This is a genomic window from Shewanella sp. VB17 (genome assembly GCF_013248905.1).
Taxonomy (GTDB): domain Bacteria; phylum Pseudomonadota; class Gammaproteobacteria; order Enterobacterales; family Shewanellaceae; genus Shewanella.
Map to the genome: position 1 here is coordinate 57,672 of NZ_JABRVS010000001.1, position 57,038 is coordinate 114,709.

Sequence of the window (57,038 nt, forward strand, 5' to 3'; positions counted from 1 at the left end):
TGAATGCAAAGCCGCAGGCTTAACCGCAGGCACAACACCAACGACTGGAACTCTCAGTACTTCTCTTAGGGATGGTAAGATTAGAGTACTTGCTGTATTACAGGCAATCACAACTAACGATGCATTAATTCTCTCAACCACTAAGCTAATAAGTATTTTGCAACCTTCAATGAGTTCTTGATCTGCTAACTCACCGTAAGGCAGACGAGCATTATCAAAAAGATAACAGTAATTCTCATGAGGTAGCACCTTCCTGACTTCATCGAGGATAGATAGGCCACCAACGCCTGAATCAAAAATAAGTATGGGTCCCGACAATGCTTCTCTCCACGAGTAAGTGCTAACCACGATGTGCGAATTTTCACACAAGAATCAAAAAATCGAAAGCCAGAAACTGGACTTCCTAGCTTTCTAGTATAATAATTCGGCCCAAAATCAAACCAAGGGTGATCAATAATGAATTTAGCAGCAATGGATCCTAATACCTATGATGCGCAACTTGAAGAAAAACGTATCAAACTGGAAAAGATATTCGCTGACTTTGATACACCAAATCTAGAAGTATTTAGTTCTGAACCAACAAATTACCGTATGCGTGCAGAATTTCGTATTTGGCATGATGGTGAAGACATGTACTATTACATGTTTGATAAGACGCTGAATAGTAAAATTCGTTGTGATCAATTTATGCCCGCCAGCAAGTTGATTAATAATATGATGCCTACACTTATCGCCGAATTAAAACGAAACACAACGCTTCGACATAGATTATTCCAAATTGACTTTCTTTCCACTCTTAGTGGTGAAATATTAGTCTCTTTACTCTATCACAAACAGCTAGATCAGCAATGGGAAGCAGAAGCTGCAACTTTGAAAGAAAAGTTGGCCGCGACATTTAATGTCAATATTATTGGCCGAGCACGTAAACAGAAAATCGTCTTCGATAAAGATTTTGTTATCGAGTCACTTCTGGTTAATGGAGAGCAACTGCAATATCACCAAATAGAAAATAGCTTTACTCAACCAAACGGTAACGTTTCCATTAAAATGCTCGAATGGGCCATCGACATAACCAAAGAAAGTAAGGGAGACTTACTGGAGCTTTATTGTGGTAACGGTAATTTTTCAATCGCTTTAGCACAAAACTTTGATCGTGTATTGGCAACAGAACTTGCTAAACCTTCTGTTGAATCCGCGCAATATAACATTAAAATAAACGCCATTGATAACCTGCAAATTATCCGTATGTCCGCTGAAGATTTTACCGATGCCATGGCAAAAAAACGTAGTTTTAGACGCTTAGAAGGGATCGATTTAGATAGTTATCATTGTAATACCATCTTCGTTGACCCACCACGTGCAGGGATGGATCCGGATACCGTTAAACTGGTTCAAGGCTACAAGCGTATCGTTTATATCTCATGTAACCCTAACACCCTAATAGATAATTTAAATGAATTAAGTCAAACTCATAACATCACCCGTTTTGCTTTATTCGATCAATTCCCTTATACCGATCATATGGAAGCAGGTGTATTTTTAGAAAAAAAGTAATCCACAATACCTAGATACAACGAAGGATAGCCAACCATCCATGGCGATCCTTCGTAAATGTTATCGCTTTTCCAGTTTTTGTTGCAACACCTCAGAACCCTTCGCCACCATACGCAGTTGTGTCACTAACCTATCAGCCAAAATCTTACGATCCACCCGCTTCATATCTAATGCAGCTGCGCCAGCATTAAAAACTAACGTCACTAATGCTTCTGCCTGTGCACGAGCCAGCTCAGGAGCGCGCTTTGCCGTCGCCTCAGTGTAATGAGCTAATTCAGAGATAAAATGTTCTATTTCACGGGCTACAGCCGCACGAAACGGCGCAGATGTACCTGAACGTTCATGCAATAATATTCTGAAAACATTAGGGTTAGACTCTAACACTTCCATAAAGGTATCAACCGAAATCCGTATTACACTTCCGCCGGCCTCTGCACGTTGACGTCCTTTGCGCATCATCTGACGTAAAGTTAACCCTCCTTCATCGACCATAGTCAGTCCAAGTTCATTCATGTCTTTAAAGTGGCGATAAAAAGAGGTCGGAGCAATTTTGGCTTCTCGGGCCACCTCACGCAGACTCAGACTAGAGAAACTCCTTGCAGCATTTAACTGATTAAATGCTGCATCGACCAATGCTCGACGCGTTTTCTCTTTTTGCTGTGCTCTAATGCCCATCATGGCGGATCCGCAAACTAAGTGTGATAACAAGATCATACATTTTTTGATAGCAAAACACAGCCATTAGATCATCTTTCTAACTTGACCTATTGGCTTTCAACAGCTAAATTAGCGTACAGATGTGCGCTCAAATTTCAACTGGATAGTAATAATGACCAAACCTCCCTTGATCTGGACAAATGTAGCTCTTTTCACCTTCACCTTTCTCGGTGCAGCCATACTCGTTCCATGGTATGGAATAACCTATGGTTATGGGATCTTAGAATGGGTAGCCTTTATTGTATTTGCCTTTGCCTGCGGCCTATCAATCACTGCCGGTTACCATAGACTCTGGTCTCACAAGACCTATAAAGCAAAGGCACCAATTCGTTTTCTATTTGCACTTGGCGGTGCATTAGCTTTACAAAACAGTGCTCTACATTGGTCTTCAGATCACCGAATACATCATAAGCATGTGGATAATAATGACAAGGATCCCTATTCTGCAAAAATGGGATTTTGGTATAGTCACATAGGTTGGATGCTTAGAGAGTACCAATCACAATATTACCACGATTATAAAAATGTACGTGATCTGCAAAACGACAAAATAGTGATGTGGCAGCACAAACACTACCTAGTATTAGCCATCCTAATGAATATTGGCCTTCCTGCATTGATTGGTTGGCTCAATGGGGATATTTGGGCAATGCTACTAATGGCAGGACTATTAAGACTTGTCGTAGTACACCACTGTACTTTCTTCATCAATTCACTGGCCCACATTTGGGGAAGCCAACCCTACACAGACAAAAATACCGCTCGGGACAATGGCGTCATCGCCCTGCTGACCTATGGCGAGGGCTACCATAACTTTCACCACATTTTCGAAAATGATTATCGTAATGGTATACATTGGTGGCAATATGATCCAACAAAGTGGTTGATAAATAGCTTAAACTGGTTTGGCTTAGCAACAGATCTCCGCATTACTCCTCAAGAGCGAATTGAAAGTGCCAGATTACAAATGCAGCTAAAGCATACTCAGAACCGTGTTGCTTTACTGCCTAACTGTGATGAAGTACTTGAAAAAATTCAAACTGAATATGAGCTGCTAAAAGTCCATCTCACCGACTACTACACCGCAAAAAAAACCTTGCTGGAAGCTAAACGTAAACAATTAGTGAATAAGCAATTAATGCTTCAAGTCGATGAAATGAAGCAACGATTCCTTATACAACAAAAAAACTGGTTACTATTGACCTCTTCATACACCTAGCAATTTTCAACCTTTCCTATACGGGCTACTTTATACTCAGTAGCCCTAAGCTTTAGCCTAGAACTACTGATTAATTGAAGTAGTCTAGCTATCGGTCTATCATGAGCCCCTACCCAATTACTATGGACTTTGCGCTCATGCCACTATCAAAAATAAAACTTACCGAATACAGTCATGGCGCTGGCTGCGGCTGTAAAATATCGCCAAAAGTCCTTAACACCATTCTTGCGTCTCAACTGCCCATTTTTGAAGACCCAAACATCTTAGTTGGCAACCAAACTCGAGATGATGCCGCGGTATATAAGCTCAATGATGAAACAGGCATTATCAGTACGACTGACTTTTTTATGCCAATTGTTGATGATCCTTTTACCTTCGGCCGTATAGCTGCAACTAACGCCATTAGCGATATATACGCCATGGGCGGAACCCCGATAATGGCGATTGCAATTCTAGGTTGGCCAATCAACGTATTATCTGCAGAAGTTGCCCAACAAGTTGTCGATGGTGGGCGTCAAGCCTGTGCTGATGCTGGCATCATGTTAGCCGGTGGACACAGTATCGACTCTCCAGAGCCTATATTTGGCTTAGCGGTATCAGGTCAGATCCCTCTGTCTGAACTCAAGCAAAACGACACGGCTAAATCCGGTGATAAACTTTACCTAACTAAACCATTAGGCATAGGCATTTTAACGACCGCACAGAAACAAAAAAAAATCACCGAAGAAGACAGCAATATAGCCATTGATGCCATGTGTCAACTGAACAAAATTGGCACTGTCTTGGCCAAAATCCGTGGTGTCAATGCCATGACAGATGTTACTGGGTTTGGTTTAGCAGGCCACCTTATCGAAATGTGTCAGGGAGCAAAACTCAATGCCAGAATAGCGATCCCTTCACTGCCATTACTTCCTCAGACTGAAAAATATCTGCAACTTGGGTGTATCCCCGGTGGAACCCATAGAAATTTCGAAAGCTATTGCGAACATCTGCCTCTACTTACTGATACTGAAAAAGCCATCATCTGCGATCCTCAAACCAGTGGCGGCTTACTGATTGCAGTGTCTAACGAAGCTGAAAATGAGGTTATTGCGCTACTTAAGCAACATGGCATCCAAGCTAATGGTATCGGATCACTGACTCATGCAGAACAATCAAGCCTAGTGGAACTGACTTAATGCAATTGGTATATTAATGAACAGCAATATCATCCCTAAAGAAGCCTATCAAGCAATCATGCTCAACGGACACCCAATGCTGGACGTTCGAGCACCAATCGAATTCAATAAAGGCGCATTTCCCTCAAGTAGTAACTCCCCGCTGATGCAAGATAGTGAGCGTCAACGTGTAGGTACTTGCTATAAAAAACAAGGACAAGAGGCCGCAATTGCACTAGGACACTCGCTCGTTCAAGGAAAAATAAAACAACAAAGGGTCGATGCGTGGCTAGCTTTCATAAACCAATACCCTAATGCGTACCTCTACTGCTTTCGTGGTGGGCTCAGATCGCAACTCTCTCAACAATGGCTTAAAGAAGCCGGTATCGATATACCTTATGTTGAAGGTGGCTATAAAGCCATGCGCCAATACCTTATTGATACTATAGATAATGCCCACCCTAAGCAGCCAGTCTTTATTCTTAGCGGCATCACTGGAAGTGGTAAGACAGACTTCCTACTTAACCGTTCAGAAGCGATAGATCTCGAAGGTTATGCCCATCATAGAGGCTCAAGTTTTGGCTGCTATCATGAAGCTCAACCTTCACAAATTAACTTTGAAAATCAATTAGCCATTGCTCTACTTAAACATCACAATAGGAACGAAAAATGCTTACTGATAGAAGATGAAAGTTTTTTAATTGGCCGCTCTGCGATCCCAAAGTCTTTCTATGAGGGAATGCAAACTGCAAATATTCTCGTGTTAGACGAATCTGAAGAAGCACGATTAACCCGCCTACTTAATGAATACGTCCATAAAATGCATTCTGGTTATGTCGAACGCTTAGGTGAGGAGGCGGGCTTTTCTGCTTTTTCTCTTTACTTGACTCAAAGCATCACCAGTATAAGAAAACGACTTGGTAATCAACTGCATAATGAATTTCAATCAATCATAGCTTATGCATTAAACGCGCAATTACAGCAAAATAATACCCTTGCTCATTTGGAATGGATCTCGCTACTGCTCACTCGATATTACGACCCTATGTATCGATACCAACTCGAACAAAAAAAAACAAGAGTGATATTTAAAGGTTCCCACCAAGCCATCCACCAATGGTTAAATGACTATCAAAAATAACATCAAAATAGCCCTTATCTGAGGGCTATTCTCGTTGAAATTTTTTCAACCAAAAATGGATAACTGCACGACGAAAAAAGGACTTTCTGACACAAATAAAAATAAACACTAGCAGATTACTAAAAGCTAATAGCATAAATAACTCAGTGATCTGCCACATCAATACCTGTAAAAGTAACATAGCTAAAAGTGCTGAGGAGATCATAAAAAGTGCATTAAGAATATTATTTGCAGCAATCACACGAGCACGCTCATTGACCTGAGCATTTGACTGAATAAAGCTATATAAAGGGACAATATAGATCCCCGCGCTCACACCTACCATAAAGAGATCAAACATAAGTCGATAATGACCTGAATCAGCAATAAAGTGGCTAGCGCTAAACACCATATCACTCGAGCTTGGTACGGCCAACGCAAAATCAATACCAAATAGGGTGAGTCCCAACAAACCTAGTGGCACAACCCCTAATTCAACTTTCCCTTTCGATAAACGCACTGAAGTCAATGAGCCCAGTGCAATACCGAGCGAAAAAAGCGCTAATAATACAGACACCACACTTGGTTCTGAAAATAAAAATATACGAGTAAAATTAGGAAATTGTGTTAAATACGTCGCCCCAAGAAACCAAAACCAGCTAATGCCTATTATTGCAGCCCAAATTTGTTGATTTTGATAAGCACAGTTAAGGACCTGCCAGTTCCCCTTATGCATTGAAATATCCTTACTCAGAGCTGGAGGTAAAGAAGGCACCCCCCACGCTGCAACCACGCCAAAGATCGCCAACACGACAACCAAAATGGCACTCACTGTTGTCGCATAATCACTCGACACAATAATCCCAGCCCCTAGCGTGCCACACAAAATGGCAAGAAACGTACTCACCTCTACCCACGCATTACCGCGAACCAATTCTGCAGGTGTTAACACTTGCGGCAGTAATGCATATTTGACTGGACCGAAATAGGCAGATTGAGTTCCCATGAGAAAAAGCAACAGCAGCATAGATAAGTAACTTTGATTCATAATCGCCAATGCAGCACCAGACATCAGCACAAGCTCCACCAACTTAATCCGCCTGATTAACCAAGCTTTATCTTTAGAGTCAGCAAGATAACCTGCATAGGCTGAAAACAATAAAAAAGGGAGAATAAACACAGCAGCGGCGATATTAACAAACAAGTCTATCGACATCGGCAACTGTTCAGCACTGGTATAAGCCACCATCAAGATCAGAACATTCTTATACACATTGTCATTTAAAGCGCCTAAACATTGGGCGATAAAATAAGGAAGAAAACGTCGACTAAATACCATACGACCTCAAATTAGTTCTGAAATGGAGAACGATAAGTGTGAAAAATCGTATGCGAGGCTATCAACGCCTTTGAAGAGTTCACTTATCAGCCAAAGTTGACAAATATGACATCACTCATTAATCAAAATTTGATCCCATTCTAATTGAGGAGAACCTACCACAATAAAATTAGGGTTTTCTAAACTTTCTCTTTCATTATAAGTTAAAGGCCGTAAGTTAATATCCATAATTTGACCCCCAGCCTCCTCAACAATAACCTGAGCAGCACCAGTATCCCACTCTCCAGTTGGGCCAATACGCACATAACAATCCGCTTTTCCTTCAGCAATTAAGCAACTTTTCAAAGCTGCACCACCTAATACGACTAAATCACAATGATTGTCATGATTAAACAATTTAAGTACTGATTTAGGATCCTGACGACGACTTACAGCCAGTTTTAAAGTGGGAGTTCTACTCTGAGGTAACTGATGACTCATAATGCGAGATTCTGATTTTTCATCACGTTTATAAGCACCTAAACCAGCAATAGCATAATAACAAACTTCAGTCATGGGCACATAAACGATCCCCATAACAGGTCGGTTATGTTCCATTAAGGCAATAATAACCGAAAAATCTCCACTGCCTGCAATAAACTCACCCGTGCCATCTAAAGGATCAACCAACCAATAACGATCCCAATGCTGACGAGTCGTAAAGGGAATATCAGCATCCTCTTCTGATAACACGGGGATGTCTGGCGTTAATTCCTGAAGTGCGGCGTTGATTATATTGTGCGCTGCGATATCAGCAGAAGTCACAGGTGTGTTATCCGACTTAATTTCTTTTTCAAATATTCCTTTCACATAAATATCACGAATTTTCTTACCCGCAACAATGGCAATTTCAATAGCCTGCTCTACATAATCTTCTGGCTTCATAACTGCTCCAACAGCCTAGTACTACTTAACAGATTTAAAAAGAGTATTAATATTTTGCTTTAAACAATTATAATTTTAGGTATTTTTGAGCTAAAAACAAGGCACTCACACTTCTTGATTCAGAGAAGTCTTCCTGCTGAAGTAAAGTTTGCCACTGACTTATGGGCCAAGAAACCAACTCTATCGGCTCAGGCTCATCACCTTCAAGTTGACTTTCATAGAGATCTTCAGCAATAAATATTTGCATTTTACTGGCAAAATAACCAGGAGCAAGACTGACCTCCATAAGGTGGGTTAACTTTCTTGTACCATAACCTATTTCCTCCTGTAACTCTCGATTCGCCGCCTCATGAGCTTCTTCACCTAAGTCAATCAGTCCTTTAGTAAAGCCCAGTTCGTATGTGTGAGTTCCTGCTGCATACTCTCTGCCTAATAACAAGGTGTCATGGTTTAATACTGGTACTACCATCACGGCACCACGATTATTGCCCTTCATTCTTTCATAATGTCGCTCAACATTATTAGAAAATTTCAGATGCACTTGTTCGATTTTAAACAAACGACTCTGGGCAACAATTTCTGCGCCTAGAATTTCTGGTTTTTTGCCATTCATGAAAATCCCTGACTAGAATTGATATTTAAGTATAATCTTACTACATATACTCAAATTTCTTCAAAGAACGCAAACTATGTTTCCTTGGAATAAAATAGATACCGTTTTACTTGATATGGATGGCACCTTACTTGACCTCCATTTTGATAACCACTTTTGGCTCAACTTAGTCCCACAAGAGTTAAGTCGTCAAAAAGCAATGACAACTCAAGATGCTGTCAAATTAGTCGAAGTCGCCTATAAAAAGGTATTCGGAACTTTAGAATGGTACAGTCTTGATTATTGGCAAAAAGAACTCAAATTAGACATTTTAGCGCTGCATAAAACATTAGTAGACAGAATTCAACTAAGGCAAGACAGCATGCCGTTTTTAACCGCATTAGGTGCTCAAAAAAAATCCCGTATTTTAGTCACTAACGCGCACCCCCACAGCCTAGCTTTAAAGTTGGAACATACCGACCTCGCATTAGGTCTAGATCACATGCTCTCAAGCCACGAAACAGGTTACCCTAAAGAGCACCCCAACTTTTGGCGACATCTATTTCAACAGTTTTCTTTAGATCCCTGCCAATGTCTATTTATCGATGATAGCCAAGTCATTTTACAAGCCGCTAAAGATGCAGGGGTTGGCTATCAACTAGGTATCACCAATCCCGATAGCCAAAAACCAGATAACGTTTTTAGCGATTTTCCATCGATTAGGGACTACCACCTTTTACTAGAAGATCTACTAGCAAAATAGTCGGTCTTCGAATGAAGGCTGATATTTTCAAGAGAGTACATTTTTGATATTTAAATTTGAGCGTCAGGCTAAGTTAGTAATGCCTACCACACTTTTAGCTTATTAAAAACAACCTTTTTACAACAAGCACTTAGGAGTGATAGGTTAACCAAAAAATAAACAGGAACGTTATCCTGCTACCAATCAATAATCTGTTAGGTTTGGGGTGCTGTGAATATAATTCAAATATTGAAAAATAAATTTTTAAAAAACATAAATGTCAAAAAACTATCTATACCTGGTGACTGTGACGCTATAAAAATTATGCTATTACCAAGTGATGCACCTAGGTTTATTGATAAAGTACGTGAACTTGAGATTGATTTAAGATCACTTTTAGATTTAGCTCCTTTAGACGTCGAAGTCATCTCAGTCTTTTGTAATAAGTTAGTCTTTAAGGTGCTGCAGCCCTTTAAATATAACGGTTTATAGATTATTAGCAGCGCTGGCATGTTCAGTTAACTGCACAAACAGTGTCTCGTTATCTCTTTTAGGCTGTGATCTACAAGCATATTCACTTAAGTATCGACACCACTTCCTTAGTTGATTTTTTATTCTATATTCTCGTTCCGATCTCAGTGCTTTTAGAATATCTGGGAGCCAATCGTTTGCACATCGAGCAACCTTTTGTGTTGAAATCATCACCTTGTGTATTTCGCCACTCACTTTGGCGATAAAACGCTTGAGTAATAAAGTCAGCATACTCGCCCAGACTAAGCTCTCAGCGATGGATTTATTTCTTGTGTTGAAGCTTTTTAAGCCGCTATATGATTTTAATTCTTTGAAAAATAGCTCTATTTGCCAACGTAGTCCATATAACTCACACACTTTGACTGCAGGGAATTGCTCTCGTTTTAGGTTAGTGATGAGATAACCGATGGCAGATTTTTTTCTATCCCAGAATGCAATTAATCGGTGTAAACCCGGCTTGTCACTCCATTTCACATCAAGGTCAACAAGTTGATCTTTCTTCAATTTAACTCGCTTCATCTTCTTACCTACTAGCGCTTTAATGGCTGTTCCTTGGCTATCAAAAGCAGCGATTATATTCGGGTTAATTTGACCGTTAGTCCGCGTGATCACATAACCACCATGTTTGTCAGCCTGATAGCAGTATTCGATATTAAAGTAACCCGCATCCATAAGTAGCAAGATATCCTTTATTTCAAAAGCAAACGGATTATAGTGCCTCTCACTCTCCGAATCTGGTGCAATGCCAAGGTAATTGTAGCCACCCGACATCAAGTCCATGGTCATGTGTAGCTCCATTGCTGCGGGATGAGTCTTGGTAAATCGACCTGGAAATTGTTCCGTTAAACCAATATGTAATTTGAGAGAACTTCCATCATGTGCTTCTATCGCCTTAAAAGGGATATTCGCTCGGCAAGGCTTGTTGTAAGGGCTCAAATAGCCATTTTTTGGCAGCTTGTTCGGTAATAGCTCGAAGCAGTTGAGTTTTTTAAGCTTGTTGTGAAATGGCTTATAATTAATGCTTTTACCATGTTCAATACATAAATTCTTATGTATATCAGAAAGGTTGATATTTGACCTTGTTCCCAAAGTGTTAAGTAGAGCAAATACCAGCTCCGTCGGTGATATGTTGCGCATGCGCTGCATAAAACCACACTTTCTAGCTAATTGTGTAATGCTTGTGGCGTTAAGAATACTTGTCAGGCGCTTAGGTATGCAGTTAAACTTCATTTCGTGCTCTCTCGTGGTTGGATGGATCTTTCACACGAGATATTTGATCATGAGATGAGTACAACCTCCAGTTTTATTCAAAATAACACTGTTTAATCAAAATGATACTGGGTGATCCCTTAAGATGCTACCTATGAGTAGCTGCCAGTATTCATGGTGCATTGGGATTTGGTTTTCCCATGCTATCTACCCCTATTTTAACCTTGGTCTATGATTTAAAAACAGCCATTTTATTAACTTTATTACCTTCATTGGTCATTATCATTGTGAGTCTTTTAAATTGCTCTGATGTAAAAAAATGGCTATTAGAATTTAGGTTAATTATTGGTACAACAACAGCGGGGAGTTTTTTAGGCTCTTGTGTACTTGTTTGGGCTGATCCTGATATTTTAAAAATCGTACTTGCATGTACTATTTTAATAGTACTATTCTCAAGTAAAATCAAGTTATTTTCGACTTTTCTAAACAAGTATCCAATATTTTTTGCCCTCATAATGGGTGGTCTTGCAGGTGTTGTGGGGGGAGCGACTAATGCAATAGCACCAATTTTGATGATTTATTTATTAGAAGTCACCAAATCAGCTAAACAAGTAATAGTAGTTTCTAATATTTGTTTCTTATTGGGTAAGTTGATGCAGGCAACTGTTTTATCATCACAATATTCAATGGGTGAAGTTTTGAACCCTGAAGTATTACTGGTTTTTACTATTGCAATTATAGGCTTATTTGTAGGCATAAAGTTGCAGTCGAAAATAGATGAAAAAAGTTATCATGTTTTGATTAAAAATATATTAGTGCTATTTATGATAGCTCTTGTATATCAAGGTAGCGGAGACTTTTTTATCTAAATCTAGAGATAAATCACTTGCTGTAATGGTCAAGTTTTTCTGTAGAGATTTTAAAAAGCTTTTTGCCAAAATAAAGCTTTACCCACTTTAGGATCTAACTCAAAGCCGTCAAACCCGAATTTTATATAGGATTTGCATGCTACTTCATTCCCTTCTAAGACTTCTAGCGTGATTTTACAGCACTCCTTCTCTTTCGCTCTCTCTTCAACCTTAGCCAAGATTAACTGACTAATGCCTAGCCCTCTAAATTCATTAACGACAACAACATCGTGAACATTAATAAGAGGTTTACATTTAAACGTTGAAAAGGCTTCAAAGCAATTGGCTAAGCCAGCAGGCTTATCATTCACATAACAAATTACACTAAATGCATTAGGTACTTTTGATAATTCCAACGCTAGATTTTGTTGAATAAAATCTGATAAAGGTGTGCCACCTCCCATTGGATCTGCGGCATAATTATTTAATAGGTAGCCTATATCTTGCGAATGTTGCTCATTTAAATAGTCTGCTATTAATACTTCAATTTTCATTCGTGTTCCTAATGTACGCCCCTTGGAAAGCGTGAGGTTAAATTGACAACAAATAATCATATACGAGCTTGTTTAATCTAACTAATATCGCTAAAAAAAACAGCTAGTGCAACACATAAACCACACTTCATTTACCATGCAATGCTTAACATGGGAGATATCATGGAGTTTTCGGTCAAGCTCTATTCTAGTAATAATCACAATATAAAAGGTTTACCGCAGGAGTCTCTTGAAATAAATAACATGGCATGATTATTTCACTTTCCTTTAAAAAATTGATGCCAATACGCTAGCAAACTAAAAGTCACATATTATGGGTTATTATTAGCCTATGGTGAAGTCTTGAGTGGATACCAGTGAAATATTTGGGTGCTTTGACAAAGTAAAGTTATAGTGTTCAATGATTGATAATGCATCCAAATGAGGTTTGTTGTGGGTTGTATGTGCATCATTTATCAAGGTAACTTGATAGCCTCGACACGCTGCGCTAAACGTTGTTCGATCAATGCAGAATTCCGTTGAGTAACCACAGATAATGACATGTTCAATGCCTTCTTCATCTAAATAGGCACTCAGGTCTGTATCATGAAATGAGTCTGGGGACTTTTTCCGAATGTTGACACCAGACCCTATGAGATTAAAACCAGTAAAAATTTGCCAAGCATGGCTCTCAGGCTCGAGTACTGCCGGAATTTCATGTTGTATAAATACCGTTTTATACTTGCGTGAGTTAGCACAACTAATAAGTCGACTAATATTTTCAACAACTTTTTCGGATATATACGGCGGATTACTTGAGCCGAAAACTCCATTTTGCGCATCTACGACTAAAAGTACTGATTTCATACAATCTCCTTTTGAAAGCTAACAGCTTATTGCTCTGAAATTAACTTGTTGACTTTAAGCTTTTGTTATAATTACATAAAGCTTAGATAAAATACAGTGCAATTGTAGATGGCACAGTTAATTATGAGAAGTTTAACTTCGATGAGATGGTTGAGGCATATCGTGACCATCTTGTTTCTTACGGTCTTTTTCAAAAAGTGAAAGATAGTTGCCACCTATGATTATTCTTGCTTGAAATAACAGGGGTAGATACAACTGTGGCCGTTGACAGCATGGCCATTATATAACATCCATGTTACCAGGGCATTTTGAGGGAAAAAAGCAGCTTGTAAAAATTTTCAAGTATATAATAATGCGCTATTTCACAATAATTTTTGATGAGGCCATGGGGCAAGATGGCTCTTTCAAAGTAACAAGCAAAGGCTATTTACCGACAAAACTCGTCAAACAGGCTAATGACTACTGCCTGAGTTTGCCGTTGCTAAGTTTAGCACTCATATTAGCATTAATGATTATGCTGGCACCAAGAAAGACAGATATTCAACCGCTGCTGAAGCACACCTTTCAGTTCTCAATTAAGTAAGTAAAACCAATCATTTTGAAAAATTGAATGTTCAAAATGCTTGGTTCATTGTATCTAAAAAGCCGGTTAACATAAGTACTTGTTCTGGTGAAATATCACCTGTGATATCGTGCATTAAATCCAAATGGAGTTGATTATGCTGGCGATGGATCTGCTCACCTGCATCAGTTAATTTAACGACGATAACTCGGCGATCTTCTGGGTGCGGACACCGAATGATTAAACCAAGATTGACTAATTTATCCACTTGGACCGTTAAGGTTCCTGTAGTGATACCCAGTTTTTTCGCTAACTGTTTCATTCGCAATGCACCATGAACACCGAGCACTTCAATAGTATGGGTTTGCGCCAAAGAATAGCCTGTTTCTTTGACCACAGATTGCTCCCAAGAGGACATTTTATCGTAAAATTCAGTAATGGATTGATTCAGCTTTTCTAAATCGCGCATAGGTTAACTCAGTGGGTTTAGTTCAAGAGTAAGATGATGGATTTTATCAAACTTTGCCAATAATATTTTATATTCTGCCACTGTTTTATCATTATCTGAGGCCAATGCAATTGCAGCGCAATAATGATCGCCACTGATTTTCCAAATATGAATATCTTGTACTTGCGCATAAGGTGATAAGGCCTCCTTAATTGAATGTCGATAACTTTGATCTATATTTTCATCCAATAACACAGGACTGGTTTGTTTCATTAGCCCCCAAGTCCACTTGATTATCACGACAGCACCTACCATTCCCATCACGGCATCTAACCAGTGCCAGCCATAAAACTTACCAAATACCAGAGCAACAATGGCAAGGACGGACGTCAGCGCATCTGCAAGCACATGCATATAAGCCGCACGTAAATTGTGGTCATGAGGTGTATGAGACTCACTATGTGAATGATTTTTTGAGTGAGAGTGGTCATCTGTATGGTCGTGTGAATGAGCATGTCCATGATGATGGTCTCCTAATAAAAATATGCTCACCACATTCACTGCGAGCCCAAGAAAAGCCACCATTATCGCCTCATTAAACTGAATTGTCAGCGGACTAAACAACCTATTGATTGACTCTACCATCATCAATAAAGCCACCACGCCCAACACGATGGCACTGGTATAGCCTCCTAATACACTGACCTTACCTGTGCCAAAGGAAAACTTGTCACTGTGAGCATGTTTCCTAGCATAACGATACGCAAACAAGGTAATACAAAAAGCCGCAGCATGAGTCCCCATGTGCCAACCATCTGCTAATAATGCCATCGAACCAAATATTGTACCTGAGACTATTTCCACTACCATGGCGGTTAACGTCAATATCAACACATAGAGAGTCCGTTTTTCTCCCGAACTTTGTTTGGCGCAAAAATCGTGATTATGTTCAGGAGATAAATGCAAAATAGTACCTTAGTTTGACAATCAAAGTATTTATGAAGATTACCTTGGTTATCAAACTAAATCAACCTGACTGATATTATTTTGGAGAATAAATATCTCCATGAACCAAAAAATGAAAGGAAAAGCGATAGGTTAACGGCAGACATTATTGGCAATGCTAGAGCTCATAAGGACATAAAACACACAATAGCCACTTGTTTGTTATACTTAAAGCATTATCATTAATCATTTTAATATTCGAATAGTCAAATTGAACCAAGTATTGCTAGTAACAATGATCATTTATCAGATTTATTAATGCTATTTCTTTAGTCTATTATATTGAGGTTAGACGCTCATGCCGTTTACACAGACAACAGAAAACATGCCAGCCTCTGCCCCGCCGGAGCAAACACAAGTTGTTAAATGGCTATGGATGATTGATCAATGTAGTAGTCCGATAGTCAAAATTTATGGCGAAAAAATGATAGCGACTCATTTTGAGTCTAGAGAAGCTGCTGAGCAGTTTACGGCTAAATCTCAGCAATAGACCTATCTAACCTGAGCTCGGGTTAAGCAGCGCCGCTTAATATCGCTATTTTGGCCCCTATCTTTGTTGTGCTTTCTAGTAATAGTCAGCTATTACGTACGAAATCCCGCCTTGATATCGACAAAAATGTCGGCATTAAGCAAGTGGGTGGGCAAATAACAACCAGGCGGCATTCAACTTGTTGATTTTAAGTAAAAAATTAAACGTATCTGACACTCGTTATCTCGAGTTCAGGTTATCTACAGTTCAATAATGACTATTTTTGTTGAGATTGACATTGAACGTCATGTTGAATGACAATTAAATAAAAAAATCAATAACATAACGAAAAAATTGCTTATCGCCATACTCTACGGAAACTTTGAAATGAGCATATTGAAGTGGTTTGGGTATATAAGAGAGCAGAAAACCTGCCCCCTTATCGCACTATTTTCCTAAAGCCTAGCCTAATTGACCAGCGACCAGTAACTCTCGGGTTTCTGGAATTTCATTGTATGAAAGCACATGCAAGCCACGTGCAAACGCTAAAGCGTAACGAGCCAATATGGGTCTCAGCTGCGGTGAAACAAGCAACATAGGACTATGGCCTTGAGCCTTGGCATCTGCTAATAGTTGTGGCATTTTCTGTTGCAGTTGTGCCAGCAACATGGGTTCAACAGGAAAGCTGTCAAGTGCGACCTTACCTTGCTGTTGAGATTGATTCAGCGCTGTCATCAACGTCTGTTCAAGCTCTGGGGCTAAAGTCAATACATTCAGTTTCTGCTCAGAACCCACAATTGAATGAAGAATACTATGACGCAAGGCACAACGTACATCAGCGGCCAGTAAAACAGGATCTTTACTATGTTCACTGCAATCGAGTAAAGTAGTCGCGATAGTCCTGATGTCCTTCAAAGAAACCTGCTCTTTAAGCAATAATCTGTATACCTTAAGTTGCTGAATTGGAGTTAAAGCCGTGCTTAACGATTCTGACAACTTAGGTGACTGCTTGCCCAAACGATCATTTAAGGCAATAACATCATCATGTTGTAACATATCAGGTAGAGACTCTCGAATAAGTTTACTCAAATGAGTCGCGATAACCGTTGCATTATCTACCACAGAAAAACCTAAATTCAGCGCTTTAGCTTTAAGTTTAGGTTCTACCCATACTGCATCCATCTGATAAGCTGGATCTTTGGTGATAATACCATCTATCTCACCATAAATAGGCCCACTTTTTATCGCTAACAATTTATCCGGCTCAAGCTCTGCAATAACAACTGGGTTTCCCATCAAATTAATCTGATAAGCATTAGGCGCAAGCGATAAATTATCTCTAATCCTAATCTCGCTCAAGAGAAAGCCTGCTTGCTCAGACAAGGTTCGCCTAATCCCGATCAGGCGTTTTTGTAATTCCGCCCCCTTACTACGCTCAACAAGATACACTAAACGATAACCTAAACTCACTTCAATCAAATCTGTAAACGGTAACGCATCCCAACTGGGTGCTGAAGGTTCAGATAGACTCTTCTCCAGTTCTTGCTCTACTTTTTCCTCAGGTCTACTATCAATTTGTTGGCTTTGTTTCCAGGCTACAAACCCCAATACCGCCGCAAAAGAAAGAAAAACAACCGTCGGCATACCCGGTACTAAGCCAAGGACTGTCATCACGAACCCAGCTGTTGCCAAGGTTTTAGGGTTTGCCAACAATTGTCTGCCAAGCTGCACCGGCATCTCTTCTGCATCAGAAACTCGAGTCACGATGATCGCAGCAGCAGTTGCCAAAAGTAGCGATGGGATTTGTGCAACTAAACCATCACCTATGGTCAGTAACGCATAGGTTTTAAATGCTTCAGCACTGCTCAAGTCGTGCATAAACACACCGATGGCAAGACCCCCTAGCATATTAATCGCTAAGATCATCAAGCCAGCAATGGCATCTCCACGGACAAACTTAGACGCACCATCCATCGAACCATAAAAGTCAGCTTCACGGGCAACATCTTGACGTCTCTCACTGGCTTGCTCTTGGGTTAATACTCCTGCATTAAGATCAGCATCAATGGCCATTTGCTTACCCGGCAATGCATCTAAGGTAAAGCGAGCCGACACTTCTGAGATCCGCTCTCCGCCTTTAGTGATCACCACAAAGTTAATGATCATCAAGATTAAGAAAATCACACACCCAACAACATAATTACCCGCAATCACGACTTCACCAAAGGCTTGGATCACACGACCCGCAGCATCACCGCCGAGATGGCCTTCAATAAGTACGACCCTTGTTGACGCGACGTTCAGGGTTAATCTCATCAAAGTGGCAAGTAACAATACTGTGGGGAACACAGAAAAATCGATGGGCCGTTTGATTGTAACGCTCACCAACAAGACCATCACAGCTAACACTATGTTAAACGTGAACAGAATGTCTAATAACCAAGGAGGCAAAGGAAGAATAATCATACCCAGAATCGCCAGCAGCATAATAGGGATCCCTATATAGCTACGATTGCCTACAAACGTGCGTGAAAACCAATTCATGGTGCAATATCCTCAAATCATGTCGCCACCTTAGGTGGGCAACAATGTTAAAACAAAAAACAATTTAAAATACGTAAAAGCCAAACGTCACTTGGGTATATCCACGTTAATCACGTCGTAAGTGGGGTGGAATAAAGAAGTTTGGCAATGGATCCGGCCTAGTTTGTATTCCCTGTCTTGCCGCTTTTATCTGTAATACGTAACTCAATACATGGGCTATCGCAATAAACAGCGCCGCTGGGATTTGTTGTTCCACTTGGGTCGAGTAGTAAACAGCACGTGCCAATGGTGGCAGTTCGATCACTTCAACGTCATGACGTTGAGCAAGTTGGCGCATGTATAAGGCCAACTCATCAGTGCCCTTGGTTAATACATAAGGCGCATCTGCCTTCTCAAGGTCATATTTCAATGCCACCGCATAATGATTAGGGTTAACCAGTAAAACATCAGCTTGGGGAATAGCAACATCGGCCCTAGAACGACCTACCCTCTGTTGCAACTGACGTATTTTTGCTTTTATTTCTGGCTTCCCTTCCTGCTGCTTATGTTCATCTTTTACATCCTGACTGGTCATTTTTAATTCGTTATGATGATGCCAATACTGATATGGCACATCAATAAAAGTGATCATCAGCATGCCCAGACCTAGATACAGCATACCGCCCGAGAGCATATCTATCCCTTTACGAACCGCTTCATCAATCGGTAACTGGCTATAACCCAATAGTGTTTGGAGGTTCTTTTCAAGAAAGATAAACATGATGCCGATTAATAAGACAATTTTAAGCATTGACTTGATGAGTTCAACCAAAGATTTTATTGATGCCATGCGCCCCAATCCAGCAATGGGATCAATACGGCTATATTTGAATGAGGCATTTTTAAAATTAAAAACAGGGCCTCCAGGTAATGCTCCAGCAACCATGGCAAGCACAGCAACCAATATAAAAATAGGCCCAAGTATACTAAGGACTTCAACCAGAGATGAGCCAAGATGATTCATCATCATGCCGGGTTCATCCAACTCTTCTTTAGTCAATAACATATTGTACCGAGTGACATGTGACACCTTAGCTGCAAACCATTCAGCACTAATAGTCAGCATAAGCGAACAACCGATAATCAATGCTGTTGCTGCTAAATCTTTTGATCTAGGTACTTGTCCCTCGTTGCGCGCTTTTTTAAGCTTCTGCGGGGTCGCTTTCTCCGTTTTACTTTGACCTGTATCTTTACTCATACCACACCACCAATAAATTGATACATGGCTGCAAGTGCATCTAAACAAAGATCACTATAACGGCTTGGCAAGCCACTAAATGACAGCATGACGCAGAGTAGTCCCATCAACATCGACATGGGAAAACCTAAAGCAAATACGTTTAATGAAGGGGCCGCTTTACTCAAGACACCAAAGGTAATATTAACCATTAGCATGGCAAGGATGGAGGGTAACGCCAACATAAATGCAGCAGCAAAAATCCAGGCAAAACGACTGATTAATGCCATCAAAGGCAGATCGAACACACCAGTTCCTATCGGCCATAGCCGGAAACTGTCCACCAAAACCCCAATCGCGACCAAATGACCGTCTAAAGCAAGAAACAACAACACTCCATAAAGAAGCAACCATTGGCCTAATATTGGATTCGAACTGCCACTGGAAGGATCATTCATGATCGCCATAGCCAGTCCCATTTGCATTGACATCATGGCACCGAGCAAGGTCATAACATGGATCATGATGCTTAAAAATAACGCCAACATAAATCCGATAAGCAATTGCTCTAGTGCCAACAGTAGGGCTCCGATTGAAATAGCATCGACAGCAGGGACACTGGGTAGCATAGGCGCAATCAAAGCTGATATCGACAAGGCTAATAAAACCCTCACTGACGCAGGTATAAAGCTGCTACTTAAAAAGGGCATCGCTAAAAATGCCCCCATAATGCGGCAAAATGGCCACCAGAAAGTGCCAATAAATGCGCTGAGTTCCATCGAGGTTAGAGACAGCATACTTAACCAATTATATGAGGAATGTTTAGAAACAAACGCTCAAAAAAATCTGAGAGTTGTTGCAGTAACCATTGCCCAGAATACAAAACCATTAACAGAGTCAACACCAACCTTGGTAAGAAACTCAGCGTCTGCTCATTAACTTGAGTCGCAGCTTGAAATACAGCAATAAGCAAGCCGACTAGCAGACTAGGAATAACCAACACACACACCATGATCACCACTAAGTAGATAGCATCAGAAAAAACCGAGGTCAGTTCATTAATCTCCATAGTTCACCCTATTCACTCTATTCACCATTAAATCTCGCTAACCAAAACTGGCCACTAAGGTACTCACCGTCATCGACCAGCCATCGACCAGCACAAACACCATCAGCTTAAAGGGCAAAGAGATAATTAAGGGCGACAGCATCATCATCCCCATAGACATCAACACACTTGCGACCACCAGATCGATAACCAGAAAAGGTAAAAAGAGCAAAAATCCAATTTGAAAAGCTGTTTTAAGCTCACTTAATACAAAAGCAGGCATTAGAACGAAGAAGGGGATTTCGTCCACCATTAGCGTGACTGGTTCATCCGCGATTTTAAGCATCTGCTCTAAATCGGTTTCGCGAGTTTGAGCAAGCATAAATTTTCGCAGAGGGATCACCCCGACTTTAACGGCCTCAGTTAGCTCTATCTGCCCTTGTTCATAGGGAAGGTAGGCATTGTCATAAATATCTTTACCCACAGGTCTCATCACAAAAATGGTCAACACTAACGCGATGCCAAGTAACACTTTGTTTGGCGGGCTCTGCTGTAATCCTAACGCTTGGCGCAAAATAGCCAACACCACTATGATGCGGGTAAAACTCGTGAGCATCATCAGCATGGCTGGCAAAAAACTGAGCACCGTCATCAGTGCAAGTATCTCTAACTTAATATTGACCGATTGAGCCTGCTCACCATCCCCAAGTGTAAGCAGAGTAAAACCATCATTAGCAAACGCAGTCGGTACAACTAAACACAGTAATAGCAAGAGTCCGCGAAGCATAATCAGTCATTTGCTCCGGTGAGACTCACAGCTTCAACTTCCAATAAACGAACACCATAACGGCCGTTCACCTCTACCACTTCACCGCGTCCTAATAACGCGCCATTAACCCGAATATCTAACGGCTCACCCACCATGCGATCTAACGCGATAACATCGCCTTCGCCCATTCGAGTCAATTCACCTAAAGACATCTCTGCACTGGCCAACTCTAACGTAACCTGTACCGGCAATTGATGAAAAAAAGAGATATCTTTAACTGGTTTAACTGTGTTCACGTCTGAACTAATATTATCTTCACCGAACAAGTTATCATCCAGTAAAAAATCATCATCTTGCAGTATCGTTTGTTCAGCCATTAAGTGGTTCCTCTATAATTGGTAAATCGCATGGTTATCTTAAATTTGGTTAACGCTTAGGCCACTAGCTCTCATGCAAATACGCATCCTGAGTGAGTTTTGCCACCATTTTCCCCTCATGAGTGTGAATAGCAGCATAGAATATAGGCCGCTTCCCCACAGCTACAGGACAGCGTGAATGTATGTTCATCGGTATAATGTCTCCAACCTTCAAATCTTGAAGCGAGGTGACAGGGATATGCTGACGGCCCAATTCAAATAATATTTTCATGGGGATCTGTCTTAATCTATATGACAAGTTTTCAGCTAAATTGGGACTGGCTATATAAGGACTCGATTGCTCTGACATTAGACCTAGTAAATTCTCCGTCATACAAAACAACATAGGTGGCACCTTATGCTCCTTGGGAAAATGAAGCTGCCAGCTAATAGTCGCATCAACTGGGGTGCTATTTGTCACCAACTCTAAATCTAAAGCGGTTTCATCCAGAACAGCCATAGGCAAAACATTCAACGCCGCTAGCATCAACTTTTTGGCCAACCTAAATTCAGATTGACTTGGCGACCTTAACGGCGACTTCAAAAGACTCGCTAAACTGCCATAATACCCACTTGCTAGCTGATCTAAGGTGCACTTATCAATACGCCACCAAGCTAAAGGTAATCGATGATAACGCAACAAAAACCATGCATTATTCGTCTCTGGTTCGATAGGCTGTGCAGGTTCTAAAAATGAAATATTTGACAATGCATGATGCCCCTGTCGAATAATAGGGTTAAGCACATGATTAGCGGCTTCCAATAACGGACGTTGACACGCTTCCACTTGTATAATTAATCTGCTCCGTGCAAGTTTTTCTTGAATTAATGCAACAGGTCTAACTCGTTCACATCTATTCGCCTTAAGCAAATTTGCTTTAGCTGTAGTTTTCATTTCAAATCCATGTCAAATTCAAAGACAAACACTCATGTCAAATTAACAACTAATTATTTATAGTTGACATTTAAATGACTGATGACAATTTAATGTCTGATAACAATAATTAATCAAATCGATATAATGCAAAAATACTATTAACCTAAAGATATTAAAAACACATTCACTCGAAAAAAAATAATAAATTAATTAAATAAAAAGCTAAAAAAGTTACAGCGACAATTTAATGAAAAACTATAATTTTTTAACAAAAAAATAAAAAAAAACCAATTAAACCGTATGCTGGAACATAAAAACAACACTAAAAACAATAAGATAAAAACAAAACCTAGTAATTAAAGAAGTGCAAACATACGCATTAAACAACGCAATGTACCCACAAAATGTTAAAAAATAAACAGAATCATTACATGGCATATAAAAGATATCAGTAGAAGCTAATACTTTCAATCCATCCTTTAAAATTAAAATATAAATAAAAATTAAAAAACATTTTACTTGCTGATTCATTAATGTTTTATTGTACCCAACAAGAAGCTCTCATATAAATCACATCAAAAAAACAGACTGATTTAACGCTTAACATATAAACATATAAGCAAAGATAGATTAACAATTAAATAACACCTGTTACTAATTGAAACTTAAAAGGCAGATTAATACATTGAAAAGATCAGTTCGCATAACAATTTGTTCTTTGTTTATTATTCTTATTAACTCAGAATTGGCCTTAGCCAAGGTTTTTCATTATCAAACAGAATTCGAGCAAGCAAAATGGGATTATTCAGGAGACCGCTACCAATGCAAGATCGAGCATAAAGTGAGTGGGTTTGGTCAATTTAAATTAATTGCAGAACCTGGCAGCCCAGTAAAATTACAGCTCATTGCAGATTGGGTAACATTCAATAATAAGCAAAGTACCCTTAGCGTACAAGCTCCTTCATGGAAGCGAGATAACCACTCAAATTCAACCCAAACCTTGCTGGTTTGGCATGACAACATGGCCAGTAGCCAAAAAGCGATAAATCCATTTATTGAGGGATTAGAACAAGGCGCTTCTTGGCAAGCATCCATTGTGGCGACTGAAGGTGATACATATCTGGTTGAAACCACGCCCATTGCAACCCAAGCAATCGCTCAGAAATTTAAATTATGCCGTCATAATTTACTCCCTAAACCTTTCTCGTATGTGCGCAGAGTCGATTTGCCCTTTAATTCAGGCTCAAGCAAATTACAACTCGCACACGAAGCTGATTTAGAGGCTATAGCACAGTATGTAGCGGTGGATAATTCAATCGTAAAAATATTGGTCGATGCTCATGCAGATGGAAGCGGTAAGCGTTTAGCGAATCTGGTGATGAGCCAAGAAAGAGCCGATGAAGTCGCTTCACGGTTAATTGAATTAGGCATAACAAAAAATATGGTCGAAGTTAGGCACCATGGCGATCGTTCACCTAAGGTGAGCAATAATACTCATGCAGGTCGGCAATTGAATCGAAGAGTCACCATACGTTTAATTAAGTCACCCATTACAACGCCTGTAAGCCAACAAACTGGAGCACCCCATGAGTCTCTTTGACATTAGGCTTGTTGAAGCTGAACTGACACCTGAGAACCGTAAACAGTTACAGGCACAAGATTTTGGATTCTGGCATTCACTAGATAAGCCTTGGCTTACCATAATCAATTTGTCTAATTCTAGCTGCGCTGAAGCCGCGCTTAAGATGGCTCAATATCCAGGGAAAAACCAAATAGCATTACTTAATCCAGAACAAACTGAACTTGCCAGCTGTGCTATGCAACATGGCGCGCAAGATTATCTGCTACTACCGTTGGATATCGAACAACTCGCCTCTTTGTTGCACAGATTACGCCGCTTAGAACAACCAGATACCGAATTTATCGTCTCGTCAACCGTCAGTCGACAACTATTAATGTTGGCGCATCGTGCCGCCACGACTGAAGCCAGTATTCTGCTCACTGGCGAAAGCGGCACAGGTAAAGAGCCTTTAGCACGCTACATTCATCGTAATTCTAACCGCGCAGAACAACCTTTTATTGCGGTCAATTGTGCAGCCATTCCTGAGAGTATTTTAGAATCCATTCTATTTGGGCATGTCAAAGGTGCCTTCACTGGTGCATCTTGCGATCAAGCAGGAAAATTTGAGCAAGCCAACGGTGGCACTCTCTTGCTGGATGAAATAGGCGAAATGCCGTTTTTATTGCAATCTAAACTACTGCGAGTTTTACAAGAGAGAGAGGTTGAACGTTTAGGTGGTCATAAAACAATCAAACTTAATATTCGTATTATTGCTTCAACAAATAAAGATTTGCGCAAAGCAGTCGCAAATGGTGACTTTAGAGAAGACCTCTTTTACCGCCTCGATGTATTACCTCTTAAAATCACACCACTGAGAGAACGCAAAGAGGACATCCTCCCTTTAGCCGAGCATTTTTTACAAAAATACAGACATTTATGTGATAACCAATATTGCTACTTCAGTGGACAAGCTCAACAACATTTACTCTCCCATAGCTGGCCAGGCAATGTCAGAGAATTAGAAAATACTATTCAGCGAGCACTAGTCATGCGTCGAGGTCAGACAATTCAAGCAGCTGACCTCGGTATAGAAAACAACAGCAACCATTACATCATTAAAGCAGACACGCCAGAAATGGGACTCAAAGCCTCAAAACGACAAGCGGAATTTCAATACATTTTAGACACCCTAAAACGATTCGGAGGTCACCGTAGCCAAAGCGCAGAATCTCTTGGGATGACGACTCGAGCTCTCAGATACAAACTAGTACAAATGCGTGAAGAGGGAATAGACATAGAACATGCATTAAATCATGCAGCCTAAAACAAGCACCACAACACATATATTATAGATAGGAAAACCACATGTCAGCTTCAACCTTAGTCAGCCCTCAATCCATGATGGACACGTTAAGCATCCATACAGAGATGGCAAAAGGGACGATAAAAATCACAGCCAACCCTAAAGATCAGGGCATTCAAGCCCCCTCTTTCACCGAACTGATGGAAAGTAAAGTCGCAGCGGTAAACACAGATCAAAACATCTCTTCAGCCAAAATAAGATCCGTAGATATGGGGGAAAGTGATGATTTGGTGGGGGCCATGGTTGCCTCACAAAAAGCAAGCCTCTCTTTCTCAGCAATGATTCAAATCCGTAACCGCTTAGTTCAGGCATTTGACGAAGTAATGAAAATGCCTCTTTAAATAAGGCATCCCGTTAAACCAACTCAGCACTAGCAGAAAATCAACGTCTTCTGTAAGGAAAAATATTCAATGTCTACAACTCTTGCTCAACCGAGTCAAACCATTACTGACGCTAGTAATAAAGGTGAAATGCTCTCCTCTATGAAAGCTAAATGGCATGACTTCAACCGTGGAGATCGTCAAGTATTACTGCTAGCAATCCTCGCCAGTGTGGTTGCCTGCGTTATCGTCCTACTACTCTGGACTGCCAGCCAAGGATATCGTCCACTCTACGGACATCAAGAGCAGGTTGAAACAGCGCTGATCATTGAAGTACTCGAAGCTGAAGGCATCGCTTACCGTCTCGACGCGACAAGTGGCTTGGTATTGGTCGCTGAAGATAAATTAGGTAAGGCAAGAATGTTACTGGCCGCTAAAGGTGTTAAGGCCAAGGTACCTTCAGGCATGGAGTCACTGGATAACAGTGGCATTGGTACCAGTCAATTTATGGAGCAGGCAAAATATCGCCATGGGCTAGAGGGTGAGTTAGCCCGAACCATCATGGCATTAAAAGCTGTGCGCACTGCCAGAGTTCATCTGGCTATACCTAAGAGAACCTTGTTTATCAGGCAACAACCTGAACTCCCTTCAGCATCTGTGATGTTAGATCTCTATGCTGGGGCAAATTTGCAGCTCAGTCAGGTTGAGGCTGTTGTGAACTTAGTCTCTGGCAGCATAAGCGGCATGACACCTGAACGGGTTCAAGTGGTCGATCAAGAAGGTAATCACCTCAGCTCTGGGATGGCCAGTAATCAAGATATAACCCAAGCAAGAGATAAGCAGCTGAAATATACTCAAGACCTAGAGCAAGGCTTAATAGATCGAGCATCTAGTATGCTAGCCCCCGTGCTAGGGCAAGAAAATTATCAAGTTCAGATCGCCGCTCAAGTAAACTTTAACCAAGTAGAAGAAACACGAGAGTCATTAGATCCACAATCTGTCGTCATCCAAGAACAACAGAGTATCAATGATACCGACAACACCCTTGCAATGGGGATCCCCGGCGCTCTCACCAACAAAGCCCCCAAGGCTAATAAAAATAAAAAAGAGAACTCTAGCCGTAACCTCAATAAACAAGAAAGTCGTCAATTTGATGTAGGACGTTCGGTCACCCATACTCGCTACCAACAGATGCAACTTGAAAATCTCTCAGTTTCTGTCCTACTAAACAGCCAGGCGGGAGGAGAAAATGGCTGGAATGAAACCCAACTGACACAACTGGGCACCATGGTTCAAGATGCAATTGGCTTTTCCGCAGAACGTGGCGATCAATTCAGTATCAATAGTTTCGAATTCGCACAAGTTCAGATAGCCCAATTTGAACCTATGCCATGGTGGCAAGCTGAAGGTTATCAGGCTTATCTCAGATACTTCATCGGTGCTATTTTAGGTTTCGGTCTTATCTTTTTCGTACTTAGGCCTTTAGTTTCTCACTTGACACGTACCGCCGAACACAGCTTAAAAGAAGAGAACAACGAAATACCTGTGATACTCGATCCTCCACCAGCAGCAAGTATTACCAGTAATGATCAATTTGGTGACGCTCAAGCACTGGCAGATCAACTTATGGGACTGGATCAAAACAAAATGAGTAGCGACTGGGTGGCTAATCAAAGCTTACCGGCGTCTAGCTCACCACTCACAGTGAAGATGGAACATCTGAGTTTGCTGGCAAATCAGGAACCCGCTCGCGTCGCTGAAGTGATTGCTCACTGGATAGGTGATAACGACAATGGGCAATTAAGTAGGTAGTCAATCTAATGAACAAGAGTAAACTCGGAATAAAAATGGATAATTTAGAGCAAGCGGCCATGCTGCTACTGAGCATGGGTGAAAAGGGCGCGGCACAAGTTATGTCGCATCTGGACAGAAATGATGTTCAACATTTAAGCCACAAAATGGCACGCTTATCCAGCATCACACAACATGAAGCTGAAGCCGTACTCGGCCGCTTTTTTATGGGGTATCAGGAACAGTCTGGTATCGCGCGCGCCTCTCGTTCATATCTGCAAAAGACATTAGATATGGCCCTTGGTGATCGCGTAGCAAAGAGCCTGATTGATAGTATCTACGGTGATGAAATTAAGACCTTGGTGAAACGACTAGAGTGGGTCGACCCTCAGTTACTGGCGAGAGAAATCACCCATGAACATAGCCAACTGCAAGCTGTACTCTTGGGGCTATTATCGGCTGAAAGTGCGGCCCAAGTACTACAAAGCTTACCTCCCGAAGGACAAGATGAAGTACTGGTTCGCATAGCCCAACTCGGTGAACTAGACCGAGATGTCGTCGATGAACTAAAACAACTCGTTGAACGTTGTATGTTAATTGCAATGGAGAAAAGTCACACTCAAGTATCTGGTATTCGCCAAGTAGCCGACATACTTAATCGATTCGAAGGCGATCGGGAGCAGTTGATGGACATGATCAAACTCCATGACCGTAAACTCGCCAGCGATGTAGCAGACAACATGTTCGATTTCATCATCCTAGGTAGACAAAAACCAGAAATTCTGCAGGAAGTGTTAGAACTTGTACCACCAGAAATGTTAGCCCTCGCACTAAAAGGAATAGACTCTGAGTTAAAGTCAACTTTATTAGGCGCCCTACCTAAACGTATGTCATCGGCGATTGAAACTCAAGTTGAAGCCATAGGTTCTGTCCCTCTCAGTCAGGCTATTACCGCCCGTAGAGAAGTCATGGCGCTCGCCAAAAAGATGATGATCGATGGTGACATTGAATTGCAACTTTTTGAAGAGCAAGTCGTCGAGTAATGCCTGATGAAACCGCAAACATAAAAAATAACAATACGGACCAAACAAAAAATAATGTCCGGTGCCCATATAAAACAAAAACAATCTGCAAACAGGTGGCAGGGTAATGATAATGAATAACGACAATACTGACTCAAAATGGCGCCTACAAGGAGGGCTACCTCACCGCCACAGATACTCCCCGTTGATCCCAGTCGATTCAACTGAAGGTGAGCAAAAATCCCAATGGCAAGACTATCAGCAAGCCTTCGACACTGGCTATAAAGAGGGGATATCTAAAGGCCATGAAGATGGCTTTAATTCAGGATCTGAAGAAGGGCAGCGATCTGGTCATGCCAGCGGCTTTAACCAAGGTCGTATAGAAGGGCAACTCAAAGGAAAAGAAGCAATCGATGAGCAACTCAACCAGCTTCTCGTCCCTATTGATGCGTTAAAATCGCTTCTTGAAGAGGGGCATAATCAACAAATATTACAGCAGCAGGCTACAATACTTGAACTAATACGTCGCGTTTCTCAGCAGGTCATCCGCTGTGAACTAACCCTACAGCCTCAGCAGATCCTCTCTTTAATAGAGGAAACGATGGAGGCACTGCCAGATACCACTTCAGAGATGAAAATTCATCTTGAACCTAATGCCGTACATAAACTAAAAGAACTGGCTTCAGAAAAAGTTAAGCATTGGACCTTAGTGGCAGACCCTTCTATATCCCCAGGCGGTTGCCGTATTCTCAGTGACAAATCCGATGCCGATGCGTCTGTAGAAACTAGGCTCGATGCCTGCATGGATCAAGTGGCAATAAGACTAGAGCAAAACGGAGAAGAACCGTTACAGCAAACAACTGAGTCAAGTGCCGATGTTAAATAGCACTACGTCCACCAAAAACTCAGCGAATGATCGATTAAATTGGCCACAAGTACCAGTGGCACAGCTTTATGGCCGCTTAACACGAGTTAATGGTCTATTACTCGAAGCAATAGGCTGTCAGCTTGGTATGGGAGATCGTTGCCACATCCAATGCAGGGATGGCCGAAAAATCGAAGCCGAAGTGGTGGGTTTTAATAAAGAAACACTCTGCTTAATGCCCATGGAAAACACTTCAGGTTTAATGCCTGGCTCCCGTGTGATCCCCCTCAATGGCCAAGTTCAAATTCCTGTGGGCGATGGGTTATTAGGTCGAGTACTTGATGGGTTAGGCCAACCTTTAGATAATTTAGGTTGCCTGACTAATATTAGCCGCCAACCGATTGCTAACCACAGTATAAATCCCTTATTACGTAAACCCATAGAAAAACCTTTAGATGTCGGTATTCGCGCAATTAATGCCCTACTGCCTATCGGTCGTGGTCAACGGCTAGGACTCTTTGCCGGATCTGGGGTGGGCAAAAGCGTACTATTAGGCATGATGACTCGCTTTACCGAAGCTGATGTGGTTATTGTTGGCTTAATTGGTGAGCGTGGTCGTGAAGTGCGGGAATTTATCGATCACTCTTTAGGTAAAGAAGGCCAAAAACGTGCTGTCGTCATCGCAGCACCAGCAGATACCACTCCCTTAATGAGAATGCGTGCCATGCGACTTTGCCATCACATGGCTGCCGCCTTTCGAGATCAAGGCAAACACGTGCTGCTGCTGGTAGATTCACTCACCCGTTATGCTCAAGCACAGCGTGAAATAGCCCTCAGCTTAGGCGAGCCACCAGCCACAAAAGGCTACCCACCTTCCGCCTTCGCTCAGCTGCCCAGTCTAGTAGAACTTGCTGGTAATGGACAACATCCAGAAGGGACATTAACCGCCTTCTATACCGTCTTAACTGAGGGAGATGATCAACAAGATCCGATTGCTGATGCAGCCAGAGCGATCTTAGATGGTCACTTGGTGTTAAGTCGTCAACTAGCCGAACAGGGTCATTTTCCGGCCATTGACATCTCAGCTTCAGTCAGTCGACTGGCAACCCAAGTCGCCAAGAAAGATCAATTACAGCAAGGCCAACGGTTCAGACACCTTAATAGTCGTTACAACGAAGTACGTGAATTGCTGCCTTTAGGTGGTTATCAGGCTGGACACGACCCACAAATGGATCTGGCAGTAGCAAGTTACCCTATGATGGCGAGCTTTCTTAAGCAGGACACTTCGCAAAAATTCGATTTAGCCGAGAGCCTGCAAACATTAGCTGAACTCACTGACTATTTCGATGATCCCCATTCCCAAGGATAAATGAGATGAAGCAACTATTACAGCTTTGCCAACAAGAAGAAAAAAAACTCTCTCAACTCGGCAAGCAGCGCAGTGACACTCAGCAACGTATCGACCAAATCACGCAGCAAAAACGGGCGTTAGCAGAGATGTCAAAAGAGTATCAAGCTTACTCACCACAGCAAGCTAATTCATTGCTGCTGCAAAATAATATCAATATGCAACTGGCCTTAACGCCAATGCAAACCCAGTTAACCAGACAACAAATACTGCTGCAACAAGAACACCAAAGAATGGATGGTCTATGGCGTAAACAGCTAGGAAGACAGCAAGGCATAAAACATTTCTGTCAGAAACGTCATCAAGCACAACTGGACGCCAAAGCTGTTCAAGAACAAAAGCAACTTGATGATCTTGCTGGACGTTATCAAGTATCTTACAGCTAACATGACTGAGACTTGTTAGATAACAAGCCTTAGATATTGACACAACTTGGTTCACTGGGTAGCGACTAAAAACTACCCTGCCTTAGCGATATCTTCAGCTTTAACTTCGGAGGATGTTAAACCAGCTTGATGTAGTAAAAAATCAGCAATATTACGATCATTGGTAACCCTTGGGATCTTTTGCTGACTGTCTACTTTTCCCTTAAGCTTAACAAGGTAATGATAAAATGAACGCTCTGGAAGGCGTGTCACTACGGGCATATCCAATTCACCTTTCGTGCGGAAATCTTGATAGAATGCACACGATAACATAAGTTTTTTATCTAATTCTGCAGCCAAAAAAGGCAAGTTTATAATTTCATTGTCCGGTAGTTCGATCAGCCATTGATGATAAAATCGGCCACTGTCTTCATCAATTACGCTAGGCGCGACAGTAAACTCATGAATCGTAATATTCAAATCAGTCACCACCTCGCTCATCACTATTTCAACGTGTTCACTTCGAATATGCTCACCCATAATATTTAACTCATGCTGCATACGGCCACGAACGAGAATACGATAGGGGTTAATTGAAGTAAACCTAACCATATCTCCGACACAATATCGATATAATCCTGAAAAAGTTGAGATTAACATAATGTAATCTTGCCCGATCACAACATCTTTTAAAGGAAGACATAATGGCTCATCTGTATTAAATTCATCAACTGGTATAAATTCAAAAAAAACGTTATTGTGGCTGTCAATCAACATGCCTTCCTCTGCTAAATCTTGCAATGCAAAAAATGCCTCAGAAGAACCATAAAACTCTCGAACATTAACCTTATGGCCAAGCATTCTTTCTATCGCAGGTAAATAGGGTTTGCAGCTAGTACCAGAAGAATAAAATGTATTCAGATTAGGAAAAATATGATGTAAATTATCAGAACCAGACACTTTCTGGCAAGTTTGAAGAAGTACTACAACCCAAGAGGGGAACCCCACTATCACGCGTATATCATTAGCATTAATCGCCTCCTCGGCAATACGCAACATCATCTCCTCATAATTAGGTATATCCAAAGTTTCCTTCGCTGGAACCACCCCTCTAAACAACCATTCAGGTAACAGTTTACGGCTCAATCCTGACAACCTACCAATTGGGAATCCATTCATTAACTCTGTCGTACAAGATCCCGTCAAGACGATACTATTTGCACTAGATAAGAATTTTTGATGACTTAATAATGGATATAAATGTGCTATTTGAACTGAACCTAAGAGCTGATTACTTTTACTCTCTCTCGTGACAGGTACATATTTTATGTCACCCGTCGTTCCTGATGTGCAAGCAAAATAATGTGGTTTTTGGGGCCAAAGTACATCTGGCTCACCTTCAACAACCCTTTTCATATAAGGAGCAATTGTTTCATTGGTTTGCATAGGCACCAATGATTGGAAATCTTTTATACTAGTGATATTTGAAAATCGATGCTTTTTGCCAAACTGAGTTTTTTTGCCTAATTCAATCAACTTGTGAAAAATATTCTCTTGGCTGGTAATAGGATCATTGATCAACTTTTTATATTTTCGTTTAATTTGCCAATACCTAATTACATGGATGAAATTCATTACCAAACCCTCATCATTATGAGCATAAAATGAATGAAAACATCATTAGTAACAGCAAGAGCGACTAGGTCTAATTCTTTACATTATCCATTCTGCGTTTATCAAAATTTATGTTTGTTAGATAATATCTAACAAACATAAAAGGTAGCATAACAATAAGATTTGTCTATTTTACAAATGAAAATGCACGTAACTCATTATATTTAAATATTTTTAAGTATCTTGTTGGATAACAAGTTTTCATCACTTCATCCCCTATTTGACACTTATTTTTGACTAATTCTAACTGACACTAACAGAATATAGGATATCTATAAATAGACACACATCTGAGTTTACAACCAAAAAATCAACAAGGTGATGGACTCACGTTATACACATCTGGTTGCCACACTTGCATCAACACCTCAGGATTAGGCACAGCTTTAAAACCGAATTGAGCATATAAACCATGAGCATCTCGTGTCGCCAACACCATCCGCCTTAAGCCTTGTAGATCTGGATGTGAGATGATATCGGTCATCAGCATTTTACTTAAGCCTAAGCCACGATATTCATCAAGAATAAACACATCAGCTAAATAAGCGTAGGTCGCCCTATCTGTGATCATACGCGCAAAACCCACTTGTTCATTAGCATCGGTAAACACACCAAAGCAAAGTGAATGAGCCAGCGCTTTTTGTAACACAGATTTAGGCATATTTTTGGCCCAATAACTTTGACAAATAAACCCGTGAATAACATCAATATCCATCTCACCCAAATCTTTACTTATCCTATACTTACGCATAAAAAACGCCTTATCCCTTAATCATCATCGCCTAAGTTAACGAGCAGCGTAACACGGGCCAGTAACCAACCCCACCAGCAAGTTATTAGATGAAATCTGAGCCATTACTGCTAAAAATAAACGAAATAATCTATTAAATTCGATATTTCGCCCATAGTTTATGTTGTTTAGGGGTTAAAAAACTCCAGACCAATACGCGAGTGAGTTTATTTCCTTGCGCCATATCGATAGTCTTGATGGTAACCGCACCCACTTTTTCCAGCGCGGTATAACAAGGTTTTATATTTTCTTTCTTAGAGACTAAACTTGTAAACCACAGGCATTGGGTGGCAAACTCTTTACTCTCATAAATCATATTATTCAGAAACTGCTTCTCCCCGCCATCACACCAAAGTTCAGCTTTTTGACCGCCAAAGTTAAGTTCGCTGCCACTGGCCCCAAATTCAGTGTTGTGCCCCTTAGCCACTCTGTTAGCGGTCAAATTTGCGATCTTACGTTGGCTGCCTGCACTTGCCTCTGCCAACGATGAATGAAACGGTGGGTTACACAAGGTGACATCAAATCGGTCTGTAGCACTGATAATACCTTGAAACACATGCTGATGATCATGTTGCAACCGAGTTTCTAGCTTACCTTGTAAGCAAGTATTGGCTTCAACAATGGCGTTAACATTAGATAATGATAACGGATCAACATCACTGGCCACAAAACGCCAACCATAGGCCTGAATACCTAATAATGGATAAATACCATTTGCGCCAGTACCTACATCTAATACGTTAATTTTCATTAGCTTAGAGTTAATCTTCGGAATATAAGCATCCAGAGTAACGTGTTCGGCACCACTCATACTCTCCTTATTTTGACCAACATCAACTCCAGCCAAAAGATCGGCAATATAATGAATATAATCCACCCTTCCTGGTATTGGTGGACAAAGAAAACCTTCTGGAATATTCCAAATGGCTATTTGATAATACTGTTTCAGTAATGCAGCATTTAACGCTTTAACCGCCTGTGGATTAGCAAAATCGATGGATAAATTGCCATAAGGATTAGGCCTGACATAAGGAGTTAATTCTGGACTGGCTTGCGTTAGCTTGTCAAAATCATAACCATCACGATGAAGGTTACGTAAATGCAACCCATTCTTTTTATGACCTGCGACTCTTTCTAGGTGAGAGACAGTATTAAGCTTACTCACAGCTGCTTTCTGTGTTGTTTGTTTTACTCTCCTTACACCATTTTTTTTCAGTCTAGTTGTTGGCTTCTGGCTTGATTTGGAACTTGGCTTGGTCATAAAATGTCTTATGTAATTAACGATACACGCTAACAACAATCATATAAAAAATTAACAACCCCACGGATTAGGCTGATAGCCTAATCGTAAAGGTATTTAGTAAACAGCAAATTAATAATTGATTCTTTACCCGTCTCTTGCTTAATAAGACGATTAACCTCTTCATAGCATTCACGGCGGATCTCCTCACGCCCGGTTAAGGATTTGACCTTATCTGCCGTTTTACTACCCAAGATCTCAATAATTGCCGCACGTAGAAGGGGGTCATGATGTTCAATGGCAACAAGATCCATGGGAGACTTGACCATGAGTTCAATACTGATTTTAACAAACCCTAGCTTCCTTCCACTTGATAGGTAGTTCGTGACGATATCGGGATCGAAACCATAATAAGCATATTCCTCAACCGCTGCTTCCTCAACTTCTTGAGGCACTTCATCTTCAGCGCTTACCCCAAAACTAAAGAGGCTGACAGTAAGAATAAACAATAAAAATATCATTTTTTGCATCAAAAAAGCATCAAGTGCACATTTTTTCATATTGAAAGTTTCCATTTCAAACACTATTAAACTGAGCATTGAGTACAACTTTTTAAAACCTGTGCTCGCGGATCTTTCTGACTATCTCACCCTAGCATGTTAGACTGCATCTGTTTACAAGTCAGCATTGTACCGAGAATTAGATGAGTGTAACTAGGTTAATCTTCCCATATGGTGAAGCTATTCAGTGGCTTTCACCAGATCAAACCAATCAACTTCCCACATCTCCTTTAACAGATTGGCTCCTCTCTAATGGAAGTTTAACTCAAAAATTACGATCTCACTGTGTTGAATTTGAAGTAAAAATACTAGCTGAAGATATGTTAGCTCCTTTTAATGGTGAATGCCTCACTGCCAACCAGTCTTGGGTACGTGAGGTCTTACTTTGTCTAGATGGGATCCCGTGGATTTTTGCTCGCACCTTAATTCCGATAAGTTTATTTCAACAACAACAATTCAATTTTGTGAACTTAGGTACTCGTCCATTAGGAGAGTTGTTATTTTCGAGTGATACTTTCTCACTAGGAAAAATAGAAATTGCTCACTTTACACCTTGCCATAAACTCACCCAGTTACTGGCACCCCTTGAGCAAACGCCCACTCAAGAATTATGGGGACGACGCAGATATTTTTGCCATCATGACGAACAACTTATTGTCAGTGAAATTTTTCTTCCCGCCGCCCGCCGCTTGATAGAAGCAATGTGAATTAAACAAAACGATTCTTAATGCTATATCTAAGCCACTTCAAAGTGCTCGTTGCAGAGTCTCCATAGGATGGCTGAATAAGGCAATGATTGAAACAATCGTTTATTCCTTCGTCGATATGACTAACACAGTGCAGATATACTACGGAAACTCCCGCAGAGTACGGCGAGAAGCAAGAGATAAACGACTCAATCTTACTAACGCCAACAAACATAAGCCCAATAAGCCAAGGCTACCACCACTTGAACCACTCGATACTTGGGGTGAAACAAGGGTAAGCGAGTTAATATTACTACTCTTTATCCCCTCACCATCGGTTACCGTTAAGGTCACACTATAAGTATCGACACTCGTATAAGTGTGGCTTGGTGACGACTCATTACTCATTTGCCCATCACCAAAGTCCCATAAGTACGAGTAGTTACCATCACCACCAGACACTGTCGCACTGAAAGCCACAGTATTATCAGCCCCCTGACTTGAGCTAAAACTCACAATCAAACTCGAGGGAGTAATTGTTATACCACTATAATTAAACTGTACCGTGGCCATTGAAGAGTCTGCATTTTGAGATGTAATATTCATCGTCAAACCTAACTTAGGTAATATAATCCCAGATGCAGGCTGGCTAGGTGCACTATAATCGATATTATCATCAAAAGTCGAAGTCGATAGCAAATGATTATCGCCAAAATAGCTCGACTGATCAAACTGGCTAAAAGTGGCATCACGTACTTGGATATTTGAGTTTCTAGTGCCAATTACATTTTGATCTGCATCAATAACACCGATTAATCCCGCACCTGGATGTGAATTTGAACTGTTACCTCCATAGCTAAAGTTTTCCAACCAGAGTAAGACTCCAGGCTCATAAGAATGGCTAGGTAAACCTAGATCAACTCCATTATAGCTACGTAATTGCACAATATAGCGACGCTCAGCTCCAGGCCGTTCATTATCAATTCGAGTAAAACCTGCCAACAACATCTTACCTGCTGTTTCAGCGTCATCAGCATAAACTAATGTAGCACTTTGCTTAACCTGCACGTCATCAATGGCTATACCATATTCACTCACGGATTGATCGGTAATGTAAACTAACTTGACTTCAGCATTAGAACGTCCAGAAAATGCGCTAATATCATATTCCAAATCAACCCAATTGTTGACCCCTTCTGCTCCTATGATGTCAGACGAACTACCGGTAAGAATATTTCTCGCATTATTAATCGAATTACTGTTCTTTGTATAATTTCCAGCAACGACAACACCGTCTATCATTACTTGAACATAGTCATAGTTAACCTCAATATTCCAATGTGCTTTCATGGTTAAGGTTAAGGGAGTCTGACTTGGCAGGTCTATATCAAATGACAATGCATTATCAATCAGATTGCCCTGATCTGAATAATATTGATAACTATCACCATAGGGCTGCTTAAAAGGAATCGTAGCCACAGGCAGTGGAATCGATATTTGATTGACCAACGAATAATTGACTGCTTCATTGAGCACAGCCTCAACACCTGAGTCGCCGATAGAGTCCAGTAATATCTCCTGCTCGTTAACCCAGCGTCCCTTATACCGCCCCTGCAAGTAAGATCTCGCATATGGACTAAATCCTGTAGGCTGAGTTCCTGCAATAGTGCCTGCCCAGCCACCACCAGACATCACGGACCAAGAGCCGACCGGAGAGCCTTTACCTACATTACTAGTATCATACTCATCAGGTAACCCTAAAACATGACCAAGTTCGTGCACCACAACGCCCGCTGCAGAGTCAATAGGTTGAACTGTATAACTAAAAACTTTTAATCCTGTCCCGGGAATGGTGTAACCAAGAGAACTGCCATTATAGACAAAAAAACGATGCGACCAGATAGCATTCGCGCCTAATACCCCTCCACCAGATTCCTCTCCGATACTTGAGTGAAACAACATCACATGATCAATATTGCCATCAGGTTCATCAACATTGCCATCTCCATCTAAATCCAACGGATCTTCCACATCATAACCAGCAAGCTCACTGGGGGACATGCCAGCAACCGCCATCGTCACCGCCTCTTTAACCAACTCTGGCACTGCAGTATCACGCTTATTATTGGCATTATCACTCCCCCCATAAAACGAGGCATTATTAGCAGCGGTAAACCAACCTTTTACCTCGCCAGTCAAAAAGAAACTGTCCCCAGATACCGCCTGATAATACTGATACGCGGTTAACAAGTTTTGCCCTTGGGGACCGATAAAGCCTGCTGGGGAGAAAATCAGACTCTCATAATGAGAACTTGGATAACTCGGGTAGTACATTGGCGTATCGCTCGCTGAAAGACGATTATTATCATAAGGAAGATCAGGGAAATCAATGAGTACAGCAAGTACTTTGACGGTTTTAGTGACTAAGGAGTCAGCGACAGAGGTTGACGCAACACCTTGAGCAAACAACTCACTTTTATTTTTAACAACATGGTTATTGATAGATTTTAACCTTTGCTGCTCAAAATTCGCTCTCAGCAGCTCGCCTTTATTTTGGGCACTATTAACACTATGGGTATAAGCCTCAACGGCAGCACGTTTATCTTCTGCGCTGGCAGACTCCGATATCTCACCTCGCTTGATTAACCAGTATAAAATCTGTTCCTTATTTATGACACCTGGATCTGCCAACGTTGCTTTTGATAAATCAAGCGGTTTAGCCACAACAAGAATACTCATTAATAATAAGTTAATCAAAAGACATACACTCAAAAGCATGCCCCTGCTATTTGTCAGCCCCATCAGCGTGACCTCCTTCCAATTAACCAAATAAGCATCATTTTAAATTAGGCCTTTATTCGTCCAACAAATTCCAATTTGATTAAAATAGCCCTTTATTCTCATATAAAGTTTAGACCTTAGTTAGCTCATCTACACACTTAAGGAGACATAGTCCGCTACATTAAATTGTCTTGTTCACACTTAGGTAATGAACTCAACGATTTAGTTTCGTCAGTGAAAGAGCGACATAGTGAGTAATGGTATAAACATATCCGCCAATAAGGACATGAAAAACACCTTTAAAGCCTCGACAACAATGAAAACAATAGGGCCTTCGTGAAATTGATAGCGTAAATAACCTCAGTCGAAGTGCGAAAAAGGGACGAAGGCTGTTATACTTGCCGCTTCCCTTTATACCTCTAAAAAAAAGAAACCATGCTCTATCTTTTAACCAGCTGTATTGCACTCTTACTCGGCCCACTTTTCTATCGTTATTTAACGGCACAAAATGGACTCCAAAAAGGGCTCGATGGATTTATATTCGTCTCATTAGGCGGACTTGTTCTTGTGCATATTTTACCTGAGCTACTGGAACATGGTGGATTTTCAGCCATTATCTTCGTCATCATCGGCTTGTGGGGCCCAACTGCTAGTGAGAAATTATTCCATCGCTATTCTGATGTCACACATAACCTGACACTGACTTTAGGCATAGGTGGGCTTTTACTACATACCATTACTGATGGCGGGGCTATTGTCTTGGCTCAACAAGGTGATAGCTCGATATTACTGGCTTTAGGTGTCATATTGCATAGGTTACCAGTAGGGTTGGCTATATGGTGGCTACTTAAACCCCAGGTAGGGGCTCGCTGGGCGATGGTGGTTTTAACCGCGATGATGATATTAACTGGCTTGGGTTATTTTGCTGGTGAACAACTGCTGACACATTTAAGTTTAGATAATACGGTTTATTTACAAGCCTTCGTAACAGGTTCAATCTTACACGTGGTGTTACATCAACCTCATGGTCAAAGCCACACAGATCAACAAGGTCAATACGAGTATCAAGCAGGCATAGGCAGTCTTTTGGGAATTGTATTACTCATTTTACTACTAATGATGGATTCTGGCGGACACGAAACACATCATCACGACCATAGTGTCGAGCAACTTGCTGATTGGATTATGACCTTAGCTCCTGTGCTACTTATCACTTATACAGTGGCAAGCTTAAGGTACCGCTTCGGTCTCTCACCTAACAACGACTCTTTAGGCAAGAGATGGCTACAACGCTTAGCGGGACCCGAAGCATTGATCATTACAGCACTATTACTCGGCCCAATATTGGCAATACTACAATTTATAGGGCTATTGATGATAGGCATCATATTAACGCTGGCTAAAATTGAGCCCATAGATCCACATCTTCGCTTACCACAATCAGCAGTACGTTTTGGATTTTCTCACTTAGTCGATCGTAGCGCTCCTTGGATCATACTCAGTCTGATTTTAGCCAATCTAATCGGACACCCTTCAGTACCACTATCTAACCCTATCACTCAAGTCGCAGTACTTCTCTTGGTATTCTTACCCATGAGATTCTGTAACTTAGGCGGAGCTGTATTGGCACTGTCTCTAGCATACAGTGGCTGGAGCACAGAAGCTGTCATGCTGGTTCTATTAGTCGCCCCTGTGTTCAATTTAACCCAGCTTAAATTGATGAACTGGGGTTTACGCAGTGTATTGCTGATTGTAATTACCATCAATTTAGTCGCTATCAACATTATCCAACCTCAATGGGATGCTATAACGATACTCCCCGATAGCATCAATACACTTTCTTTGACTGTACTTGCTGGCCTATTTGCCGCTAGCCTACTGCGCTTAGGTCCAAGAAAATTTATAGCAAGAATTATGCATCTAAAACCTCAAGCTCACTCACATGAACATGGCCATAAACATTAAAAATGAATAAATCACAGCTTAGACATTAAAAGAAGAAATTGGTTAATTAGACTTAGCGAACATGACCTAATCAGAAGTATGATCATGGGTGATAACCCAGCGACCATCAAACTTTTCAACCAGTAGGGTAAATATACCACTAGGTTGATCTTTGGTTCGAGTTAACTGCCAACGGCCAATAACCATTCCAGCATCATTACTTAGCATTCTGATCTCTTTTATGGTGAACTGCAAAGTACCTAAACTGGCTTTATCAGGGTAATTCTTTTTGTAGGCGGCTAACGTCTCCTTCCAACCATAGCGAAGCTTATCACCAGATACGAAACCCATCTTTTCACTATTCCAATAGCCTTGCATATAGCCATCAAGATCACCACTATTCCATGCGTCTTGTTGATCCATCAAGACCTGAGTAATATCATCACTCGGTATAGCAGAAACACTAAAAGTGATCAGCATTAAGGCCGTGATAATTCCATTTTTAATCATTGTTTCTCCAGTAATTGTATAGCCTATAATAAGATATAATATCTTAATTCACGATCACATACTGTTATATTTCTGTTAGAGGTTTATTCCGATTTAAAAGTTGAGAGTATTGATATGTATCAAAAACTGTGTAAATTATTTTTGAAATTAACTGGTTGGAAAATCTCTGGTTCATTTCCTACCCAATTACAGTTTATCGCCATCGTAGGACCACATACCAGTAATTGGGATTTTATTATCGGCGTCATTGCCAGAGGTGCACTTAACGTAAAAATTAATTTTTTGGGTAAACATCAGCTTTTTATTCCACCTTGGGGGTGGATTTTTAGAGCCATGGGAGGAGCACCTGTAGATAGACGTAAGAATAATAATTTAGTCGATGCTGCCGTACAACTTTTTCAGAATAACCCAACATTCTCACTCGCATTGACGCCTGAAGGCACCCGTAGTCCAGTGACACGCTGGAAGACTGGGTTTTACCATATTGCCAGTCAAGCCAATATCCCAATAATCACCGTTGGTTTAGATTTTGGTCGCAAAACTGTTATCATTGCAAAAGAAATGTCAACCACTGACGATATGCAACAAGATATGGATAAAATCATCCGTTTCTACCGATCAATCCAAGGTTGTCATCCAAAAATCATTCCAGATTTTTCCCAAGAAAAATAAACATCCTCCTCAAGCAAAGCTTAAGTGCAGCATAATAAAATATATAGCTCGTGATGTTTAAAGCGACTCCCTTTCCTTAAACTGTTTGTCGATTTGTTTTTTCAGTGCTTGCAACTGCACGTCAATACTCGCATCAACGATACCAACTTCGGTTTCAAGAATACAACCTCCATTTTTTAACCGAGCATCAGCAATCACATCAACATAGCCCACTTCGGGGAAAGCCGTTAATACTTCACTTACTCGCTCTCGTACTTCAATCAATTGTTCAGGATTAACATGCAAAATAACCTGCTTTTGATTACTCACTAACTGCAAGGCTTCTCGAACAACAGCCAAAGTTACCTCTACATCATCAAAGCCTTGTAAAATTTGGCCCACACAAGCCAATACAGCTTGTGTCATTCTCGTTTCCGATGAAATATAGTAGTTATTACATTGAGCAACAGTATCAAGGACAATTTCTGCACACTCTTTTTTGGCACTTAGCTGGCCATCTTCATAGCCTCTTTGTCTTTCTTGCTCATACACTGACTCAGCATCTAAAATGATTTGAGCAGCTTTAGCTTCTGCAGCTTGGATAAGATGTTCAGATTCAAGAAAGAACATATAATCTGCTGATTTTAGAATTTTTTGACCCGGCACCAAATTCAGATTGTCGGTATCTACCTTAACAAATGAAAGCATTGTGGAATAACTCGCTTAGAAATTTTCTTGATAAGTTGATATGCTATAACGTTTGATTCTGTTGACACTTCATCAGTGGTAACAAAGTACTGCTTAAAATCGTATGGCAGCTTGAGCTGTAGTGCTTGAATAAAATCAAGTTGAGAGGTTTCAAAAATGGATGTCGTAAAGCGAATACCGCAAGCGATGAAATAATTATCAGGTATTATTTCAGGCAACGATTTTACCCACTTCTGTGGCCAACTAGATAAAAGCAACTGGGTTTGATTCATGCAAAAATGATAGGTCTCTTCTCCCATACTCAGTAACAATGCTTGCCGTGACACTCGAAAAATAACACCTTTACAAGCCTGACTGTGTAATGTCGCCCCAATATAATGAAACAGCAACATTAACTCTGTCGCAGGCAATAAACCGATTGAACGTGCTGGATGAGAAAAATCAGCTTCCTTAACCACATCCAAACCGAGTGTATTGACTAACCATAAATTCAATCTAGGGTTTTGACGCCAACCGTCAATGTGCAACACATTGTCAGCGTGGGGAATATGTGCAAACCAGCTGATATCTATATAACTCAGCGGTTGATACAGATATTGATGCAAACTATCTTCATAACTTAGCTGGATTGAAGCGTTAGCAGACATCACTACAGACCACTCGCTTTTTTACTCCACAGATATGTCACTAGATTCGTACCAAATAGCATAATAACGAAGAAAATAATCAAGCTAATAAAACGGTATTCAGAGGAAGCAGCCATTTTAAAAGACAGTACATTTACCAACTGCTGCTGACTGGACACTAATCGACTTTCAATAGCAGGAACCAAAATCACACTAATTTTGTCGTAATTTAACCCTTCAATACTATTGTTGACTAACAATTTAATCTGAGGCAACAATGACTCGATATCGATATTAGGTGCATGTTTGATAAACACTGACGCTGAAGAAGTGTTTTCTTGACTACTACGGCCACGTCTTTTTTCTTCTTTAGGCCTAACAATATGAACCCGTGCCGTAATAACACCATCAATCTGAGACAATGTGGATGAAATCGCCTGTGACTTAGCAAACATTAATCTTGCTCGTTCTTCATCAGGTGAAGTGATCAAGCCCTCGTCAGGGAAGATATCTTCCAAACTCGCAAATGTATCTTTAGGGTAACCCTGAGCTTTTAGCGTCGCTAAAGCTAAAGAAAGTTGTGATTCTTCAACCACTAATTTTACTTTCCCATCAGCATCTGGTTGCTTTTCGGTGCTAATACCGGCAACCAATAAAATAGCTAGCATCTCATTACCTTCTTTTTGAGAGAGGGCATTATACAGCTCGGTTTTACAACCTCCGAGTACAATCAGGCAGCCTAGTAGCGCTATTTTGAGTATGTTTTTTATCATTGTTACTGCGCTTTCATTAAAGTTTCAACATTCTGACTGGTTTTACCCGCCGTTTTTGCGATTAACTCTTCTTGCATAGTGATCCTTGTCAATGCCCATTGAATTTCCATTAAGGCGGCGGGATCGTCAATTCCAGAACTCATCGCTGTTTTTAAGCTTTCTGTCGCCCCTGAAATTTGTTTTTTCATATCAACAATTTGATCAAGTACCGATTCACCTAACCCATTATCAACATTTTGCTGCATCGCCTGTTCGAAATCTGTCACAGCATTTGGATCCGCCATTTGTGAGTCTTGAAGCTGCTCAATACTAGTATTTAGCACTTGAGTAAAATTAGAATCGAGCATACATATATTCCTAAAATATATCTGGCCTAGTAGTGTTCGTCATCATGTTACGCATGATGCTATTAAGCTGAATTAAATGACCTAGCTCATCGCGAATTAAATCAACTAGGACCGTCTTATCGGGAACATTTTTAAAATGTCCCCAAGCTTCCCAAAGTGCGGTCTCACGACGAGATGAGAACTGAAAATCTTGTTTTAGTTCAGCTTTCAATTCTTCAATAGTCGTTGGCGGAGAAGTATTCAGTCGACTAATAAAATCATCGCTCACAAGCTGTTGTAATTGAGTGCTTAGTGCTCGACTTCCATCAGACCTCGCAGTGTTCAATGCAAACCATAACGCCTGCTCTGAATTCACTTTGTCACCTGGGAACATATTTTTTAACAGTGACTTAATCTCAACTTTAGAGGGTGATGCCATAGCTGAGAGTTGTTTATAAAAACGGTCAAAATCTGGGTTTATACCCGGTTTTTCCTCAACGTGTTTATTCACCGCCTGACTCTCAGACTTAGCCAACGCTTTTTCTAAATGCTGTTGCTCATTAATAGAGACGACCCTTCTGCCAGGATCTACAACATACGCATCTTGACTCATACTTTTATTGAGCTCTATCACTCAAGAGCCATATAATGAGTAGCAAAAGTTTGTGTACTGGTAGAGCTTGATTTTACAGCTTGATTAAGCCAAAAATCTTGCTTAATTCCTAAGTCCAGTTGTTCGGTGCACAACACAACAAAACAAATTAAGTCATGATATTCTGCAGCAAGTGGTTCAAGTAAACTCAATGCTGCTTGATATTGAGCGCGATTCATCAAACTCAAGGCACGAATCGTCGCCACCAGTTCAATAAAATCCTCATCATCCTCTAAAGTAATTGCAATACTCTCAGCTTCGCAATATTGATGCTGCCCAACCGCTATCAAGGCTAGTTCAGCCAGTAGTTTTTTAATTTCCCTATTCATTTAATCAGCTGCCTTTACACTTTTTGCAATATACTGCGCATAACATCCGAAATCGATTTAACCACAGTCGAACGAATATTATACATAACAGACCAGCTGTTTATGGCATGCTGCAGCTCGGCAAGTTTAGCAGGATCATCAGCTCCCTCACCTGATACCCCACCAATTTTTTCTTTTACACGAGTATCAGCAAGCGCTAAAGCCTCATCAATACTGTTAACAACAGAATTAAGATCCAAACTAGAACTATCTGTAATAGGCATAATAATTTCCTTTCAAAATGTATATTAAATTTTATTTATAATGACATTAGCAGCTTCTATGGCCGCTAATTCTTTGCTTAGTTTTTGGTATAAATCAGGTCGACATCCAAGATTAATCTGCCGTTTCGTCTCAACCTGCACAAGATCAAGCAGCTGTCTAATTTTTGTCTTTTCTTGTTCTGCATCACTTGCTCGCAAGCGAGCCTCCAATGCTGTCATATTGACTGGCAACCCTGTCATTTACGCCTCCAAAATTAATGGTAATTCGTTGCTCACCTTTGGCAATGTCTATGCCAAATTCAGTGATCCTGATAATCAGATAACCAGAGGGAGTTCGAGTCCCTTCTGTATACCGAGTGTTGTCCGCTAAAATAATGTAAGGCACACGACCAAAATTGACCGATTTAACCGAAAAATCGATATTAGTACCTTTACTCACTTTCGGAATTGATTTGAGCACCAAGTACGGCTTATCACCAAACTTTTCTCTGAACTCTCGCGCAACTTGATAAAATTTAGTGCTTTCAATTTCAGTCAATTCACCTCGAGCCTCTATTCTATCCGATGCCTTAACCAACTGTAATTTAGCTAATAAACCGTCAACCTCGAGCATTTCTTTAAGTGCATCGAAATAGGCCCCAGCTCGTTGTAATTCAACTTTCCACGCAAGTAAACCTGGTACATCACTTTCAATAATTTTTTCTACCTGACTCCAACGACTTGCATCATCGATGTAACCTGTCAATAATACTGTTCCAGCAGAATCACCATTTTTGACTTGAACTTGGTGGTAACCTAAATTGCCTAGAATGAATTTTACACCACGACGTATGGTATCCATCGCACGCAGATTACTTTTATAATTAATGCCTAAAGACTCAATTTCATTAAGCAGTTGAGTTCTCTGAATGTTACTTTCTACATAACCTTCAATTTCTACTTGGTTTGCTAGGCCATTCCATTCGACACGTACATCACTGAGCTGTAAAGTCTCTAAGGCTGTACGTACTAAGAGTATTGGTTCAGCTTCCTTAACAATGAGTCGTTCAACTTCACTTTTTGCTTGCATTTGGAACAATAAAATTGTGCAGGGAATAAGACTAAAGAGCAGGCCCAATAACACCGATTTTTTCCAGCCTCCTTTCTGATGAACAACTTTTCGTTTAACGTCAGTTTTTTCAAAATTTACTTGAATTTGGTTAAGTTCGTCTTGTTGTAAACCAACAATAAAACTTAACCCACCCAACCGAACAATGTCACCTCGCTCTAACGTGACACTTGACGTCACTTTTCTCTGCTCATTATTAATAAATAGCTGACTATCTTGCGCTAACGCCGTTAAACTTATTTCCTCTGCAACACTGAGTGTTAGATGCTGCTCATCAATATCATTATCGGATAACACAATATCAGCATTGAGCGCATCACTCCCTATAATAAATTCACCAATAGTGAGGGGTAATTCGACTTCTGCATGACTACCCGTTAGCAGCCTCATTTTCCATTGAGTCATCTTATTTACCTATTGCTTAGGGGAAAGGCAGCTGTGATCAAGCTCATCACATACTCCAGGAACAATCCTGGATCCCTGCTCACCAGTCGGTAATGTGCATTCCTGACGACGAGAGCTGATACCATCACCCACTAACCCTTCCTGCTGTTGGACAGCACTCGGTGTTAATTGGCATCGATACAAGTTCAAAGCCGAACGGAAACTCTGATTTACATTTGAAATATCTTCTATACCAACTATTTGACCACGTAAATCTTGATTATTTCCAACAACAATATTATCCCCTAAACCCTCAGTGATAACCCTTGGCTCTACAATAAATAAGCGAACTGTGCGTCGCTTAGTATTTGCTTCAGAGCGAAATAATTGACCAATCCAAGGAATGTCACCTAACAAAGGGACTTTTCTGAGTCTTTGAGTGATTTCATCTCGATAAACACCACCAATAAGCAAACTCTGACCTTGCTTAACCGTGGCTAACGTACTCATTTCTGTTTTACGTGTAGAAGGAACACCATTAATGGCGCTATCTGGGATTTGAGAACCATCTTCAATCTGTAGACTCAAATTAATATCTGCTCTGGCAGAATAGCGATCACCTACAATCCGAGGGACAATTTTGAATACCATTCCTGACGTCACTTCTTCCAACGACTGAGACTTTTCACCCACGAGCTGAATGTAAAAGGTTTCGCTGGTACTCAGCACCGCCTGAACATTTTCCTGAGTGAGTAGTGTTGGTCGAGAAACAATTTGAGCACTACCCTCACTTTGTAATAAATTCACTTGAGCCAATAAGTAATTCAGATTTGCAGGGTCGAGTACTGATTTAAAATCGAGTCCATTGCCCAATGTCACATTATCAGAGCTGTCACCTGTCGTATTAATATCAATTATTTGGTTATCACCTGCCGATACGCCAACACGCCAATCAACTCCGATTTGCTCCAATTCATTCACACTGATATCGATTATCGACAAGCCCACTTCAATTTGAGCTTGTGGTCGATCTAATTGTTCGATTAAACGACGATAAAGAGGCAGTCTTGAACGAGCATCTCTTACTACAATAGAATTAATTCCAGGTTCAGCCTGAACCATTGCTCCACTACGAAAGCGGCTAACCGTATCGGGTTGACGTTTTTTATCATCGCCACTGCCCTTATCTATGTCTGCTTTCCCAGACACAATATTGGCATCGACACCGGATAAAATATTTTCCAAAATAGTGGCAATACCAGGGACAACAATTTCTTGATCACGATAACTAATTGTTCTATCGGTAGCGGACGCATAACGAAGCGGAATAATTTCAATGTAAAAATCATCATCCTTCGCCACTTGCTGGCTCTCATGTTGCTCTAACACTTCTGCAATTTGTATCACTAACTGGACATAGCGAGGAGGTCCAGCTACGTAAACACTCCCCTTTCCTGTGATCGCTTTCCAACCGAAGCGCTGATCCCAAATCCCTGTTGATTCTAATGTCGAACGTAACTCTCTAACAGGAACTTGCTTTAATTGAATCAGCTTAGACTGAGTCTCTACCGCTTTATTGACATATAAAACTGCACCGTCGTAATACCAAATTAAGTTATAAAGGCTGGACAAATAATTAAGGAATGCGGTAGGGTCTTCTGGTGTAAATCTCCCACTGATTTGCTCTGATACTTGATCGCTAATCGCTGCCGCAACGCCATAGTTAGTGGCGAAATTTGTAATAACATCTCGTAACGAGTCATTGTTAGCGTAATACTTAAACTCACGGTCAACCCAATCTAATTGCTGTGCTTTGGCTTCTGCAAGACTAAATAAACACAGTGAAAAAATCCACAATAAACGAAAATGTATCTGACTTATTCGCAACCTCATTAAGGTAACCACACATGATTCAAATTCGAACCTACCAAGGTATGTAATTGCATCAACTGCTGGTATTTTTCAGCAATATCAACTTGATTATTAACCATAGAAATAAAAAGGTCAGTTGATACGTCCTGCCTAACTCGCTGCACTAATGTTAATTTACCCTGGCCATTAATCGCTATAATACTATTATGATTTCTCACATTGATTAACGCTTGCTGCATGACTTTTTCAAGTGCCATTTCTTGTTGATAATTTAACCCCAAAGTGACCTCAAGCTGCAAATCACTTTCAGCGATCACCCAGCCATGGCTTTGATAAAGCTCCACTGAAACTTGATCAAATGAGAGACGATAACGCCCCTCAGAATTAGCAAGAAAACCACTGTGATTTAAGTTAGTACTTAATACTGTCATTAAATTCGTTAATTCTACATTCATTTACTTTACCTGTTGCCAAACAGGTCTTAATAAAACCTGTTTTTGACGATCGACTTCAAACAGGAATTCCGGTGATAAGGAATTTGCATTCCTTAGCCAATCCCATAATTTTGAATGATCTATGTCGTAACCTAAGCTTAAATCGTTGATCATATTCAATACACCAGTGAGCTCTGGCAAAACGAGAGAAATTTCATTTAAACATGAGGAAAAAGACTCTTGAGCTGGGCCATTTAAAATCAATTGCTTAAGATTAAGTAAAGATGAATCTACTACCTGTTTTTTATAAACTTGTTGCTCTGCAAAAAGAGGAGAAAGCGCTAACAATTGCACCTGACACTCTTCGAGACCTTTACGTGCTTCCTTCACATGTGCCTCTAAATAGGCTTCATTTATGTCATTAACTTTTAGCTGACACCAAAAATTCACCTTAGATTCTAGTTGAGACTTAAGCACTGATAACGCTTGGTACTCATGAGAAATGTCTACATCATCACTATCTCTTTTTTTTAATAACCAAGAGCTTACCGACTTGCACACTAGTTTTGCTAGCATGTCTACATGCCCAAGGTTAAACTTAGGCATTAAGCCTGCATTGACCTCTGCCAACAGTTCATGCATCTGGCGCTGCTGGCTTCCTCTAAAAATATCAGCGCTTATCTGCAAAAAAAGTTTTAAATCATTTTTCGTTAAAGAAACATTAAAGTCGATACACGTTTTGATGTAATCACTAGCCAAAATGCAATCAAGAACACGGCGCTCAATAACACGCTTAAGCAATAATAACTGTTGCTGATTAACCACCCCAACGGCAACTAATTCTTTGTGGTTGACATTGACAGCAGACAAAGGCGAAGACAGATTAACCCGAACACAAGAATCATTCGCCACCAAGCTAATTTTTCGTCCTGTAAATTTTGACTTGTTCATCGATTCAGATGCCATTACACGTCCTCAAGTAATATTCGTGATCAATTTTATAGCTTTAGTAAGCTCAAGACTTACAAAAAACGTCTGAAAATTTTAGTCTGAAGACAAAGTGAGTTGTGTACGAACCTTACTCGGCGTTACCCCAAACCGGCGACGATAGCTTTGTGTAAAATATGACTGACTTGAAAAACCAGCTTCAATTGCAATATCGACAATACGAGTTTCACTACTTAAAAGCAGATTGTAAGCATAAAGTAAACGCCGCTCGGTGATCCATGCTCGTGGAGATACGCCAAAAACTTCAAAAAAAAGTTCTTTAAATGTCGTTAGACTTGAACCGAATTCTTTAGCATATTCATTTAACTTCCATTCCTTTAGATAATTTTTTTCCATGAATATATGTAAACGATCAGATGAACGATTCGTTTGTTGACGTAACAAACGACATAACTCACTGCCGGAGCTAGAATGGACAATAAGTAAAAGAAGTTCTTCCAATTTCAATTCATATAAAATATCAGGCAGTTTAAATTCAATAACGGAAAATAAGCCATGGATAGTCTGTTTAACTAAATCATTAACAAACAATTTAGCAACAACTCTAGATTGCTGATCAGCTGTCAGAAATGACGCTAATGTTTCAGCATGTCGCTGAACAAAAGGGGTAAGGAAATCTGCTGTAAACAGTACCATAACCATTTCAATTTTTAAGTTAATGTCATCGGAAAAATACTCAAATAAATATTCCCCTCGACGAACAAAGCATGCCTCACCAGCTTGAATAGTTAAAGTTTCATCCGTTGATTGGATGGTGATAGCGCCCACTTGAACATAAAGCAAAGCATCCTTATTAATTGTTTTAACTTCCGAACCACCAGGAAATATACAATTAACAATTAAATTACTATTTACTTGGTTGCCATCTTGAGAAATAAGCTGGATTGGATTACCCATAACCCATAACCCCTTTTTGCAGTTTTTATACGAGTTAGCAACATTTTATGCTATTAACATATATTTAATTAGAAAATGTAACTTTAACCACCCGTATTTTGGGGCAATTAACCTACTAATGATGTAAAGAGGAGCAGTATAGACTTATAGCCTACAAATAAAAAGACAATACTTTACATCAATAACGCAATAAGCTTAACAACAAGGCCAAACAATTAAAAAGCAACGTTTTACTTACAAATTTAAGAGTCACATGGCAATAAACATTTTACACACAAACAAACTTAAAGATAAAGAATAAGTATTAATATAACCTAATAAAACAGGTGTATCACATCCGATTGAAATTTATAGTGTTGAAAGCATAGATTTTTAAATGAATTAGGTGTTTTTATTACTTGAACTTGACTGAACTAATTTTAACCTAAAATAAAAACAAACAAAAACAAAACAAAAAAACAACATTAGGTCAACTAAATAAATTGAATAAAAAAAACCAAAAAGTTAAAAATTTTTTATGAATTGAACATGACAAAAATATGAAAAAAAATGACATTAAAAACTAAATAACATTATTAAAATCATAAAATAAAAACACTTTCGTCATTTAATTTTTTTGATATGGCTTAAGAACTAAATCTAACTTACTTGTACCCAATTGATAGAGATAGTCGGCACTCGCAGTTGCTTTATATTGACTTCCAACCTGCAATTTTGTTGTTATTTTCATCGCTCCTTGACCAGCTTGAATAGGTGCCACTGCAAATGAGTAACGCACAGGCAATCGAGTATTTTTGTAAATTTGTTCCCCAACCAATAACAATTGACCTTCATATTGCATGTACAAAGTAACCGTTAACATTGAATTATATGCTGGCACGTAATCAGCAAAGGAAATCCATCCAGTCACATTAGCAGCCTGCATAAATTGATGATCTGTCTGGTTAACCTCTGTAATCGGTTGAACAATTCTAGTCACGCTTACGTCGACACACGATGCCAGCATAAAGATCGGTATCAACAACAATAAATAACGATAAAGCCCCGTAGCACCATAAAAAACAACATTCATAACATTAAACTTCTCATCCGTTTCATAATAAGTATTAGATAATAACATAATCACATCAACCACAGTTTCATCGTTGGGTATAGCGACCATCAGCTAAAAATTCACAGCGAATTACAACAATTATTAAGCAGACATATTGTTAGACTTAGTTAATTATTAGCCAGTAAACCTTCCTGTAGCAGGATTTATACATTGGACTTCACTATGGATGCATTGAAGATAATTAATGCTATTTTACGAAATTTTGGTAACAGTATAGGTCTTACAGATCTTATATTGAAAGATAACAAAGTCAGTCTTTCATTTGATGATGCCCTCATTGTCAATATGAAATATCAAGCAGAACAAGAACTGTTAACCTTTGAAGCACAAATTTCTGTCAGTGAGACACTAGATGACCCTCTTCTCAGGGCACTGTTAGCCTTTAACTATCACTGGGCAGAACATCAATTATTTTTTGGCTTAAATTTAGACACTCAACACCTGTGTCTTTATCAGCATGTCGATATATCGCAGATTGATTACGACCAATTTGAAATGGTATTGGCTGAGATAGTATCACAGGCAGAAAAATGGGCTGAATTGCTCAATTTAGAGGATGAAACAGCATTGCTGGAGCAACAGCCACATAGCACTAACATCAGTGGGATCAGGGTATAGGTATTATGGTTAATGGTATCAATAATAAACATGGTATTGCTCATCAAGCCCCCCCAATGCAAACAGAGCCCACCCAACTAGCTTCAACTAGGTTTACCCAAAGAAATATCAATGTAATACCCAATCACGAAGCCGATTTATCTAAAGCTCAATCAACGTTAGATTTACACTATTTACTTCACCAATCTTTTCCTAATCACTCTCCAAAGCATATTTCGGCCTTATTAACTCCCACTACGGATAATCAACCCGTTGAATCGTTGCGTCAAAAAACAATAAAAATTGTATAAAAAATGGTGAGCCAAAAGCTCACCATTTTCATTCAAGTTCAAATCAAATAATTAAGATAGTGTCGTTGCTGCTTTCCACGCTTGATTCTGACTATCAGCAATGGTGCGATACATCTCTCTCACTTCTTTTAAAAAGTTATCATTGTAACTGACACGATCATCTGCTTTCTGCTTCTCAGCTTGCTGCAATGTTCCTTCAGCCTCTTCTTCTTTCTGAGATGCTTGCGCTTCCGTTTGCACGACACTGCCAGCATTATTAGTCACTTGACCAACCCCTTGCAATACCGCATTACGTGCTTGCCCACGAGAATCTCGCGCCCTAAGTAACGTATCTAGTTCAGAGTTTTTCCGACTTAATTGACCAATCTCAGCATCGGTACCTCGCAAAGCTCGAGAAACGCTTTTACCTTCATCCTGCAAATCCGTTAAGGTATCTTTAAACTTCTGCTGGTTTGCCAACTTATTATTAACATTACCACTTTCATTGAGCTGGTTAATACTTTTCTTAGCCGATAACCCACCCATAACAGCGCTACTCATCGCCAATACTCCGCTCACAACAGCCATGGCAATCAACGCACCTTTTGCCGTTCTTAATTCAGCCGCTTGTGCTTTTATTGACGCCACAGAAGCCGATGCTGCAATATCACGCTGAGTAATATTCAATTCACGGTTATCTTTAGCCAGTTGAAATAATAAAACCATTAGTGCAAAGATATCAGATGAGTCACTTTTGCCTGATGGGCTGGCAGAGGATTTTCCACCAATACCTACCGAACTTAAAAACTCATTTAATTTCTTTTCTACAACATTAACTGCAGTACCGAGCCGGTTTGTTAACTCTTCAGAATTAATCGACTCTAATAATTGAGACAACTTTACTGTTTGAGTTGGATCTAAATTTGCCAATGGGGCTTCCAATACCACTCTGTTTCCTTGGCGAATACTCAACATTTCACCATTTTCAGCAACTTGAAATGGGGTGGTTTTTGGTGCCTTTGTTGACTCTACAGAAGTGATGTCATTACTCGAGACGCCTCTAAACTCACTTTGGGTTATTATATTCATAAACTGCTCCTATACAGCCGCTGGACGGCTTAAAATTTCTTTCATCGAATCGCCTTTTCCATTAAGGATCTGCATTATCATTTGCATTACCTCTTGGAATTCTTGGCTCATTCGGCTAATTTCCTCTTTAAGGCGTTCGATAATGGCCCGCATAGCCACAACTTCAGCACGGCTCTCTTGAGTTTCCGCCTGCTTTCCTGTCGCATGAGCTTGAAAAGCGGTACTCACTGTACTGGCCGTACCTTGTGCCACATTCGCGGTAGTATCAGTAACCGTCGAGACCACCCTCACCTTGGTGGCTGCATTACCAAATTTATTAACAGAGGTACCTAATTTAGCAAGGTCGTCAAGTTTATCAGCGACTTTTGTCATTCCAGACGCTAATTTAGCACTCACTTTCCCAGCCAGCTGAGCCCCTTTAACTGCGGCAGCGCCACCAAACGTCGCCACGGTACTCACCACAGCCGAAATAATCTCTAACGCCATCATTACTTTCTGTAATACTTCAACATTAACGCCGGCATCTTTTAGTGCACTTTGTACCGCAGGCTCTTGTAATATTTGTGAGGCTAGACCAAATACGCCCCCAGCAATCATTGCTGCACCAGCGATTGCACCAACGCCAGTAGCCACCATCATAACACCAATAACGATCGATAATGCTGCACTTAAATAACCAAATATTTTCCCAAAAACACCTGCTTTTTTAGCATCTTGCGCAGCTTCTTCTGACTCTTTAATCTTAGCTTGATTATCTTTCATCTGAGCTTCGTTTTCAGAACGAACTCGCTTAATCTCTTCACCTTTTAATTTATTCTGAGCTTTTTCAAGCTCTGTTGTTGTCTTAGCTAGCTCAATTTCAAAGCTATCAACAGAGGAAGCAGCCAAAGCAATAAAAGCACCACCAACACCATACTCAGCCCCTTTACCTAAATCTTTAGGTAATCCGGCGCCATTTTTAAAAGATGAGGTTAAAAACTGGATAAACATATCACCCGCTTTAGCCAATACATCCTGTGTCGTATTTTGATTGCCTTGCATGAGCAGACTAAGCGCTTTGAACGTTTCCTCTGCACTAGAAAGTGATGTTGTATTAACTAAAGGACTCGGTTTATCTAAGCTGGCTCTATGTTGATTGATACCAAGCACATTATCTTGCCCAGCATTTCGACTTACTGTGACACCTAGACTTTCTGGTAACTTATTATTGTTAATTGTTGGATCATTATCCGCTAACACAAAACTCTGCGCTAACGGACTGGGTAACGTGATCGAATTCATTATGTAACTCCTTGTTTAGTTATCTCCTCCAGCATTGCACTGGCTCGCAGCGCCAGCGCGGAGTAAGCTGGCTGTGTTTTTGCTAAATGATTGGCGGTATAAAACCCACTTTCAGCCGCTTCCATATTCCCAAGAGACAAATGACATTCTGCGGCATGGAATGGAGCTCTGGGTTCATTAACATCAATCAAGGTAACAAAACTATATGCATCAACAGCTTGTTCGTACTGTTGTAATTCCTGGCGACAAGCACCAAGCCCCATAAAAAAACGCACTTGATAATGATCGAGTGTACATAACAGCTGAAATATTTTATGAGCTTGATCATATTTAGCCGATTCAAAATAATTAAAGGCAACTGCATACATTTGTTCGATTGCATCATCAGGAACATTGCGTAACATCCCCATTGTGCCGCCATCTTCAATAAAAGAGAGCAGTTCATCTTCATAATTAATGTCTTCAGTTTGATTAAGGTCTGTCATCATGATTCCTAAATGGCACGCAAAATGTCCTGTAACACACTGTGATATTTTTGTACGAAGCGGTTAATGGCTTCGACAGTACTGTTATAAATAGAAGATATTTGACTCAGCTCGGTGGTTTTCAGGCTGACATCATCATTAATCAATTTAGATTTATCCGAAATTGCAGTGCCTAAACTAGCGAGCTTTTCATCCCATTCGTCTTTTAATTCGGTATAAGAGTACATATCTAAAGAATCTATTCCTTTCGCGTTCAAGAAATCCTTGGTACTAATATTGGAGCTTTTACCTGTGATCTCTTGCAGTTTTTTATACTCAGGGGAAGCATAAAAATCTGCGTTATTTTTATAACCAAAATCTGCGGCTGTGAGAGTTTCATTTGGATTATACGCTTCATTAGTCGAAATTTTTTGTTGGATCCCACTTTGAATTACGCCGTAAATTTTAAGTTCGTTGGATAAACCTTTAAGCTCTTCTTGAGCATTATCACGTTCAATTTGGTTAGCAAACAATCTATCTTGATATGCCACTAAAACAGGTGAATCGAGTCGATCAGAGAACACTG

Annotated in this window: 63 protein-coding genes (2 of these 63 cut by a window edge); 22 read left to right on the plus strand and 41 right to left on the minus strand. The window is 40.3% G+C overall.

The window, feature by feature from the left end; all coding sequences use genetic code 11:
• Positions 1-318 carry the beginning of a glutamate racemase gene (gene murI / locus HQQ94_RS00150; RefSeq protein WP_173292527.1) on the minus strand. Its footprint begins 486 nt before the window's first position, so the window shows 318 of its 804 coding nt (coding positions 1-318); its start codon is at positions 316-318; its stop codon lies off the left edge, out of view.
• A gap of 138 nt (positions 319-456) precedes the next feature.
• Here murI and trmA point away from each other — a divergent pair, with 138 nt between their 5' ends.
• On the plus strand, positions 457-1,554 hold the full coding sequence (trmA, locus tag HQQ94_RS00155; protein ID WP_173292530.1) for a tRNA (uridine(54)-C5)-methyltransferase TrmA: 1,098 nt from the start codon (positions 457-459) through the stop codon (positions 1,552-1,554).
• Between the two features lie 60 nt (positions 1,555-1,614).
• Here trmA and fabR read toward each other — a convergent pair whose 3' ends face one another.
• Positions 1,615-2,229 (minus strand): HTH-type transcriptional repressor FabR, encoded by a 615-nt coding sequence (fabR, locus tag HQQ94_RS00160; RefSeq protein ID WP_173296449.1) that lies wholly within the window; start codon positions 2,227-2,229, stop codon positions 1,615-1,617.
• Positions 2,230-2,383: 154 nt separating this feature from the next.
• On the opposite strand from fabR, the gene HQQ94_RS00165 reads away from it, so the two are divergent.
• From HQQ94_RS00165 to mnmH, 3 genes are all read left to right on the plus strand, one after another.
• Positions 2,384-3,490 carry a fatty acid desaturase gene (locus HQQ94_RS00165; RefSeq protein WP_173292533.1) on the plus strand — a complete coding sequence of 369 codons (1,107 nt, stop codon included), beginning with the start codon at positions 2,384-2,386 and terminating at the stop codon, positions 3,488-3,490.
• Positions 3,491-3,591: 101 nt separating this feature from the next.
• On the plus strand, positions 3,592-4,668 hold the full coding sequence (gene selD / locus HQQ94_RS00170) for a selenide, water dikinase SelD (RefSeq protein WP_375335685.1): 1,077 nt from the start codon (positions 3,592-3,594) through the stop codon (positions 4,666-4,668).
• 16 nt (positions 4,669-4,684) lie between these two features.
• A complete protein-coding gene (gene mnmH, locus HQQ94_RS00175; protein ID WP_173292539.1) occupies positions 4,685-5,788 on the plus strand; it encodes a tRNA 2-selenouridine(34) synthase MnmH in 1,104 nt (367 codons plus the stop codon).
• A gap of 25 nt (positions 5,789-5,813) precedes the next feature.
• On the opposite strand, the gene HQQ94_RS00180 is transcribed toward mnmH, so the two are convergent.
• The 3 genes from HQQ94_RS00180 to nudE form a co-directional block, all read right to left on the minus strand.
• The gene (locus HQQ94_RS00180; RefSeq protein ID WP_173292541.1) at positions 5,814-7,106 is read right to left on the minus strand and encodes an MFS transporter; all 1,293 of its coding nucleotides are present in this window, start codon (positions 7,104-7,106) and stop codon (positions 5,814-5,816) included.
• A gap of 111 nt (positions 7,107-7,217) precedes the next feature.
• Positions 7,218-8,030 (minus strand): 3'(2'),5'-bisphosphate nucleotidase CysQ, encoded by an 813-nt coding sequence (cysQ, locus tag HQQ94_RS00185; RefSeq protein ID WP_173292543.1) that lies wholly within the window; start codon positions 8,028-8,030, stop codon positions 7,218-7,220.
• A gap of 67 nt (positions 8,031-8,097) precedes the next feature.
• On the minus strand, positions 8,098-8,643 hold the full coding sequence (nudE, locus tag HQQ94_RS00190; protein ID WP_173292545.1) for an ADP compounds hydrolase NudE: 546 nt from the start codon (positions 8,641-8,643) through the stop codon (positions 8,098-8,100).
• A gap of 76 nt (positions 8,644-8,719) precedes the next feature.
• On the opposite strand from nudE, the gene yrfG reads away from it, so the two are divergent.
• Positions 8,720-9,385 (plus strand): GMP/IMP nucleotidase, encoded by a 666-nt coding sequence (gene yrfG / locus HQQ94_RS00195; RefSeq protein ID WP_173292547.1) that lies wholly within the window; start codon positions 8,720-8,722, stop codon positions 9,383-9,385.
• A 210-nt stretch (positions 9,386-9,595) separates the two neighbouring features.
• Positions 9,596-9,856 (plus strand): hypothetical protein, encoded by a 261-nt coding sequence (locus tag HQQ94_RS00200; protein ID WP_173292548.1) that lies wholly within the window; start codon positions 9,596-9,598, stop codon positions 9,854-9,856.
• Here HQQ94_RS00200 and HQQ94_RS00205 read toward each other — a convergent pair.
• Positions 9,851-11,125 carry an IS4 family transposase gene (locus tag HQQ94_RS00205; protein WP_173292549.1) on the minus strand — a complete coding sequence of 425 codons (1,275 nt, stop codon included), beginning with the start codon at positions 11,123-11,125 and terminating at the stop codon, positions 9,851-9,853. The genes HQQ94_RS00200 and HQQ94_RS00205 overlap by 6 nt on opposite strands.
• Before the next feature lie 149 nt (positions 11,126-11,274).
• On the opposite strand from HQQ94_RS00205, the gene HQQ94_RS00210 reads away from it, so the two are divergent.
• Positions 11,275-11,973, plus strand: a complete 699-nt coding sequence (locus HQQ94_RS00210; protein WP_309247268.1) for a sulfite exporter TauE/SafE family protein — start codon at positions 11,275-11,277, stop codon at positions 11,971-11,973.
• Between the two features lie 50 nt (positions 11,974-12,023).
• Here HQQ94_RS00210 and HQQ94_RS00215 read toward each other — a convergent pair whose 3' ends face one another.
• Both HQQ94_RS00215 and HQQ94_RS00220 read right to left on the minus strand, forming a co-directional pair.
• The gene (locus HQQ94_RS00215) at positions 12,024-12,506 is read right to left on the minus strand and encodes a GNAT family N-acetyltransferase (protein ID WP_173292551.1); all 483 of its coding nucleotides are present in this window, start codon (positions 12,504-12,506) and stop codon (positions 12,024-12,026) included.
• Between the two features lie 324 nt (positions 12,507-12,830).
• On the minus strand, positions 12,831-13,352 hold the full coding sequence (locus HQQ94_RS00220) for an isochorismatase family protein (protein WP_173292552.1): 522 nt from the start codon (positions 13,350-13,352) through the stop codon (positions 12,831-12,833).
• Positions 13,353-13,704: 352 nt separating this feature from the next.
• Between HQQ94_RS00220 and HQQ94_RS00225 the strand changes: the two genes are divergently transcribed.
• Positions 13,705-13,935, plus strand: a complete 231-nt coding sequence (locus HQQ94_RS00225; RefSeq protein ID WP_173292553.1) for a hypothetical protein — start codon at positions 13,705-13,707, stop codon at positions 13,933-13,935.
• A gap of 31 nt (positions 13,936-13,966) precedes the next feature.
• Here HQQ94_RS00225 and HQQ94_RS00230 read toward each other — a convergent pair whose 3' ends face one another.
• A complete protein-coding gene (locus tag HQQ94_RS00230) occupies positions 13,967-14,383 on the minus strand; it encodes a MarR family winged helix-turn-helix transcriptional regulator (RefSeq protein ID WP_173292554.1) in 417 nt (138 codons plus the stop codon).
• 3 nt (positions 14,384-14,386) lie between these two features.
• Complete coding sequence (gene dmeF / locus HQQ94_RS00235; RefSeq protein ID WP_173292555.1) at positions 14,387-15,328, minus strand: CDF family Co(II)/Ni(II) efflux transporter DmeF; 942 nt, start codon at positions 15,326-15,328, stop codon at positions 14,387-14,389.
• Positions 15,329-15,665: 337 nt separating this feature from the next.
• Here dmeF and HQQ94_RS00240 point away from each other — a divergent pair, with 337 nt between their 5' ends.
• On the plus strand, positions 15,666-15,857 hold the full coding sequence (locus HQQ94_RS00240) for a hypothetical protein (RefSeq protein WP_173292556.1): 192 nt from the start codon (positions 15,666-15,668) through the stop codon (positions 15,855-15,857).
• 441 nt (positions 15,858-16,298) lie between these two features.
• Here the strand turns inward: HQQ94_RS00240 and HQQ94_RS00245 are convergent, their stop codons facing one another.
• The 7 genes from HQQ94_RS00245 to HQQ94_RS00275 form a co-directional block, all read right to left on the minus strand.
• Complete coding sequence (locus tag HQQ94_RS00245) at positions 16,299-18,380, minus strand: flagellar biosynthesis protein FlhA (RefSeq protein WP_173292557.1); 2,082 nt, start codon at positions 18,378-18,380, stop codon at positions 16,299-16,301.
• Between the two features lie 106 nt (positions 18,381-18,486).
• A complete protein-coding gene (flhB, locus tag HQQ94_RS00250) occupies positions 18,487-19,617 on the minus strand; it encodes a flagellar biosynthesis protein FlhB (protein ID WP_173292558.1) in 1,131 nt (376 codons plus the stop codon).
• Entirely contained in the window at positions 19,614-20,393 is a 780-nt protein-coding gene (fliR, locus tag HQQ94_RS00255) for a flagellar biosynthetic protein FliR (protein WP_173292559.1), read from the minus strand. The genes flhB and fliR overlap by 4 nt, the downstream gene beginning before the upstream one ends.
• Before the next feature lie 2 nt (positions 20,394-20,395).
• Entirely contained in the window at positions 20,396-20,665 is a 270-nt protein-coding gene (fliQ, locus tag HQQ94_RS00260; RefSeq protein ID WP_173292560.1) for a flagellar biosynthesis protein FliQ, read from the minus strand.
• Between the two features lie 37 nt (positions 20,666-20,702).
• On the minus strand, positions 20,703-21,431 hold the full coding sequence (gene fliP / locus HQQ94_RS00265) for a flagellar type III secretion system pore protein FliP (protein ID WP_173292561.1): 729 nt from the start codon (positions 21,429-21,431) through the stop codon (positions 20,703-20,705).
• A gap of 2 nt (positions 21,432-21,433) precedes the next feature.
• On the minus strand, positions 21,434-21,790 hold the full coding sequence (fliN, locus tag HQQ94_RS00270) for a flagellar motor switch protein FliN (RefSeq protein ID WP_173292562.1): 357 nt from the start codon (positions 21,788-21,790) through the stop codon (positions 21,434-21,436).
• A gap of 64 nt (positions 21,791-21,854) precedes the next feature.
• Positions 21,855-22,724 carry a FliM/FliN family flagellar motor C-terminal domain-containing protein gene (locus HQQ94_RS00275; RefSeq protein WP_173292563.1) on the minus strand — a complete coding sequence of 290 codons (870 nt, stop codon included), beginning with the start codon at positions 22,722-22,724 and terminating at the stop codon, positions 21,855-21,857.
• 667 nt (positions 22,725-23,391) lie between these two features.
• On the opposite strand from HQQ94_RS00275, the gene HQQ94_RS00280 reads away from it, so the two are divergent.
• The 8 genes from HQQ94_RS00280 (at position 23,392) to HQQ94_RS00315 (ending at position 31,422) form a co-directional block, all read left to right on the plus strand.
• The gene (locus HQQ94_RS00280) at positions 23,392-24,306 is read left to right on the plus strand and encodes an OmpA family protein (RefSeq protein WP_173292564.1); all 915 of its coding nucleotides are present in this window, start codon (positions 23,392-23,394) and stop codon (positions 24,304-24,306) included.
• Entirely contained in the window at positions 24,293-25,591 is a 1,299-nt protein-coding gene (locus tag HQQ94_RS00285) for a sigma-54-dependent Fis family transcriptional regulator (RefSeq protein ID WP_173292565.1), read from the plus strand. The genes HQQ94_RS00280 and HQQ94_RS00285 overlap by 14 nt, the downstream gene beginning before the upstream one ends.
• A 41-nt stretch (positions 25,592-25,632) precedes the next feature.
• Positions 25,633-25,971 carry a flagellar hook-basal body complex protein FliE gene (fliE, locus tag HQQ94_RS00290; protein WP_302051834.1) on the plus strand — a complete coding sequence of 113 codons (339 nt, stop codon included), beginning with the start codon at positions 25,633-25,635 and terminating at the stop codon, positions 25,969-25,971.
• Positions 25,972-26,040: 69 nt separating this feature from the next.
• Entirely contained in the window at positions 26,041-27,762 is a 1,722-nt protein-coding gene (gene fliF, locus HQQ94_RS00295) for a flagellar basal-body MS-ring/collar protein FliF (protein WP_173292566.1), read from the plus strand.
• 8 nt (positions 27,763-27,770) lie between these two features.
• Complete coding sequence (locus tag HQQ94_RS00300) at positions 27,771-28,784, plus strand: flagellar motor switch protein FliG (RefSeq protein ID WP_173292567.1); 1,014 nt, start codon at positions 27,771-27,773, stop codon at positions 28,782-28,784.
• A gap of 112 nt (positions 28,785-28,896) precedes the next feature.
• A complete protein-coding gene (gene fliH, locus HQQ94_RS00305; RefSeq protein ID WP_173292568.1) occupies positions 28,897-29,649 on the plus strand; it encodes a flagellar assembly protein FliH in 753 nt (250 codons plus the stop codon).
• Complete coding sequence (gene fliI / locus HQQ94_RS00310) at positions 29,639-30,997, plus strand: flagellar protein export ATPase FliI (protein WP_173292569.1); 1,359 nt, start codon at positions 29,639-29,641, stop codon at positions 30,995-30,997. Before fliH ends, fliI begins: the two co-directional genes overlap by 11 nt.
• Positions 30,998-31,002: 5 nt before the next feature.
• Positions 31,003-31,422 carry a hypothetical protein gene (locus HQQ94_RS00315; protein WP_173292570.1) on the plus strand — a complete coding sequence of 140 codons (420 nt, stop codon included), beginning with the start codon at positions 31,003-31,005 and terminating at the stop codon, positions 31,420-31,422.
• A gap of 72 nt (positions 31,423-31,494) precedes the next feature.
• Here the strand turns inward: HQQ94_RS00315 and HQQ94_RS00320 are convergent, their stop codons facing one another.
• From HQQ94_RS00320 to HQQ94_RS00335, 4 genes are all read right to left on the minus strand, one after another.
• Positions 31,495-33,036 carry a GH3 auxin-responsive promoter family protein gene (locus HQQ94_RS00320; RefSeq protein ID WP_173292571.1) on the minus strand — a complete coding sequence of 514 codons (1,542 nt, stop codon included), beginning with the start codon at positions 33,034-33,036 and terminating at the stop codon, positions 31,495-31,497.
• Positions 33,037-33,385: 349 nt separating this feature from the next.
• Positions 33,386-33,826 (minus strand): GNAT family N-acetyltransferase, encoded by a 441-nt coding sequence (locus HQQ94_RS00325; protein ID WP_173292572.1) that lies wholly within the window; start codon positions 33,824-33,826, stop codon positions 33,386-33,388.
• A 133-nt stretch (positions 33,827-33,959) separates the two neighbouring features.
• Complete coding sequence (gene rlmF, locus HQQ94_RS00330) at positions 33,960-35,126, minus strand: 23S rRNA (adenine(1618)-N(6))-methyltransferase RlmF (RefSeq protein ID WP_173292573.1); 1,167 nt, start codon at positions 35,124-35,126, stop codon at positions 33,960-33,962.
• An 80-nt stretch (positions 35,127-35,206) separates the two neighbouring features.
• Entirely contained in the window at positions 35,207-35,635 is a 429-nt protein-coding gene (locus HQQ94_RS00335; RefSeq protein WP_173296451.1) for a flagellar basal body-associated protein FliL, read from the minus strand.
• Positions 35,636-35,808: 173 nt separating this feature from the next.
• Between HQQ94_RS00335 and HQQ94_RS00340 the strand changes: the two genes are divergently transcribed.
• Positions 35,809-36,372, plus strand: coding sequence for a chorismate lyase (locus HQQ94_RS00340; protein WP_173292574.1), 564 nt, complete (start codon positions 35,809-35,811; stop codon positions 36,370-36,372).
• 141 nt (positions 36,373-36,513) lie between these two features.
• Here HQQ94_RS00340 and HQQ94_RS00345 read toward each other — a convergent pair whose 3' ends face one another.
• Positions 36,514-39,153 (minus strand): immune inhibitor A domain-containing protein, encoded by a 2,640-nt coding sequence (locus HQQ94_RS00345; protein ID WP_173292575.1) that lies wholly within the window; start codon positions 39,151-39,153, stop codon positions 36,514-36,516.
• A gap of 414 nt (positions 39,154-39,567) precedes the next feature.
• On the opposite strand from HQQ94_RS00345, the gene HQQ94_RS00350 reads away from it, so the two are divergent.
• Positions 39,568-41,097 (plus strand): metal transporter, encoded by a 1,530-nt coding sequence (locus HQQ94_RS00350; RefSeq protein ID WP_173292576.1) that lies wholly within the window; start codon positions 39,568-39,570, stop codon positions 41,095-41,097.
• A 66-nt stretch (positions 41,098-41,163) separates the two neighbouring features.
• On the opposite strand, the gene HQQ94_RS00355 is transcribed toward HQQ94_RS00350, so the two are convergent.
• Positions 41,164-41,586, minus strand: coding sequence for a DUF4440 domain-containing protein (locus tag HQQ94_RS00355; protein WP_173292577.1), 423 nt, complete (start codon positions 41,584-41,586; stop codon positions 41,164-41,166).
• 114 nt (positions 41,587-41,700) lie between these two features.
• Between HQQ94_RS00355 and HQQ94_RS00360 the strand changes: the two genes are divergently transcribed.
• Positions 41,701-42,258: a lysophospholipid acyltransferase family protein gene (locus HQQ94_RS00360; protein WP_173292578.1), complete on the plus strand. Its 558-nt coding sequence runs from the start codon at positions 41,701-41,703 to the stop codon at positions 42,256-42,258.
• A 57-nt stretch (positions 42,259-42,315) separates the two neighbouring features.
• On the opposite strand, the gene HQQ94_RS00365 is transcribed toward HQQ94_RS00360, so the two are convergent.
• The 14 genes from HQQ94_RS00365 to HQQ94_RS00430 form a co-directional block, all read right to left on the minus strand.
• Positions 42,316-42,945, minus strand: a complete 630-nt coding sequence (locus HQQ94_RS00365) for an HrpE/YscL family type III secretion apparatus protein (protein WP_173292579.1) — start codon at positions 42,943-42,945, stop codon at positions 42,316-42,318.
• The gene (locus tag HQQ94_RS00370; protein ID WP_173292580.1) at positions 42,924-43,592 is read right to left on the minus strand and encodes a SctK family type III secretion system sorting platform protein; all 669 of its coding nucleotides are present in this window, start codon (positions 43,590-43,592) and stop codon (positions 42,924-42,926) included. Before HQQ94_RS00370 ends, HQQ94_RS00365 begins: the two co-directional genes overlap by 22 nt.
• A 2-nt stretch (positions 43,593-43,594) precedes the next feature.
• Positions 43,595-44,344, minus strand: a complete 750-nt coding sequence (sctJ, locus tag HQQ94_RS00375; RefSeq protein ID WP_173292581.1) for a type III secretion system inner membrane ring lipoprotein SctJ — start codon at positions 44,342-44,344, stop codon at positions 43,595-43,597.
• 2 nt (positions 44,345-44,346) lie between these two features.
• On the minus strand, positions 44,347-44,691 hold the full coding sequence (gene sctI / locus HQQ94_RS00380; RefSeq protein WP_173292582.1) for a type III secretion system inner rod subunit SctI: 345 nt from the start codon (positions 44,689-44,691) through the stop codon (positions 44,347-44,349).
• Between the two features lie 10 nt (positions 44,692-44,701).
• On the minus strand, positions 44,702-45,283 hold the full coding sequence (locus HQQ94_RS00385) for a YopR/YscH family type III secretion effector (protein WP_173292583.1): 582 nt from the start codon (positions 45,281-45,283) through the stop codon (positions 44,702-44,704).
• A 17-nt stretch (positions 45,284-45,300) separates the two neighbouring features.
• Entirely contained in the window at positions 45,301-45,651 is a 351-nt protein-coding gene (locus HQQ94_RS00390) for a YscG family type III secretion protein (RefSeq protein ID WP_173292584.1), read from the minus strand.
• Positions 45,652-45,665: 14 nt separating this feature from the next.
• Positions 45,666-45,914, minus strand: a complete 249-nt coding sequence (sctF, locus tag HQQ94_RS00395) for a type III secretion system needle filament subunit SctF (RefSeq protein ID WP_173292585.1) — start codon at positions 45,912-45,914, stop codon at positions 45,666-45,668.
• Positions 45,915-45,938: 24 nt separating this feature from the next.
• Positions 45,939-46,112 carry an EscE/YscE/SsaE family type III secretion system needle protein co-chaperone gene (locus tag HQQ94_RS00400; RefSeq protein WP_173292586.1) on the minus strand — a complete coding sequence of 58 codons (174 nt, stop codon included), beginning with the start codon at positions 46,110-46,112 and terminating at the stop codon, positions 45,939-45,941.
• On the minus strand, positions 46,099-47,427 hold the full coding sequence (sctD, locus tag HQQ94_RS00405) for a type III secretion system inner membrane ring subunit SctD (protein WP_173292587.1): 1,329 nt from the start codon (positions 47,425-47,427) through the stop codon (positions 46,099-46,101). The genes HQQ94_RS00400 and sctD overlap by 14 nt, the downstream gene beginning before the upstream one ends.
• A 9-nt stretch (positions 47,428-47,436) precedes the next feature.
• A complete protein-coding gene (sctC, locus tag HQQ94_RS00410) occupies positions 47,437-49,299 on the minus strand; it encodes a type III secretion system outer membrane ring subunit SctC (RefSeq protein WP_217273961.1) in 1,863 nt (620 codons plus the stop codon).
• Positions 49,299-49,733, minus strand: coding sequence for a CesT family type III secretion system chaperone (locus HQQ94_RS00415; protein WP_173292589.1), 435 nt, complete (start codon positions 49,731-49,733; stop codon positions 49,299-49,301). Before HQQ94_RS00415 ends, sctC begins: the two co-directional genes overlap by 1 nt.
• Positions 49,734-50,678, minus strand: coding sequence for a T3SS regulon anti-activator ExsD domain-containing protein (locus HQQ94_RS00420; protein WP_173292590.1), 945 nt, complete (start codon positions 50,676-50,678; stop codon positions 49,734-49,736).
• Positions 50,679-50,756: 78 nt separating this feature from the next.
• Positions 50,757-51,617: a helix-turn-helix transcriptional regulator gene (locus tag HQQ94_RS00425; protein WP_217273962.1), complete on the minus strand. Its 861-nt coding sequence runs from the start codon at positions 51,615-51,617 to the stop codon at positions 50,757-50,759.
• Between the two features lie 607 nt (positions 51,618-52,224).
• A complete protein-coding gene (locus HQQ94_RS00430) occupies positions 52,225-52,752 on the minus strand; it encodes a YscW family type III secretion system pilotin (protein WP_173292591.1) in 528 nt (175 codons plus the stop codon).
• Positions 52,753-52,893: 141 nt separating this feature from the next.
• On the opposite strand from HQQ94_RS00430, the gene HQQ94_RS00435 reads away from it, so the two are divergent.
• Entirely contained in the window at positions 52,894-53,349 is a 456-nt protein-coding gene (locus HQQ94_RS00435) for a CesT family type III secretion system chaperone (protein WP_173292592.1), read from the plus strand.
• Between the two features lie 5 nt (positions 53,350-53,354).
• Entirely contained in the window at positions 53,355-53,639 is a 285-nt protein-coding gene (locus HQQ94_RS00440) for a hypothetical protein (protein WP_173292593.1), read from the plus strand.
• A gap of 51 nt (positions 53,640-53,690) precedes the next feature.
• Here HQQ94_RS00440 and sctB read toward each other — a convergent pair whose 3' ends face one another.
• The 4 genes in view from sctB to HQQ94_RS00460 are tightly spaced (at most 9 nt apart) and all read right to left on the minus strand, a layout consistent with a single transcriptional unit that may run on beyond the window.
• Positions 53,691-54,707 (minus strand): type III secretion system translocon subunit SctB, encoded by a 1,017-nt coding sequence (gene sctB / locus HQQ94_RS00445; protein ID WP_173292594.1) that lies wholly within the window; start codon positions 54,705-54,707, stop codon positions 53,691-53,693.
• 9 nt (positions 54,708-54,716) lie between these two features.
• Positions 54,717-55,988 (minus strand): type III secretion system translocon subunit SctE, encoded by a 1,272-nt coding sequence (sctE, locus tag HQQ94_RS00450; RefSeq protein WP_173292595.1) that lies wholly within the window; start codon positions 55,986-55,988, stop codon positions 54,717-54,719.
• Positions 55,988-56,473 (minus strand): SycD/LcrH family type III secretion system chaperone, encoded by a 486-nt coding sequence (locus HQQ94_RS00455; protein ID WP_217273963.1) that lies wholly within the window; start codon positions 56,471-56,473, stop codon positions 55,988-55,990. The genes sctE and HQQ94_RS00455 overlap by 1 nt, the downstream gene beginning before the upstream one ends.
• A gap of 8 nt (positions 56,474-56,481) precedes the next feature.
• Positions 56,482-57,038 carry the 3' portion of a virulence-associated V antigen gene (locus HQQ94_RS00460; RefSeq protein ID WP_173292597.1) on the minus strand. It continues 403 nt past the right edge of the window, so the window shows 557 of its 960 coding nt (coding positions 404-960); its start codon lies beyond the right edge, outside the window; its stop codon occupies positions 56,482-56,484.

What these genes read in the sequence shown, in the direction of transcription:
- HQQ94_RS00390 (WP_173292584.1), bottom strand. Translation starts at nt 45,651, where the DNA reads ATGAATAGGGAAATTAAAAAACTACTGGCTGAACTAGCCTTGATAGCG.
- HQQ94_RS00215 (WP_173292551.1), bottom strand. Translation starts at nt 12,506, where the DNA reads ATGAAAATTGAAGTATTAATAGCAGACTATTTAAATGAGCAACATTCG.
- HQQ94_RS00275 (WP_173292563.1), bottom strand. Translation starts at nt 22,724, where the DNA reads ATGAAAACTACAGCTAAAGCAAATTTGCTTAAGGCGAATAGATGTGAA.
- HQQ94_RS00370 (WP_173292580.1), bottom strand. Translation starts at nt 43,592, where the DNA reads ATGTCTGCTAACGCTTCAATCCAGCTAAGTTATGAAGATAGTTTGCAT.
- yrfG (WP_173292547.1), top strand. Translation starts at nt 8,720, where the DNA reads ATGTTTCCTTGGAATAAAATAGATACCGTTTTACTTGATATGGATGGC.
- fliQ (WP_173292560.1), bottom strand. Translation starts at nt 20,665, where the DNA reads ATGGAGATTAATGAACTGACCTCGGTTTTTTCTGATGCTATCTACTTA.
- cysQ (WP_173292543.1), bottom strand. Translation starts at nt 8,030, where the DNA reads ATGAAGCCAGAAGATTATGTAGAGCAGGCTATTGAAATTGCCATTGTT.
- mnmH (WP_173292539.1), top strand. Translation starts at nt 4,685, where the DNA reads ATGAACAGCAATATCATCCCTAAAGAAGCCTATCAAGCAATCATGCTC.
- HQQ94_RS00335 (WP_173296451.1), bottom strand. Translation starts at nt 35,635, where the DNA reads ATGCAAAAAATGATATTTTTATTGTTTATTCTTACTGTCAGCCTCTTT.
- HQQ94_RS00365 (WP_173292579.1), bottom strand. Translation starts at nt 42,945, where the DNA reads ATGCTTTCATTTGTTAAGGTAGATACCGACAATCTGAATTTGGTGCCG.
- HQQ94_RS00285 (WP_173292565.1), top strand. Translation starts at nt 24,293, where the DNA reads ATGAGTCTCTTTGACATTAGGCTTGTTGAAGCTGAACTGACACCTGAG.
- HQQ94_RS00455 (WP_217273963.1), bottom strand. Translation starts at nt 56,473, where the DNA reads ATGACAGACCTTAATCAAACTGAAGACATTAATTATGAAGATGAACTG.
- sctF (WP_173292585.1), bottom strand. Translation starts at nt 45,914, where the DNA reads ATGCCTATTACAGATAGTTCTAGTTTGGATCTTAATTCTGTTGTTAAC.
- HQQ94_RS00345 (WP_173292575.1), bottom strand. Translation starts at nt 39,153, where the DNA reads ATGGGGCTGACAAATAGCAGGGGCATGCTTTTGAGTGTATGTCTTTTG.
- fliI (WP_173292569.1), top strand. Translation starts at nt 29,639, where the DNA reads ATGTTAAATAGCACTACGTCCACCAAAAACTCAGCGAATGATCGATTA.
- sctD (WP_173292587.1), bottom strand. Translation starts at nt 47,427, where the DNA reads ATGACTCAATGGAAAATGAGGCTGCTAACGGGTAGTCATGCAGAAGTC.
- HQQ94_RS00340 (WP_173292574.1), top strand. Translation starts at nt 35,809, where the DNA reads ATGAGTGTAACTAGGTTAATCTTCCCATATGGTGAAGCTATTCAGTGG.
- HQQ94_RS00240 (WP_173292556.1), top strand. Translation starts at nt 15,666, where the DNA reads ATGCCGTTTACACAGACAACAGAAAACATGCCAGCCTCTGCCCCGCCG.
- HQQ94_RS00205 (WP_173292549.1), bottom strand. Translation starts at nt 11,125, where the DNA reads ATGAAGTTTAACTGCATACCTAAGCGCCTGACAAGTATTCTTAACGCC.
- fliH (WP_173292568.1), top strand. Translation starts at nt 28,897, where the DNA reads ATGAATAACGACAATACTGACTCAAAATGGCGCCTACAAGGAGGGCTA.
- HQQ94_RS00300 (WP_173292567.1), top strand. Translation starts at nt 27,771, where the DNA reads ATGAACAAGAGTAAACTCGGAATAAAAATGGATAATTTAGAGCAAGCG.
- HQQ94_RS00415 (WP_173292589.1), bottom strand. Translation starts at nt 49,733, where the DNA reads ATGAATGTAGAATTAACGAATTTAATGACAGTATTAAGTACTAACTTA.
- HQQ94_RS00350 (WP_173292576.1), top strand. Translation starts at nt 39,568, where the DNA reads ATGCTCTATCTTTTAACCAGCTGTATTGCACTCTTACTCGGCCCACTT.
- selD (WP_375335685.1), top strand. Translation starts at nt 3,592, where the DNA reads ATGAGCCCCTACCCAATTACTATGGACTTTGCGCTCATGCCACTATCA.
- HQQ94_RS00315 (WP_173292570.1), top strand. Translation starts at nt 31,003, where the DNA reads ATGAAGCAACTATTACAGCTTTGCCAACAAGAAGAAAAAAAACTCTCT.
- fabR (WP_173296449.1), bottom strand. Translation starts at nt 2,229, where the DNA reads ATGGGCATTAGAGCACAGCAAAAAGAGAAAACGCGTCGAGCATTGGTC.
- HQQ94_RS00385 (WP_173292583.1), bottom strand. Translation starts at nt 45,283, where the DNA reads ATGAGTCAAGATGCGTATGTTGTAGATCCTGGCAGAAGGGTCGTCTCT.
- HQQ94_RS00165 (WP_173292533.1), top strand. Translation starts at nt 2,384, where the DNA reads ATGACCAAACCTCCCTTGATCTGGACAAATGTAGCTCTTTTCACCTTC.
- HQQ94_RS00320 (WP_173292571.1), bottom strand. Translation starts at nt 33,036, where the DNA reads ATGAATTTCATCCATGTAATTAGGTATTGGCAAATTAAACGAAAATAT.
- nudE (WP_173292545.1), bottom strand. Translation starts at nt 8,643, where the DNA reads ATGAATGGCAAAAAACCAGAAATTCTAGGCGCAGAAATTGTTGCCCAG.
- sctC (WP_217273961.1), bottom strand. Translation starts at nt 49,299, where the DNA reads ATGAGGTTGCGAATAAGTCAGATACATTTTCGTTTATTGTGGATTTTT.
- fliE (WP_302051834.1), top strand. Translation starts at nt 25,633, where the DNA reads ATGTCAGCTTCAACCTTAGTCAGCCCTCAATCCATGATGGACACGTTA.
- HQQ94_RS00420 (WP_173292590.1), bottom strand. Translation starts at nt 50,678, where the DNA reads ATGGCATCTGAATCGATGAACAAGTCAAAATTTACAGGACGAAAAATT.
- fliN (WP_173292562.1), bottom strand. Translation starts at nt 21,790, where the DNA reads ATGGCTGAACAAACGATACTGCAAGATGATGATTTTTTACTGGATGAT.
- HQQ94_RS00425 (WP_217273962.1), bottom strand. Translation starts at nt 51,617, where the DNA reads ATGGGTAATCCAATCCAGCTTATTTCTCAAGATGGCAACCAAGTAAAT.
- HQQ94_RS00355 (WP_173292577.1), bottom strand. Translation starts at nt 41,586, where the DNA reads ATGATTAAAAATGGAATTATCACGGCCTTAATGCTGATCACTTTTAGT.
- sctI (WP_173292582.1), bottom strand. Translation starts at nt 44,691, where the DNA reads ATGCTCGATTCTAATTTTACTCAAGTGCTAAATACTAGTATTGAGCAG.
- rlmF (WP_173292573.1), bottom strand. Translation starts at nt 35,126, where the DNA reads ATGACCAAGCCAAGTTCCAAATCAAGCCAGAAGCCAACAACTAGACTG.
- HQQ94_RS00180 (WP_173292541.1), bottom strand. Translation starts at nt 7,106, where the DNA reads ATGGTATTTAGTCGACGTTTTCTTCCTTATTTTATCGCCCAATGTTTA.
- fliP (WP_173292561.1), bottom strand. Translation starts at nt 21,431, where the DNA reads ATGCTTCGCGGACTCTTGCTATTACTGTGTTTAGTTGTACCGACTGCG.
- fliR (WP_173292559.1), bottom strand. Translation starts at nt 20,393, where the DNA reads ATGCTGTCTCTAACCTCGATGGAACTCAGCGCATTTATTGGCACTTTC.
- HQQ94_RS00225 (WP_173292553.1), top strand. Translation starts at nt 13,705, where the DNA reads ATGCGCTATTTCACAATAATTTTTGATGAGGCCATGGGGCAAGATGGC.
- sctB (WP_173292594.1), bottom strand. Translation starts at nt 54,707, where the DNA reads ATGAATATAATAACCCAAAGTGAGTTTAGAGGCGTCTCGAGTAATGAC.
- HQQ94_RS00245 (WP_173292557.1), bottom strand. Translation starts at nt 18,380, where the DNA reads ATGAATTGGTTTTCACGCACGTTTGTAGGCAATCGTAGCTATATAGGG.
- flhB (WP_173292558.1), bottom strand. Translation starts at nt 19,617, where the DNA reads ATGAGTAAAGATACAGGTCAAAGTAAAACGGAGAAAGCGACCCCGCAG.
- HQQ94_RS00220 (WP_173292552.1), bottom strand. Translation starts at nt 13,352, where the DNA reads ATGAAATCAGTACTTTTAGTCGTAGATGCGCAAAATGGAGTTTTCGGC.
- HQQ94_RS00435 (WP_173292592.1), top strand. Translation starts at nt 52,894, where the DNA reads ATGGATGCATTGAAGATAATTAATGCTATTTTACGAAATTTTGGTAAC.
- HQQ94_RS00230 (WP_173292554.1), bottom strand. Translation starts at nt 14,383, where the DNA reads ATGCGCGATTTAGAAAAGCTGAATCAATCCATTACTGAATTTTACGAT.
- HQQ94_RS00360 (WP_173292578.1), top strand. Translation starts at nt 41,701, where the DNA reads ATGTATCAAAAACTGTGTAAATTATTTTTGAAATTAACTGGTTGGAAA.
- HQQ94_RS00440 (WP_173292593.1), top strand. Translation starts at nt 53,355, where the DNA reads ATGGTTAATGGTATCAATAATAAACATGGTATTGCTCATCAAGCCCCC.
- HQQ94_RS00325 (WP_173292572.1), bottom strand. Translation starts at nt 33,826, where the DNA reads ATGCGTAAGTATAGGATAAGTAAAGATTTGGGTGAGATGGATATTGAT.
- fliF (WP_173292566.1), top strand. Translation starts at nt 26,041, where the DNA reads ATGTCTACAACTCTTGCTCAACCGAGTCAAACCATTACTGACGCTAGT.
- trmA (WP_173292530.1), top strand. Translation starts at nt 457, where the DNA reads ATGAATTTAGCAGCAATGGATCCTAATACCTATGATGCGCAACTTGAA.
- sctJ (WP_173292581.1), bottom strand. Translation starts at nt 44,344, where the DNA reads ATGATAAAAAACATACTCAAAATAGCGCTACTAGGCTGCCTGATTGTA.
- sctE (WP_173292595.1), bottom strand. Translation starts at nt 55,988, where the DNA reads ATGAATTCGATCACGTTACCCAGTCCGTTAGCGCAGAGTTTTGTGTTA.